This is a genomic window from Flavobacterium anhuiense (assembly GCF_004151235.1).
Classification (GTDB): domain Bacteria; phylum Bacteroidota; class Bacteroidia; order Flavobacteriales; family Flavobacteriaceae; genus Flavobacterium; species Flavobacterium anhuiense_A.
Window position 1 is genome coordinate 115344 of the sequence record NZ_JUIV01000009.1, and the last position, 57671, is coordinate 173014.

Annotated in this window: 43 protein-coding genes (2 of these 43 cut by a window edge); 15 read left to right on the top strand and 28 right to left on the bottom strand. The window is 35.1% G+C overall.

What is annotated here, in order from left to right; translation table 11 throughout:
* The 22 genes from NU08_RS12845 to NU08_RS12945 all read right to left on the bottom strand — a co-directional run.
* Positions 1-568 carry the 5' end (the start) of an ATP-binding protein gene (locus tag NU08_RS12845; protein ID WP_129747572.1) on the bottom strand. The gene continues 737 nt to the left of window position 1, outside the view, so the window shows 568 of its 1305 coding nt (coding positions 1-568); it begins with the start codon at positions 566-568; its stop codon lies off the left edge, out of view.
* A 3-nt stretch (positions 569-571) separates the two neighbouring features.
* The gene (locus NU08_RS12850; RefSeq protein ID WP_129747574.1) at positions 572-1390 is read right to left on the bottom strand and encodes a peptidoglycan-binding protein; all 819 of its coding nucleotides are present in this window, start codon (positions 1388-1390) and stop codon (positions 572-574) included.
* A gap of 186 nt (positions 1391-1576) precedes the next feature.
* On the bottom strand, positions 1577-2194 hold the full coding sequence (locus NU08_RS12855) for a hypothetical protein (protein ID WP_129747576.1): 618 nt from the start codon (positions 2192-2194) through the stop codon (positions 1577-1579).
* Between the two features lie 12 nt (positions 2195-2206).
* On the bottom strand, positions 2207-6475 hold the full coding sequence (locus NU08_RS12860) for a DUF4157 domain-containing protein (RefSeq protein ID WP_242502552.1): 4269 nt from the start codon (positions 6473-6475) through the stop codon (positions 2207-2209).
* A 2-nt stretch (positions 6476-6477) separates the two neighbouring features.
* Positions 6478-8073: a DUF4157 domain-containing protein gene (locus NU08_RS12865; protein WP_129747578.1), complete on the bottom strand. Its 1596-nt coding sequence runs from the start codon at positions 8071-8073 to the stop codon at positions 6478-6480.
* Between the two features lie 39 nt (positions 8074-8112).
* A complete protein-coding gene (locus NU08_RS12870; protein ID WP_129747580.1) occupies positions 8113-8973 on the bottom strand; it encodes a DUF6734 family protein in 861 nt (286 codons plus the stop codon).
* 11 nt (positions 8974-8984) lie between these two features.
* Positions 8985-9812 (bottom strand): DUF6734 family protein, encoded by an 828-nt coding sequence (locus tag NU08_RS12875; RefSeq protein WP_129747582.1) that lies wholly within the window; start codon positions 9810-9812, stop codon positions 8985-8987.
* Positions 9809-10387, bottom strand: a complete 579-nt coding sequence (locus NU08_RS12880; RefSeq protein WP_129747584.1) for a hypothetical protein — start codon at positions 10385-10387, stop codon at positions 9809-9811. Before NU08_RS12880 ends, NU08_RS12875 begins: the two co-directional genes overlap by 4 nt.
* Before the next feature lie 11 nt (positions 10388-10398).
* The gene (locus tag NU08_RS12885) at positions 10399-12255 is read right to left on the bottom strand and encodes a contractile injection system tape measure protein (protein ID WP_129747586.1); all 1857 of its coding nucleotides are present in this window, start codon (positions 12253-12255) and stop codon (positions 10399-10401) included.
* A complete protein-coding gene (locus tag NU08_RS12890; RefSeq protein WP_129747588.1) occupies positions 12239-15679 on the bottom strand; it encodes a hypothetical protein in 3441 nt (1146 codons plus the stop codon). Before NU08_RS12890 ends, NU08_RS12885 begins: the two co-directional genes overlap by 17 nt.
* An 11-nt stretch (positions 15680-15690) precedes the next feature.
* Positions 15691-18393 (bottom strand): hypothetical protein, encoded by a 2703-nt coding sequence (locus NU08_RS12895; RefSeq protein ID WP_129747590.1) that lies wholly within the window; start codon positions 18391-18393, stop codon positions 15691-15693.
* Positions 18381-21800 carry a baseplate J/gp47 family protein gene (locus NU08_RS12900; RefSeq protein ID WP_129747592.1) on the bottom strand — a complete coding sequence of 1140 codons (3420 nt, stop codon included), beginning with the start codon at positions 21798-21800 and terminating at the stop codon, positions 18381-18383. The genes NU08_RS12895 and NU08_RS12900 overlap by 13 nt, the downstream gene beginning before the upstream one ends.
* A 13-nt stretch (positions 21801-21813) precedes the next feature.
* The gene (locus NU08_RS12905; protein ID WP_008463594.1) at positions 21814-22224 is read right to left on the bottom strand and encodes a GPW/gp25 family protein; all 411 of its coding nucleotides are present in this window, start codon (positions 22222-22224) and stop codon (positions 21814-21816) included.
* 2 nt (positions 22225-22226) lie between these two features.
* Positions 22227-22517 (bottom strand): PAAR domain-containing protein, encoded by a 291-nt coding sequence (locus tag NU08_RS12910; RefSeq protein ID WP_129747594.1) that lies wholly within the window; start codon positions 22515-22517, stop codon positions 22227-22229.
* Between the two features lie 63 nt (positions 22518-22580).
* A complete protein-coding gene (gene vgrG, locus NU08_RS12915) occupies positions 22581-24326 on the bottom strand; it encodes a type VI secretion system tip protein VgrG (RefSeq protein ID WP_129747596.1) in 1746 nt (581 codons plus the stop codon).
* Complete coding sequence (locus NU08_RS12920; RefSeq protein ID WP_129747598.1) at positions 24327-25016, bottom strand: CIS tube protein; 690 nt, start codon at positions 25014-25016, stop codon at positions 24327-24329.
* Between the two features lies 1 nt (position 25017).
* Positions 25018-25182 (bottom strand): DUF5908 family protein, encoded by a 165-nt coding sequence (locus tag NU08_RS22340; RefSeq protein ID WP_165352453.1) that lies wholly within the window; start codon positions 25180-25182, stop codon positions 25018-25020.
* 7 nt (positions 25183-25189) lie between these two features.
* Positions 25190-25636 carry a phage tail protein gene (locus NU08_RS12925; RefSeq protein WP_066034800.1) on the bottom strand — a complete coding sequence of 149 codons (447 nt, stop codon included), beginning with the start codon at positions 25634-25636 and terminating at the stop codon, positions 25190-25192.
* A gap of 2 nt (positions 25637-25638) precedes the next feature.
* On the bottom strand, positions 25639-26067 hold the full coding sequence (locus NU08_RS12930) for a phage tail protein (protein WP_008463601.1): 429 nt from the start codon (positions 26065-26067) through the stop codon (positions 25639-25641).
* A 27-nt stretch (positions 26068-26094) separates the two neighbouring features.
* Positions 26095-28197, bottom strand: a complete 2103-nt coding sequence (locus NU08_RS12935) for a phage tail sheath C-terminal domain-containing protein (protein ID WP_129747600.1) — start codon at positions 28195-28197, stop codon at positions 26095-26097.
* Between the two features lie 21 nt (positions 28198-28218).
* The gene (locus NU08_RS12940) at positions 28219-29055 is read right to left on the bottom strand and encodes a hypothetical protein (RefSeq protein ID WP_129747602.1); all 837 of its coding nucleotides are present in this window, start codon (positions 29053-29055) and stop codon (positions 28219-28221) included.
* A complete protein-coding gene (locus tag NU08_RS12945) occupies positions 29052-29654 on the bottom strand; it encodes a DUF4255 domain-containing protein (RefSeq protein ID WP_129747604.1) in 603 nt (200 codons plus the stop codon). Before NU08_RS12945 ends, NU08_RS12940 begins: the two co-directional genes overlap by 4 nt.
* Positions 29655-30094: 440 nt before the next feature.
* Between NU08_RS12945 and NU08_RS12950 the strand changes: the two genes are divergently transcribed.
* The 9 genes from NU08_RS12950 (at position 30095) to NU08_RS12990 (ending at position 40510) form a co-directional block, all read left to right on the top strand.
* Positions 30095-30355: an FUSC family protein gene (locus tag NU08_RS12950; protein ID WP_129747606.1), complete on the top strand. Its 261-nt coding sequence runs from the start codon at positions 30095-30097 to the stop codon at positions 30353-30355.
* Between the two features lie 135 nt (positions 30356-30490).
* The gene (locus NU08_RS12955) at positions 30491-31648 is read left to right on the top strand and encodes a hypothetical protein (RefSeq protein WP_129747608.1); all 1158 of its coding nucleotides are present in this window, start codon (positions 30491-30493) and stop codon (positions 31646-31648) included.
* A 48-nt stretch (positions 31649-31696) separates the two neighbouring features.
* Positions 31697-32803: a hypothetical protein gene (locus NU08_RS12960; RefSeq protein ID WP_129747610.1), complete on the top strand. Its 1107-nt coding sequence runs from the start codon at positions 31697-31699 to the stop codon at positions 32801-32803.
* A gap of 181 nt (positions 32804-32984) precedes the next feature.
* Complete coding sequence (locus NU08_RS12965) at positions 32985-33845, top strand: helix-turn-helix domain-containing protein (protein ID WP_129747612.1); 861 nt, start codon at positions 32985-32987, stop codon at positions 33843-33845.
* A gap of 110 nt (positions 33846-33955) precedes the next feature.
* Complete coding sequence (locus tag NU08_RS12970; protein ID WP_129747614.1) at positions 33956-35287, top strand: amidohydrolase; 1332 nt, start codon at positions 33956-33958, stop codon at positions 35285-35287.
* Positions 35288-35297: 10 nt separating this feature from the next.
* Positions 35298-35966, top strand: a complete 669-nt coding sequence (locus tag NU08_RS12975) for an ankyrin repeat domain-containing protein (protein WP_129747616.1) — start codon at positions 35298-35300, stop codon at positions 35964-35966.
* A gap of 568 nt (positions 35967-36534) precedes the next feature.
* On the top strand, positions 36535-38070 hold the full coding sequence (locus NU08_RS12980; protein WP_129747618.1) for a DUF1254 domain-containing protein: 1536 nt from the start codon (positions 36535-36537) through the stop codon (positions 38068-38070).
* A gap of 33 nt (positions 38071-38103) precedes the next feature.
* Entirely contained in the window at positions 38104-39663 is a 1560-nt protein-coding gene (locus tag NU08_RS12985) for a DUF1254 domain-containing protein (RefSeq protein WP_129747620.1), read from the top strand.
* A gap of 37 nt (positions 39664-39700) precedes the next feature.
* Positions 39701-40510: a hypothetical protein gene (locus tag NU08_RS12990; protein ID WP_129747622.1), complete on the top strand. Its 810-nt coding sequence runs from the start codon at positions 39701-39703 to the stop codon at positions 40508-40510.
* Between the two features lie 614 nt (positions 40511-41124).
* Here NU08_RS12990 and arsB read toward each other — a convergent pair.
* The 6 genes from arsB to NU08_RS13020 are packed head-to-tail and all read right to left on the bottom strand — an operon-like array spanning position 41125 to position 44763.
* Positions 41125-42189: an ACR3 family arsenite efflux transporter gene (gene arsB, locus NU08_RS12995; protein WP_129747623.1), complete on the bottom strand. Its 1065-nt coding sequence runs from the start codon at positions 42187-42189 to the stop codon at positions 41125-41127.
* A 7-nt stretch (positions 42190-42196) separates the two neighbouring features.
* Positions 42197-42802 carry a low molecular weight phosphatase family protein gene (locus tag NU08_RS13000; RefSeq protein ID WP_129747624.1) on the bottom strand — a complete coding sequence of 202 codons (606 nt, stop codon included), beginning with the start codon at positions 42800-42802 and terminating at the stop codon, positions 42197-42199.
* A 2-nt stretch (positions 42803-42804) separates the two neighbouring features.
* Positions 42805-43416, bottom strand: a complete 612-nt coding sequence (locus NU08_RS13005; protein WP_129747625.1) for a class I SAM-dependent methyltransferase — start codon at positions 43414-43416, stop codon at positions 42805-42807.
* Between the two features lie 11 nt (positions 43417-43427).
* Positions 43428-43901: a DUF6428 family protein gene (locus tag NU08_RS13010; RefSeq protein ID WP_129747626.1), complete on the bottom strand. Its 474-nt coding sequence runs from the start codon at positions 43899-43901 to the stop codon at positions 43428-43430.
* Between the two features lie 33 nt (positions 43902-43934).
* On the bottom strand, positions 43935-44420 hold the full coding sequence (locus NU08_RS13015; RefSeq protein ID WP_129747627.1) for a GNAT family N-acetyltransferase: 486 nt from the start codon (positions 44418-44420) through the stop codon (positions 43935-43937).
* 10 nt (positions 44421-44430) lie between these two features.
* Positions 44431-44763, bottom strand: coding sequence for an ArsR/SmtB family transcription factor (locus NU08_RS13020; protein WP_129747628.1), 333 nt, complete (start codon positions 44761-44763; stop codon positions 44431-44433).
* A 654-nt stretch (positions 44764-45417) separates the two neighbouring features.
* Here NU08_RS13020 and NU08_RS13025 point away from each other — a divergent pair.
* The 6 genes from NU08_RS13025 to NU08_RS13050 all read left to right on the top strand — a co-directional run.
* Positions 45418-48156, top strand: a complete 2739-nt coding sequence (locus NU08_RS13025) for a substrate-binding domain-containing protein (RefSeq protein WP_129747629.1) — start codon at positions 45418-45420, stop codon at positions 48154-48156.
* Between the two features lie 230 nt (positions 48157-48386).
* The gene (locus NU08_RS13030; protein ID WP_129747630.1) at positions 48387-49745 is read left to right on the top strand and encodes a sugar porter family MFS transporter; all 1359 of its coding nucleotides are present in this window, start codon (positions 48387-48389) and stop codon (positions 49743-49745) included.
* Positions 49708-51324 carry a glycoside hydrolase family 32 protein gene (locus NU08_RS13035; protein WP_129747631.1) on the top strand — a complete coding sequence of 539 codons (1617 nt, stop codon included), beginning with the start codon at positions 49708-49710 and terminating at the stop codon, positions 51322-51324. The genes NU08_RS13030 and NU08_RS13035 overlap by 38 nt, the downstream gene beginning before the upstream one ends.
* 168 nt (positions 51325-51492) lie before the next feature.
* Complete coding sequence (locus tag NU08_RS13040; RefSeq protein ID WP_129747632.1) at positions 51493-54594, top strand: SusC/RagA family TonB-linked outer membrane protein; 3102 nt, start codon at positions 51493-51495, stop codon at positions 54592-54594.
* Positions 54595-54608: 14 nt separating this feature from the next.
* Positions 54609-56300, top strand: a complete 1692-nt coding sequence (locus NU08_RS13045) for a RagB/SusD family nutrient uptake outer membrane protein (protein WP_129747633.1) — start codon at positions 54609-54611, stop codon at positions 56298-56300.
* A gap of 19 nt (positions 56301-56319) precedes the next feature.
* Positions 56320-57671, top strand: partial view of a DUF4960 domain-containing protein gene (locus NU08_RS13050; protein ID WP_129747634.1) — the 5' portion only. Its footprint extends 46 nt past the window's final position; the window shows 1352 of its 1398 coding nt (coding positions 1-1352); it begins with the start codon at positions 56320-56322; the stop codon falls past the right edge of the window.

Consider the following 57671-nt stretch of genomic DNA (forward strand, 5'->3'; position numbering starts at 1 on the left):
AATCGTCCCAATCTAATTGCGTTTCTATTAATTGGGCAGGGAAAATGCTGCTCAATTGAGGTTTTAGGATTTTTCCAGTTATGAATTTTTCGATGTATTCATCTTCTAAAATTAATAGACCGCTTAGTTTAGGTTCGCCATTTGGAACAGATTCTATTTTGACAATTCCTTTTTTATATAAAAAAGATTGATTGTGAAGGAAATTATAAAATGCGATTCGGTTTTCGAGATCATTTCCAGCAACTAAAAACTGAGCCGTTTCGCCTGTTGGCAGAATTCCTCGATGATTTTTTGTTTTGATTCCGCCAAACTCAGGCAGTTCGCCGCCATTTGGCAAATATTCGGCAATAATCGAACTCAAAAAATCGGGTTTCAAATGCGGAACCAGAGCTAATCCTAAGATAAGAATATCAATTTCTGAAAGATTATTTTCGATAATAAATTCGTCAATAAAATCATTCGCATCAAGCTGATTTAAAACAGGTTTTTCCGTTGGATTTTCGGCCTGAAATAAAGCATCAAGCTGAAATACGAATTGGTTTTTGATATAGGTAAATACATTTTCCATTTGCTATACTAATGATTCGATTGAGAAAAAATCAAGCTTAGATTGTTTATAATTTCTGATTTTGTCCATCACAGCGTTTCCGTTATGAGAACCGCCAGAATTTGTGTTGCCTTCAATAGTTTCTATGGTATCGGCATGAACGGCAGTTACAATTCCGGTATGAATCCAGTCGTTTGGCGTTTTTTGAAGAAGAAAAATATCTCCGGGTTTTATCAAAGCGGAATTGGTTCTGGCCGTTTGATAGCGAGTTAATATTTTTTTCTGAAGACCAGTTGTTCCAACAGTATCGCAGCTATAGGTTAGCGGCATTAACGTTTTGAAATTTTTTCCTTGAATAGAAGCCGCCTGATCTATAATAGCCTGAACAAAACCCATGCACCAAAACCATTCCGTTCCTTCGTGTCCATCCATATAGCTTCGAACCCACGGTCCAGTATTGCTTTGGTTGTTTATGACAAGTTCAAAAGGCTGATTTTTGAGATGATTTTTGGCTGTATTCAGAATCAATTCTCTCAGATTACTTCCAGATATCGGACTTTCAAAAGCTTTTTTGAGTGGCGATGCCAGTTTATCGAATAAGCTTTGATCTACATTTCCGTTTTGAGGCAAACCATTAAATTTTTGATAATTCAATACTGCCTTTTCTGTTGCAGGACCAAAATCGCCATCGATACCCGTTGACGTTCCTGAGCCTGGATTCTGCATAGCAAATAAATTAAGCCAAGACTGAATTTTTTCGACGTCTTTCTTGTTGTTGTTTGCTCCGTTTCTTTGTTGTGGTGCTTTAATAAGCAGTTCTTTTTGGTAGAATGTTTTTTGCATGACTTTAGTGTTTTAAATGTTTTTAAAATTATTGTCTCTACAACCTCTCCAGTTTTTATTTTCGTGGCCAAAATAGCCATAATAAAAAGTTCTCCTTATGTTTCACTAGTGGAGGTTATGTCATTTTTTTTCTTTGCATATTCTTTTTTTATTACTTGAAGACTTTTTTAGAAGAGTGTTCATATTTTATTTAAGTTTCAAGCTTTCATATTTCTTATCAAAACTTTCAAGTTTAAAATCAGTAAATATTTCAGACATATGTTTTTTAAAACTTTCACTTTCTGGGCTTGAGATATCATATAGTTTTTCAATGATATACTTTTGCCAATAAAAAAATCCTCTTGCTTCTAATGCTAGCTCCATGTAAGCATTAAAATCAATCATTAAATCAATAGTTTCAGATTCTCCATCTCTGTGAAAGAACATTCGATTATTAGCGATGCTGTTTATAAAAATACCGCAATGAGCTTCATCTGTAAATTGATCAATAGGATGGAAATTATAAAGAGGATCCTTATCTGATAAGCTGGGGTAATTACTTTTTATACCTTTTAGAATGTATTCTAATTTTAAAATATTAATTTTTCCCGAAATATTGCCTTGAGAATCTTTTTCCCAACTCATCTCATATCCATTTGATTCTTTAAAAAAAGATAATGTGTTATGATCTAAGCCTGCTTTTTGTCCTTCTAAAATGAGGTCATTATTTGCAGAAGAATTAAAATCCTGTTTTTGTTTATTTATTTTTTCGTTTTGGCTAATTTCTAGAAATGTTAAATCTATTTTGTTAAAAATATTTTCCATGGGTTTGTTCTTTTAATTAATAACAACATTTGATAATGCTTGAAGTGAATTAATAGCAGCTCTAATAACTGCATTTTCAGGTGTATCAGGAAATTCGTCTTTTATTTGATTATACAATCTAAGATTTGCAATGGTTTTTGCTTTATTTTGGATAGCAGTCATAGTTCCGCTTCTAATTCCAACCGTATTGTTTACTAGATCATCTATTGAACTATTTATTATGCTAACTCTTGCTCTGCTTGTAGTGCTTATTTCGTATGAATTAATATTTGTGTCAACTGGATTATTTACAGAAAGTGTAGCAATATTACCTCCAGCTTTTTCAGTATAATTATTTCCATTTTTTTCAAGTAATACAGCTTTACAATCTAAAGTTCTTGGTACAAACTGTTCTGCTTCTCTAATTTCTTTAATTGTAGGATCTGCATCATTTGGCGTATTTAAATTTCCAATATAATTTTTTGGTTCGACAGAGTAAAAAACTATTGCTCCTGATTGAACAGCTGCTTTAACAAGTGACTCTACAGATCCTTCATGTGCACTGTTTCCTTCTCTTGACAATGGAGTCATGTTTTCCCATGTTCCAGGGCCATGTGTGTTATGATTTAATAAATGACCTCTAATGTAATAACTACTTCCTCCATTTTTGCGTTTGGCAAGTTTGTCAAATAAAGCATGACTTCTTTGTGTAGGTTCTGAGCCTGCAGGACCTTTTTTTGTAAGTATTGATGCAGTCATTTTCTTACCAACGATATCGCCACCTTTGCTTTCTTGTTGTTGATCAATTACGGATTCGGGTAAGTCAGCATCTGACACGCCAAAAAGAGATTTTGCATGGTTACTTAGTTGGTTTAATAAGGCTTCAAGTTCTCGTTTTTTTCTTTCGCTATTTGCATTTTCTTCCGCAGGAGTTGGTGCAGCAACAGATTCTCTCTTTTTAGCATCAATTTGCCCAGCAATAATTAAGGCTTGAGCTTTAGAATTTGTTTTCACAGGATCATTACCAACATCAACTGAAGTTATAAATGTTGTAAATGCTGTTGGATTACTAGCTATAGTTAAAACAGGAGCATTTTCATCTCCAGTAAAATATAAAGTATGATTTTCGCCATTATCAGCAACAAATTCTTTTCTTATTCCGAGCCATCCCAAAATAGCATCCCTTACACTTGCACCCATTGCCATAGCTCTGTCTAACAATGCCATTCCTGTATCTACAGCTCTGTTTACCAACCAAGTCAACGCCTCATCAACCATTTGACGAACAGCAATAAGCATTTCGCCAACTCTTGCTCCAATGCCAGTTAAACCGACTTGATTGGCCAAGAAACCTATCACAACAGGCATTGCTTGTCCCATGGTTCTTTCTAGATAATCTGCGGCTGTAGCAACATTTCCTCGAGCTAAATCGGCTACACCATTAACAAACGAATTGACCACTTCGAGCATTTCGCGCAAGTATTTTATAAAACTTTGAATTGCATTAAAGAATGCCATAGCACCGTTTATGACGGCCATGATTCCCGTTGGGTCAAGCATGCTTAAAAGTCTGGCTGTAATTCTATTGACAATACGTTCCATGACAAAGTTTTTCACGGCATCGAGAACGGTATTCCATAAATTGCTCAGCTGTTCTTGTATTTTGTCCCAAATGGCCGCCATACCGCGTTCTTGAACATCTTTAATAAATGTCCAAATGCCTTCAAGCGTATTAATCATACTGCGGATTCTAGCTACTCTTGCAGGACCAATGCGAGGATGCGCGGCTAGTTTTTCCCAGATTCTTTCCATCGAGATATTCAGCACTTCCATAATCCAGGTAATAACACCGCGTAAAGAGAAATCAGTTAGAACTGGAATATTAGCATCTTTCAACTCGCTCATCAGCCAGCCAGTGACACCATTGATTAGATGTGTGACGATATTGTCAAAGAATTGTACAAATCCTTGTTTAAGTGCTCGCAGTATATTTTTTAAGAAACCAATTGGATCTTTTTTGATGTCATCAATCGCTTCTAAAGCTCTTGTAATAATATTTCCGATAAGGTCAAATGGGAAATTCATAATTTCGAGAATGGCCATAATAACGATTCTAACAATTTCTGCCACAAAAGCAATTAATCGGCCTATAGGTTCTCCAAATTTCTCAATGATTCTCATGAAAGCATCTATCGGATGAATGAGATCATCGATAGTCATAGAATCCCAAATATCAGTAAAGAGCTGTATGATAGATTGTGGCGTCATGTTGAGCGTCTCTACTGCGGCTTCAATTTCGCCTGCAATTCTGGCTATTGCACCAGATTCCACCATTTGCGCATATTGTTCTTCTCCGCCATCCATAAGGCTCATAAAACCTCGTATCATATTTGGAACTGTGCGAGGTACGACTTCTTGTGTAAAAGGATCTTTTCCGATAATTACTTTAACAAGCGAATAACCTCTTACGGTAGCGGCTTGAGAAGACAGCCATGTTAATAGTGAATCTTTGACAAGTTCTAATACTTTTAATGCCACACCTGAAGCGAAATCCCAAACTCTTTGTAAAAAATCTCCAGCTTGATTGGCAAGTGCAGAAAGATTATCTGCAATATTGACCAAATTGGATGGCTGAATGGCATCCCAAGCTGCGGTAATAAGTCCGCGAAGTTCGCCAAGTAAAGAGTTGAAAGTTCCAACCTGAGTATCAAGCCAATCGGCAGTTTTTTGCAGTGTGCCTTTTTCGCGCATCTGCTCCAGTTCAGTTTGCTTGTCTTTCAGGATTAAGAAATCTTCTAATATTTCCACCGTTGTGGCATTTACAGCCTCATCTCGTAAAGGATCGTATTTGATTATTTTTTTGATTAATGACCAAGCTTTGTTTTCTGCCAATAAAGGTTCAGCAACATTAATCAAAGCTTCTTTTATCCAAGTAATTACTTGATCAACTGTTGCACTAACGAAAGAAGTTATTCTATTAACGACTTCATTGAATTTTTCTGTAACTAAATCAATTATGCCAGTAAAAGGAAATGAGACTTCGTTCCAAACTTCTTCAACCAAATCAAGAATACTGTCAACTGTTAGTCCCAGTTCTCCTAATTTTCCTTCTACCCAGTCAAAAACCTGCTGTAAAATTCCATATTCCTGAAGCTTATCGAATATGGCTGTTCCAAACGGAATAAGTCCCATTAAGCCTTCAACAAGATTAATTGGAGTTCGTTCTACATCAATTTGACGTAACGGGTCATAACCGATTATAACGGTAAATAGGGTGTAACCCGGAACGTGTCGTGCACCATCGATTATCCAGTCGGGAACTAAATCGAGGAATGAACCTTGAACCATTTCAGGAGCAGGGGAGATAGGCTCTGGTTTTTTTCTAATTGCCGCTCCCTGCTGTACAGTATGTGTTAATTCGTGGGCGAGTAAATGTTTGCCTTCTTTCGAATTCGGATTGTATTTTCCTTCATTAAAATAAATATTGTTTCCCGTAGCAAAAGCCTGAGCACCTAATTGCTTATTCATTTGAACAGCATTGGAGTCATTATGTATGCGGACATTGCTGAAATCGGCTCCAATGCCAGATTCCATCTCGGTTTTTATTTTTCCAGATAGAGGAGAACCACCGCCTTTACTGCTGTTTAGTTTGGACTCGATATTAGAATCATCGCTAGGACTGGCATCGCTAGCCGCACTTTTTTGAAGTTGTTTTTCTTCGTCTGAGTTTTGTTTCTCTTCTTCTTTTTTCTGCTGTACATTTTCTTCTTCTCCTTTATTTTGAATTAAAGGTTTGATTGCTGGAGTACCTTTTGAGACCGTTTCAGGTTTTTTGACTTCTTTTTTATTCTGAACCGTTTCTTCTTTTTTCTGGACTTTATCTTCAAGCTTGCGCTGAATTAATGATTTTGATCCAGAAAAAGCGGGATTGGCTTCCCGTTTTTCGGTTATTCTAGAATCGAGTTTGTTTTGGATTAAATCCGTTTTGAGTTGTACAACAGGTGTTATAGTTTGCGCAGCTGTTTTTTGCTGCACTTCTTTATTTTTCTCTTCTTGTTTTTGAACATTGCGTGCCAGTTTCTTTTGCACTACTGGTGACGGTGAAAAGAAAGAGTCTGCTTTTGGCGTTTGTTTATTGGCCACCACGTGGTCTGCGACTCTATCGGCTTCGACTTCAAATTTATCGTTAGATTTTCCTATATTCAATTTTGCCTGAACACCAAAAAAAGATTCCTTCCCCTTGTCATGATGCGACGCGGAGTGCGGAGAATTTGATTTTGATATTTGCTTTAATGCTGGCATCTCTAATTGGTTACATTAAAACTTCCTTTTAAATTTGGACTGCCTCCAGGATTAATTACCTGAACCTCTACTTTGAAGAAGATGCAATCTTTGGTTTTTACAGCAAATGATTGTGTTTCTGTTTTGCCAACATCATATCTTCTGCCAGTTTTATGTATTGTTCCTCCTTGTATAGCAGTCAGTAGTATATTATAGTGTTTTGCATTATGTGGAGTAACCCAATTTGCAGTAGAGGTTATTTTTAAATCGCCTTTTGAACAAAAAGTTGAGGAAGACATAACGGAATTATTAATATTAAATTCGTTATTATTTTGCGGTAATTGAAATGCTTCTCCGCAACAATTATTATCACCGCCTTTTAGTCCGACCAACTTATTGTCTAACGCACCTATAGTTTCTGGTCCCACAAGACCATCAATTTTATTCAAACCATTTTCTGTTTGGAAGCCGATTACTGCATTTCGTGTTTCGTTTCCAAAATCGCCGTCTGCTCCAAATTTTGGTAAACTCTGACCCGCTTTCATCAGACCTTGCTGCAATTCTGAAACATATTGCCCTTTTTGACCAGCAGAAATAAGCATCTGATTGTCATTGGCTTTTTCCAACGGAGGATTGCCTTTGAATTGTGGGTTTTCAGGTCTCTCTGCGCGTAAATCTTCTGAATGGTTTTCTATAGATGATTTTTGTATTGTTCCTGATTTTTGTTTGGCTCCGGTCTGCTGAATCGTATGTGTGAGTTCATGTGCTAACAGATGTTTACCTTCTTTAGAGTCTGGATTGTATTTTCCTTTATTGAAATAGACATCGTTACCATGTGTGAAAGCCTGTGCGCCCAGTTCTTCGCTCATTTGAACGGCTCTGCTGTCTGTATGGATGTTTACGTTGCTAAAATCAGCTCCAAAACCCGATTCCATTTCACGCTTTGTGTTTTTATCCATAGCATTGCCTCCGCCTTTAGAGCTGTTAAGATTACTTTCGACGTTTTCGTCAACCGAGTTCGATTCCTTTAGTTTTGCTTGAACAGATTTGTCTTCTTTTTTCTGAGCCTTTTTGTCTTCGTTTTCACATTCGGCACATTTTTTCTGCACTTTTTTGTCTTCTTCTTTTTCGCCTTTTTTCTGTACTTTCTTGTCTTCTTCCTTATCCGATTTCTTTTGAACCTTTTTGTCTTCTTCTTTTTCTCCCTTTTTTTGTACTTTTTTATCTTCTTCCTTATCGGATTTCTTTTGGACTTTTTTGTCTTCTTCTTTTTCTCCTTTTTTCTGTACTTTTTTATCTTCTTCCTTATCGGATTTCTTTTGCACTTTCTTCTCTTCTTCTTTTTCTCCTTTTTTTTGCAGAGGCTGTTCTTGTGCCAAGTCCTTTTTTTGAACAGTTGAAATGGTTTCTGCAATAGGCTTTTGCTGTACAGCTTCTTCGCTTCTGGATTGAAGTAAACCTCCAGTTTTGCGTTTGTTGACTACTTTATCGGCTACATTGTCGGCTTCTACTTCATATTTGTCTCCTACAGCGCCCGTGGTTAGTTTCTTTTGAACTTTTGGTCCAAAAAAAGTAGAAGGGGAGTGATGGGCTATTTTTTTTTGTTCAAACTCTCTCATGATTATTATTTTATCATTTTGAAATACTAATTTGTTTCTCTAAACAAACTGCAGATTATTTGCGATAACACCTTCTTTCTCTAATGCATTTTTTATTTGCTTATACCAATACGGAAATATTTTAGAGAGTCGAAGTTCAATTTCATCAACAACATATTTGTCATATTTTTTCATTCCAAAAAAATGAGAATACCCAATACTATCGGCATGTTTTCCTTGTTCGGTTATATTGTCACCTTTCAAAAGCATTGTCGGATTATTGTTTTTATAATTTAATAGCGATGCAAGCGTATATTGTTCGATTAAAATGCAGGTTTCATAACCTTCTTGTTTTAATGAATTAAAGCCTTCTTGGTTTTCGATATATATTTTCTCCAAGTCGTAATAGCTTTTTATAAATTCATCACGGAGCTTGAGATCGTTAAAACCAAATATGCCGCAGTTATAAGAATAGCCCAAGTTGGTGTGCCAGTAAGGAAGATTTTTAGTGTATCTATTAAAAAACTCTACCTGCTTCTTATAGTGGACTTCATAAGTATCTTCTTTGCGTTCTACTATGACATCATCAAAACTAAAATCTATCTTTTTCTTAATAAAGATGTCGGTGTCTATGTGAATAAACGGTTTTGTTTGCAGTTCCATAGCGTTGATTTTCGATTTCATCCAAAGTTCAATTCTATTGTCGTTTTGCATTTTGGTAACAGCACAAGGAAGCATATACAGGAATTTATAGCCTATTTCGTCTACATAAAGCTCAATTTCATCATACCACAATTGGCTATATAGTATACTTAGAGCAGTCATGTAGATCGTTTCCTTCAATTTGTCTCCCATATTCCATCTGTTGTTTGTTATAGGAAGCACATCAAGGCTGTAAATCATCTTGTGTTGTTGTTTCATACCGTTTTATTTTAAGCTATGCCTTCTTTCTCTAAAGCATTTTTTACTTCTTTGTACCAATACGGAAACAGCTTAGAAAGCCTATTTTCTATTTCCTGAACAATGTCAATTCTGTATTTTTTTTGCCCTGCAATGTGCGTGTAACCAATTCTATCTGCCAGCTGGCTGTTTTCGAACAGGTTTTTTTTCCACAGCAATAAGGTTGGCTTTATATTTTTATGATGTAATAATGCGGCCAGATTATACTGCTCTAAAACAATGCAAGGTTCTATTCTTGTTATGCCCGGATTATTATTTTTTATAAAAATTTCTTCTAAAGCATAGTAGGCTTTTAAAAACTGATCTCGAAGTTCTAAGTCTCTAAAACCTAACACGCCACAATTGAAAGCATATCCTAAATCGGGTTTCCAATAATCTAGATCCTGAGTATATTTATTAAAAAAATCCAATCGATATTGATACATGCCGTACAGTTCGTAATCATTTTGTTCAACAATTACTTTATCAAAATCAAAATTTATTTTTTTCTTTATAAAGGCGTCATTATCAAGGTGAATAAAAGGTTTCGTTTGTTTTTCCATAACATCAATCTTCGATTTCATCCAGATGACAGCGTCTTTATTGCTGCTAATTTTAGTCACTCTGCAAGGAAGCATATACAGAAACTTATAAGCCGTTTCATCAGCATAAAGTTCAATATCCTTATACCATAAGTGGCTGTATAGTATGCTTAGAGCAGTAGAATAAATAGTTTCTTTAAATTTATTGCCTTCATTCCATCTATTGTTGCTGATAGGAAATGCATCTAAGCTGTAAATTATTCTAGGCTCTTCCTTCATAAAATATTTTTTTTAATGGTATGAATTAAGTTTTTCTCTTCCAGAAAAGTTACATTGTTGTACAAAGAAGCTTTACGGCTGTGCTTGTACAATCGTCTCCATTGATAATCTACACCTTTAACTGCTGAAGTGTTGAGATGTATCTCAGTATTATGATTTTTTTTACTTTCTTCAAATGAGGTATGCCAGACCATTTTGCCTAACAAAGGCGATTGCATATAAGTTGAATTCAAAAAATCCCTTTGAAAGCTGTCTATATTAATTGAATTTTCCCCAATTCTGAAAATATGTACCAACGCTTCGCCATTTTTTGTTTTATAATATTTTGAGAGGTATCTTTTTGTCTCCAATTTGTTCATCATGGGCTGTAAATCCAGTTCCTTTTCAAAAATCAGATCGATATCATTAATGGTAATGTCATAATATTCGCGAAGATTGAGATAGTCTGCAACACCTCCGCAAAAGACTACTTTAGAAAGATTTACATTATTGAATAAAAACTCTAAAGCCATTTGCTGAAGGCTGCGAATATTTTTCTTGTCGTATTCTAAAAAAGAGGCGTTATCAATATTCATATTTCTAATATTTACCAGTTAACATATATGATTCGTTTTTTCCAAGCTAATTTGATGATGCTCAAATTCCAGTTTAATTTGTCTAACAAAATATCTTGTGTTTTTCGCTCCATGGTGATTACAGGACTTTCGTCACCATTAATGTCTAATTTCCCCGGGCGTTGCAAGAATTCGTTTTGAAGCAATTCTGCCGATGATTTTTTCATAATATCCCAATTGCTTAATACCGCTTGCAGCATTGTAAAGGCTTCTTTCTTCATTTCTTCTGAGAGTGTAATGTTTCTTTCAATAGGTTCAGCTATCGGAATATTGCATAAAAACTTTTCGAAGACCATAGCATTTTCATAATCCTGTTCTTTTCCCGTGGCTACATAATGCAAGAGATGTGCGGCAACTTCAGGATCATTTATAGTATTGTCTTTATTCAGCAGTTTGCAATTTTCAAAAAGAGATTTCAAAAAGGGATGAATTAATACTAGACCTGCATTGTCAACATATGATTCGCCAATAATGTTATTCTCATCAAATCGGTTTTCGTTTTTGACTTTTTCTTTCTCCAAATTAGAATCCTTTTTATCAATTGCTCTTTCGTGAGTGTTAAGAGTTTCTTCTTTTGATTTATTTGATAGGCTCTCGCTACTTTTATTACCATCGCTAATAGTAGCATCTTTGCTTTTAAACAAAATCGAACTCTGATCTTGCGCTAGATTCTCGTTATTTTCGTGAATTCTTTCTAAATCTATTTTTGTATCGCTTTCTGATTCTGTCCGACTCTCTATTTTTATTGCATTTTCTATTTCGGTCTCGCTTTCATCTTTCGCTGCATTTTCAATTTTTGCTTCATTTTCTGCTTCTCTTGCATTTTTTATCTCTGTCTCAGTTTGTATCGTCACTTGATCATTTGAGATAGTATTTAGCTCTGTTTCTTTTTCTTTTAAAATAACTTGCTCTAATTTTTTTTCGATAATCGAAACAGTAGTATCCAGATGAGCCAATAATTCTAGTTCATTTTGATTTTCTATCTGATTTTCAATTTCTTTTATATAAAGTTCTTTGTACTGAAAAAAGTGGTTCTTTTTATGAAATTCCAATACACTTAAAAACAATTTCAAAAGCTTTTCTTTTACAATTGCTTTACTTGCATTATTTGTTTCCAAAAGGTTTAAAAGAACTATTTCCCAAACCAAAAACCTTTGATTTGGAATCAATTGATTTTTGGCAATGCTGGCTTCAATCTGTTTTTGTATTGATTCAATGCAGATTATTTTTGCTCTGCTTTCGACGCTATTTTTTTTGAGTAATATTCCCTTTTTAATAATGTTTACAATTTGGACATCACTAAATTGTTTGATAAATCGTGCTCTCACAATTGGCTTTTGAAGAGAATTGTTCCATTTAAAAGAAAAGCTCTCATTATTTAAGATTTCATCAAATGCTTTATTATTATCTACTATTTTGAAATCATGATTTGAAGTTGTCCACCAAGTATTTGTCCCAGTTTCAAGAAAATGAAAGAAGCTTTCTATTGCCTTTTCTTGCGGATTAATAAGTTTATAACCTTCAATGTTTTTCTCTTCTTTTTCAAAAACTTCCTCAACTTGTTTGGTAATATTTTTTAGGATTTGCTCTTTGAAATTTTCGAAATCTAAATTTTGATTTATAGCAATATCAAGGTTGAGCTTGTCTAATTGTATGCTATGTGAAGGATTTTTTGAATCCACTTCGTTAAAATAATTTTCTAAAAGCGTGAATACTTCTTTTTCCAAAAACGCATCAATATTGTCCTTGAGATAATATCCCTTCTCTTTAGAATTGGTATTTATCTCAAGGAAAACTTTATTGATAATATGTTTATTTAAGTTTTGCATTAGCTGTAAGAGCTTCTATTTGTATGTTTAAAGAAGATATGATAAAATCGATTTTCGGAAATACCTTCAGCATGCTAGTCAAAAATGCTTTCAATGTTCCATCTTTATCGCTGTTGAATTTTATTTCGATAAAACTTGTAAATAAATTATTGAAAAGCAATTCTACTGGAATAATCTGTTTCTCTGATGCTTTAAGCGTTTCTGGATCTTGGCATCTCAAAATCGTATAAAATAACGAGGTGTTAAGCGATATAAGCGTTTGTACTGCCGCAATCAGTTCTGGATTTTGTAGTTTGATGGCAGTGCTAACAACTGTGGATATTAAATTGAAATTTTCTTGCGTGAATAATTCAGATAAAGTATCATTTAATTTACCGCTAATGTAGCTCTCAAGATTTTTTTGAACTTCAACCAATCTGTTTTCCGTTTCAGAAATTAAGCGATTGGTTTCTCTATTGAATTTATTTACAACAGCAATTTCTCTTAGATTGGAGATCGTTCCAATGGAGTTATTTATAAATAAACCTGCATTATCAAGACATGTATTCTCTTCAACGGTTTTTCTAATCTCTATTGATCTTGGGCCATCGGTTACCGAACCACATTTACCCTCAGCAATTAATGAAACAGAGATTGAAGATTCATTATACATGGAAGTTTGTCGCGTTATCGGATCTTTTTTATCTGTTACAATTACTTCCTTGTCAATGTGCCAAGTATAGGCCGCAGCATTTTGAGAATTGTTGTTTAGGGTTAGAATTCCTGTTGTAGCATCTACATTGTAACTAAAACTAGCAATAGGCAGATCTAAAAGTGTAATGGTAAGATTGGATGGTTTGTCGTCTATAAAAATGGTTACAGTTTGGACATCTTTTGACACATCGCCTGCAACAAACATATATTTTTCTCCGAATGTAACTTGAACTCCTTCTCCTAAAATTTGTGCCCCTTTTATATTAGGTTCTAGGGTAAGCTCCGCAGGTTTATCGTTTCGGCAAAAAGATATTTTGTTTACTAATTTACCATCAACCAATACTTTCGGATCTGGAATTTCAAAACTTACAGGATGAGTGACTTTAAAATCACAGTTGCCATTGTCTGCATAAAGCATAACATCAAATGTGAATTTCTTTTGCGATTCGCTATTATACTTGTATACGTGTTTTATTTCTGTCTTATCATCAGTAATCCAATCGGTTTTGTCTCCAAAGTCCCAAGTAAATTTATTTCCTTCGATATTTTCTCCAGTTATGGTAAAAATGATTTCCGTTTCGTCAGCTCCTGGAGATTTTGAAGGAACGGCTGTAAAATCGAATTTTGGTTTTTCGAAAATGGTTATCTTACAATCCGTATCAAAATTGTTGACTGTAAAAGTTATCGGTTGGCCAATCAACTCTTTGCTGACTAAATTTGGATCAAAAACAAGTGCGCCATATTCGTTTACGGCTATTCCTCCATTTTGATCAGGTCTAACATTGGCTTTTACAAAACCTCCTGATGGAGATACTTTAAAAGGCAGAGGAGGCGTTTTGCTGTCAAAACAAATTTTATCTACTGGCAAACTAAGGCCTATGTTGTTTTCGTCGCAACACAAATAAGGTAACGAAAAATCGGCAACAATTGGATTTAAAATAGGGATGCCTTCTGTAAATTTTTCAAAGTCTCCAGTTAAAGATGGTTTGCGGGTATTGTAATAATAGTAATACGGTACTTTTTCTTCCAGATAGATCATTATGAATGTGCCTCCTGGAATTACACCTGCTTTATGCTCGTAGCCATGATTTTTGTTAAGATAATACTCGGTGAATTTTTGGATTGTTTTATCCAATTCATTAGCATTTACCGCCAGAATCATTATATTGAATCCAAGACCATTATCCAGCCTAATTTGCTGGATTACTTTTAGTGCTTCTTTGTAATTGCGTCCTTGATGGCCTTCAATTCTATAAAAATCACTATCAAGATGTATTTCAAGCGGTTTTTTAGTATTCAATAAATCGTCATGGTAACTGACATTGTTTTTTTCTAATCCTAAAAAGGTTTTATCAAAATCCCAAGCTTTAATAAGCGAATCAGTTACATTGTTGTAAAAAGGAATGGCTTTTTTGCCCAATTTGCCCATTTGTAATGAAGGCGTAATTTTTATAAAATCATGTAACGGATTGTAATTTTCTAGTAATTCTGCACTTCTTAGAATGAGACTGTACATTCTTTGTCTGGCTGTGTTTTCGCCATAGCATATTTTTATTTCATCTGATGTTAAGTCTTTTTCTTCAGAATCTTTATCATCTGCAAGGCAGTCATTACAAGTGTTAAGGCTTTCTCCTGTAAGCAAAGGCGATTTGTAGAAAGCATGACGAAATTCAAAACAAGGTTCTGATTTGAATAGTTCGCCCAGCATTAAGTGTTTCGGAAAAGCATTAATATCAGGATAACAGTAACTATCCTCTAAATTGAGTAAAAGCGCTCTCGTTTCGTTGTAAGTATCCACAAGATCGTTAAGGAGATCATATCGATATTGAAAATCTGAAGGAAGTATTGGATCTCCATCAAAATTAAATAGTTCGGTTATTTTTTTTTGAATAACATCTAAAACTATTGGCATATTTAAGCCTGTCAGAAGTTTGTTGTAGCCATCCTGCAAATTCTTAACTACATTATTTTTGAAAATACCTTTTGTAAAAGTTTGTTTTAATGCTTCAAGGTGAACAAAATCGTCTTTTTTTAGAACAATTCTATTCGATTTTAGATCTGGTAATGTATAGTATAAATTGACATAATTGATTTTGCCAATCATACTGTCATAATTCATTATTTTTTTGGCAACGTCTTTGCTGACAATTAAAACTTTATAATTGCCTACAATTTCCAATCCCTGATTATCGCATGAAAGGCTTACGCAAAGGTCAGATTCTTTTTCATAAGACTCTAGATACAAAAGAATTACAGCTTCTTTAATATCAAATTTTGTATTTGACGTAAATTCTGCTAAAGCAAAATTTGGATCCTTTTCTTTTTTTTGCTGTTCTTCTGTTAAGAGTTCAAAAAGAGGCAATTGTTGGTTTGCTCCTCCATAAAAAAAAGGTTTATATGCCGCTTTTGTATTATCATAAACTTTGCAATGCGTGTAGGTTTTAGAGTCAAAATCGATTTTTTTGTTTCCCAACACATCTGCCTGATATAACTTAAAAAGATCACCATCTGTAGTTATGCCAGTTCCTTGCGTTATTGAAATCGTTTTTTGTGCTTCATTATAAGAAGGATAAAGTCCGCAAACTATACCAACGCCACTCAGGTAAATGCGGGATAGGCGATCCTGATCGTCAAAAAAGTCGACAACCTCATTAAGGTTTCCTTCAGTAAGTACCTGATTCTTTGTGAATCGTCGGTATTGTGTTGTTATTGTTGAAAGTTTAGCTGACATTGGAATAGTTTTTATAGTGATCCTAAATTCGTTTTTCCTAGTATAATTTTATCTGACAATCGTTCGTTTTCATCACTGCAGTCAAATAGACGTCCTGTTGGGTAAACATTGTCCAGACTGGTTAGTGATTTAATAAAACTGATTAATTGCGGTTCTGGCTGTTCTTGATTCAAATCGGTTTTGGCGAATAAATAGTCTTTGTAGTTTTTTTCAAATTGAACGAGCTGGTTTTCTGCGGGGTCTTTCACATCTTTTTCCCGATATCCAATCCAACATACTTTTGCTAGAACATGAGCTGGCAATTCTTCCTTGATTATTTTTTCTATATAATTTCTAAAATCGGTATTGGCAAATCGCAATGTATATCCTGGCAACACTACGCTCACGCGGTAGGAGTAAGGATCTACTGGTTCGCAATCGCCACACTCTTCGGCGCAGATCGGCATGAAAGTATCTGGATTTACTGTCGTCTGGTTTACATCTGGACGAAGCATCATGTGTTCTACCAAAAACATTCCTTCTTCGGTAAAATCTTCTTTCATGAATTGAATCAAATCCAGGATCGATTTTTCTAAATCTGCTAGATTATTATAGTATTCAAATCTTCGGGCAATAATGCGGTCTGGATTTTTCTTGTCATCAATTACTGGATTTATGATGTCATAAGAGTATTTTCCAGCGTCTGACTGCTGAATCAAAATATTATCGATAATAGTTAAGTCTTTTACTGTACCGTTTTTAAAAGCCTCTTTTATTTTATATTCTCGAGTCTGAATAATCTGTAATACAGCAAAATAAAGCTCTTTATTTGCAGCAGAAGTGTCAAAGTATTCTGCTGTTGAAGAAAGTACAATTTCATTATTCTTGTCCACAATACGCCATCTATAAACCGATTGATTGTCTGTATCAATAAAATTGTACATCTGGACAAACGAATTGGAAAGATTTCTGCGGCTGTAATCTTTAATACCAATAAGTCTCGAAATCCTTTTTTCTGCTCCCGAAACATTATTCGTATTCCATAAATTGGCAATAGTCTGTTTGTAATAATCAAAAGCATTACCACGCTCTTTGCTTACGACTTTATAATCTTTCAAAAAGTTTTCTTTGTCGCGCAATACGACCTGATCTGTAGTATTGCCGTAAATGGTTTTATTGACAAAAACATATTCTGAAAAGTTTTCGGCGAAACGAGACAAGAGATGGTCTAAAATTTTATTTCTGCGTTCAATATTATTGTCCTGTTGGTCAAAAAGCAGTTCTGTAATGCTGTCGTCAGTGTAATTATCATATCCGTCAACAATGTCATTCGCGCCTTCAATATCTTTTACGACTTGAGTAAAAAGAGTTCGGGTCAAATTTCCGCTTACCGAAAGCAATTCGCTTACCTGACCTAATTGCTTAAAATAACTCCCTAATATCTGATCAAAAAATAAAAGATATCCTTTTAATTGTTTTGCTTTGGATTTACGTTCAACAGATGCTCGGGTTGGAAGACCTACTTCGCCAATTCCATAAGTTTCAGGAAAATCATTTTGTATGGTGGTATAAAAATCGGTGTTGAGGTATTCGCCATTTGGTATTTCTAATTCTTTATTCTGGCTGGCGTTGGTTGTAGCTTTGTCTTTTTCGGCTTTTATGGCATCTAAATAAATTTTTACTTGAGCCTGATTGATATTCAGAGGCAATAATCCTTTGTTGTAATTGAAAACACTTTTGACACAAATAACTGGTTTTTGATAAGGCGCAAGGCAGATAAGCCATTTGTTTTCCAAGTCATCACCATTGCAGTTTCCTAAAGAAATATCTTTAATTAAGATTACATCTGGCACCGACATGATGATTCTCATGATATCTGAAAGACGCACTTCATTTCTCAAATCTGCGGTAAGCAATTCTTTGGTATCAATGAAACCATTCTCTAAAGATGGACCATCAAAAATTTCCAAAGTCGAATATCCTTTGTCAATCATTTGTTTTAACGAATAAAAATTGACCGTTGTCGATAAGTAACTTTCAAGAGCATGAAGAACATTGGCATGAACCAATTCTTCATCGGCTTCGGTATTTACTTCAATATCTGCGCAGATTTTGATGGGATAATCTACTACTTTTTTGATATCGACAAGATCTTCGCAAAGGTTTCTGTTGGCATGATACTGCTTTCTTATTTTTTCTTTAACAGCTTCTATTTCTGATGGTTTTGAACTTTCGAAATCTACATACAAATCATATAAACCATTTAGCTCAAAAGATTTTCTTAGGTTATCTGGTAGATTATTATAATCCTTAACATCATAAGAAAGCTGATTTTTTTTGCAGTCTACATAAACCTTTTTCTCGTGTTTGGCGAGCCAGCAATTTCTAACTCCTTTTATGTCTATAAATAGTTTTCGGTAATCATTTTGCGTAACAGGGCTAGAAGATAATACCTCTGAGGCTTTAAAAAACTGCTTTGGAATGCCTTTATTGATGTCATCAGATGCTAGTATATTTTCTATAGGAAGATTAAGTCTCATGCCCAAATCTGAAATGGCATAAGAAAGCATTTCCAGCATTGTAATACCAGGATCATGCTCATTAAAATCGGTCCAGAATTTACTGCCAAAAGACTCGATGTATTCGATTCCTTTTTTTCTTAGATAAAAGAAATCCAAATCGTCCTCTGAAGATGATTTTTTAGGAATGGTGATATGTTGATTTAGTAGCGACATTTTTCAGGTTCTTCGTGGGTTGTTGGTTTACAGGTTATGATGTTGGTGCTGACAATATGGTTTTTAACAGAGACTAAAATGTTTTTTGGACTTGATGGAGACAAAGTGGTTTGAAAGTCCAAAAGAGGAACATTGGCTTCATTATTTTCTGTGTCTTCTAATGGCTGAGGATTATCCTTATTTGTTTTTTTGTCAATGTATATCGCCATTTCCAGAGTAGATAAAAAATCTACGTAATATAAATTTTCGATGTATTCTATAACAATGCTTCGTTGCAGCTCAACTCCAAATATGATTTGTTTTGAAGTGTCAAATGCCCAAGGCGATAAAAATTTAATAAGATCTTCGTTGAGCTGTTTTTTATAGAAATTCTCATCGTATTCTGGATAAAATTTCACACCTAATTTGATTATAACCTTTTCATAATCAGGGTTAATTACTTTTGCAGACACTAACATGGAGTTTTTGGAGTTAATAAAGCTCTCAATGCTGTTTAATGTGGCTGTACTAACTCTTGGCTCATAAATATCGAATACATTTTTGTCTACGATATCTGGAATTACGACTAGCGTTACTTTTCCTGGAGATAAAAACGAGGTTTCTGTGCCCGAAATAAAAGTATGGTTAAGGCATTTTACTCTAAAAACACTTGGAAATTCCTGTAAAATAAGATGCTCATAATCCCAAAGTGTTATCGCTCTGTTTTTGTGGCGCAAACGTTCGCTTACACGCAGATAATAGGAAGCATCAGACTCTAATGGTTTTCCATCAAACGAATTAAAAGGCTGTTCAACGCTTTTAATCTGCGGAACTCTAGTAATTAATTTAGATATTGTTTTAGCAGGTAATGTGCTGTCTAAATGGGCTAGATTGTTGTTATTATCAAAAAACTGGGCGGTAACAACTCTAGTTTTTACATCGATAACTTTGCAAACAGCATCATAGGCTTTGTGCATTTTTGCTTTTATCCAAATAGTATTGGCTGGAAACAGCGTATTGTCATTAGTCGCCTGTTTTGGAATGCCAAATTTTACGATACCAGATTTTAAGAAGTTATCTATGCCATTTGCTAAAATATCCTTATCAAGATTTTTCCAATAATTATCGCACAATATGTACCATTCTACTTTTTGTTTTCCTGTAAAAGTGGGTACTTTGGTGTTTTCGCTTCCTTCTAATATTTGAAATAATAATGAAATCTGTTGTAATATTTCGGCATCTTGAAGACCTATGTAAAATTCGCCTCCATTGCAATAATCAGGAACCAGACAATTGGTAATTGGAGTGGAAGGATCCAAAATTTCATTATTGATGGCTTGCTGTTTCAAATATGAATGTTCTTCCTGTTGACCAAAAGGAGCTTCATGAAATAGTTTTATTCGATTAGATTCGTACGCAGAAACGGCAAAGTCAATAGTTTCCTCAGCAGAATAATCCAGACTTATGCTTTCTACAACAGGGGTGTAAGGTTGATTTGGAATAGGCGTTGTTGGCTCTTTCTCCACATTCATTATCGCCAAAGTGTATATTTTTGGAAATAACGAATGCAAAAATGACTGATTTAGGGTCAATCGAATGGGACCGCTTTTACCAAGTTCATAGTTTCCTTTTACATTGATATTCGATTCGAATGCATTATCTTTCTCATCATCAGCGTCAAATAAATTGACTTTTTTATCTTGTTCGTTCCAAACTTCTTTGTTTAAAACTGATAAGGTTGCCTTAAAATAATCTTCTACAACAATTCCACCGTCTGGGTCTATTTCAGGCGCGTGGGGTGTTTCTTCAACAGCTTCAATTGTATCATTAATTTCTACGACAGGAGCTTTTATTTCCGAATTGTTTTTTTTTGCAATTCCATCTTCTGGCTGGTTGGCATTCATCATTTTTTTAACGCTATCCTTGATGAAAATGGCATCAATAAAACTTTGTTTGCTTATGGTTTCAAGGAAACTATTTTTGTAAGCAGCATAATGAGTTACAAACGATAAAGGAGTATTTTTCCACTTTATGTTAATATACGCGTCAGTCCATTTTTTAGAAAAAATCTCAGGATAGTTGATTATAAATGAACTATTTTTTTCGGGTTGAGTTGTAAAAGGGAAAAAAGGTTTTGCAGCATTAAGCAGACCGGTGTCGCTTTCTAATACTAAAGATTTTACATCCTTAACCTCAACTTTTACTTTAACACTAGTTATAGGTTTTGTAACAAGACTTCTAAAAAGAGTATGACCTTTTGGATCTTCTGTATTAATTAAAAATCGAATTATAGGCAGTTCTGTAGAGAAAAATTCCCCCAAAACTTTCTGATCATAGTTAACAATTGCAGGATTGTCTTTTGATATTTGAAAAACCAGTTTTAATTGGTTGCTGCTAATGCTGGAAGATAAATTTGCAGTTTTAAAATCAAGGCTATCGCTAAGTTTAAAACCGCCAACCCATCCTTTTTTTCCGCTATATAGAATGCTGATATTATCCAAAAGATCATCAGCATTTAGCGGATGATGAAAAGCCAAAGCCTCATCAAAAGCAATTGTAATGTCAATGTTTCTGTCGCCTTCTTTAAGATTAAATAATTCTGAAGCTATTGCAAAACCCAATTTGGCATCGTCTAATTCTGGATATTTTTCTTCATTGGAAGTATATCCAAAAGGAAACCAGTAAGGAGAATCTTCTTTTAAAGGTTCGCCTTTTCCGTCTAGAGAATTGGCAATTTCGCTGTATTTTATTTCGCCTCGATCAACGTCATTATATACACTTTTTAAATATGCTATATTGGCTTTGTTAGCAATAAACTCTTCTGTGGTTTTATAGATTAATTTTTTGCCATCGGGATCTTTTCCTGCGTCAAGTTCTGTGTTTACGGCAATTTTTTCTTCAGCGACTTTTTTTGCCAGTTCAAAAATGATATTGACTTTATCTGCTTTTGCAGGCAGTTTCTCAATTTGAAGTATGTCTTTGTAGAAGAAATCTAAATGCTTCTTGGTAATGAGATTAAGTTTGTTTTGGGATAATTCCAATAATTTCAAGAAGCACACAAACAAGGTTAGGTGAGGTGTAAGGTCTTGATTTATTTGGGCAGTCGATAATGTTTTGGTGATTTTTTCTTTTAAAACGGCATATTGGCTTTCCGTTCTTTTCGGGATGATGCCATTTGGAAGATTTTCTTGTGAGAAGCCAAAATAATTAAAAAACTCCTGCCAATTTCCTTCTGGTTTTGTATCGTTATTTATGTCGAAAAAGTTGACCTCTTTGGCTAAATTATAAGCAAATAACAGCCAGTCTTCAATAGTAAAATCATGAAGTTTCAGGTTGCTTGGCTCTAGTGCGTCACTAAAGCGTTCTTCCTGATTAACTCCATTTCTTTTAAAAATAACATTGTCTATTTGGCTGCCGTTAGTGCTCATAGCTTATAAACTTTTAAACATTAGTGCCTTCTTCTTTGTAAAAAGGATAAACAAGATTGCTTCTTGAGTTTGTACTTCTTATTTTGTAATCAATTATGACTAATAATTCTCCTTCTAAATCATCACTTTGCGTGATATCGATTTTTTCAACATCAATTCGCGGTTCGTAATATAAAATCGCCGTTTTTATAAGTTCTGAAACATAAGTTTTGAGTGTTCTGTCTAATGTTTCAAAAAGCAGTTCATCCATGTTACAACCGTATCTGGGAAGCATAATGCGCTCGCCGATTTTGGTAGAAAGCAGTATTTCTAGACTGCTTTTGATATCTGCTTCGTCAGATGTCATTACGACTGCTTTATTGTTCTTTTTGAACTCTGGCGGAAAACTCCATCCCGTTCCTAAAAAAGCTTCTTTATTTTCCATAATCAGCCTATTAAAACAGTTGCACATCCCAATACAATTGTTCCGCCATGCGCAGTTGAATCTCCCATTCTTGCGGCTGGTTTTCCTCCAATCAGCACTGTGCTTGAACCAGCTATAATACTATCTGGTGGTCCTGTGCAAACAATCATATCTCCTAAACAAGCTGCAGGTTGACCGCCTATTAATACTGTAGGCGAACCTGGAGGTAATATTGGTCCTCCGACATGAGGCACAGTTCCCGTTACCATTGGGCAAACATGCATGTCGTTAATTCTTGCGGCTGGTGCTCCCATAACTACTATTTTTTATAGTTAACCTTTTGTTTAAGTTTTTGGTAATATAGTTCAGATAATGAGTTAGTTAATCTGAACAATGCTGCCTTTTACAATCGCTACTGCAGCCGATGACATTTCTGCTCCAGCATTTCCTTCGGCTTTAAATTGGGCAGTTGCTTTTAAGTTTACATTGGTGCCTTCAATTTTTACATCTCCTGTTGCTTTTATTGAAATATCGCCTGCGCTTTCCATTTTTATTCCTGCGCTGTCAATTGTAATCACATTTGAATTTTCGTCTTCAACCACTATAGATCCTTTGTCTTCATCTAGCGTTATTTTTTTTCCTGCCGGAGTTTCAATAGCTATTGATTTTTTCTCATCGTCAAAGAGCACTTTCATTTCACTTCTTGTAAAAATCCCTTTTTGATGGTTATCGTCTGATGCTTTTAGCGGAGCAGGTTTTGCACTGCTGTGGAGCATTCCTAAAACAATAGCATCATTGGGATCTTCATTGATGAAGCCAATAATCACCTCGTCTTCAATTTCTGGCCTAAAAAATGTGCCTCTGTTGTCACCTGCGTCTAATGCTGCGACTCTGCACCAAATGCCCTGTTCTTCGTTATTGATGATTGGGATTTTGACCAAAATTCTGTCCTCGCCATCAGGATCGTCTTGAAGCTGTGTTACAATACCAATATGAAGTCCTTTTATGGACGGAATTATTCCAGAAGCCGATGGCGTATTGACATCATACGTTTCAGAAAACCATTCAGGATTTAATCCAAACTGCACATTTACAGTCCAGTTACCATTTGCTATTTCATGGAAAACTCCAGTAACGTATGCTTTGCCATTAAAGCGGTCTCCAACACCTTCAAGTGTGATAATGGTATTGGGTTTTACAGCAGGAATACCTTGAAATTTAACTCTTCCGCGAACTTTTGACAGCTGTTGAAATAATAATTTAGCATCAGCCCAATCTTGCAATTCGGTATCGGTAACATGACCGCCGTGACGCAATTCTAGATTTTCAAGCTTTACGATATCGGATAAATCCGAAGCAGATAAATTTCCGTTTAGACTTACACTCGGATCTTTAGCTTCAATTTCTAATAATTCCTGATTGGATGCATTCCAGCTGTAAGATGAAACTTTAGCAAACTGATTTCGAGCATCAATTTCGGCATCAAAATCGAGCATTGTGGCGCCAAAAGCAACTGTTTCAACTGATTCTGAAGCCAAATCGGGTTTTTTTACCGAGATTTTGCCATTTTCAACAAAACATAATTTTCCATTAGTCTGTGCACGTGAGACAATAAAATCCCAGTCAGAAGTATTGTACTGCACTAACTCTTTGTGGCTATAATTTGTACTTTCTACATCTTTTTGCAAGCCGTAAGTGCCAATAATATCTTCAAAAGCATCACTGTCTTTTACATCATAAAAATATTTGCTCTTTCTGCCGATAGTCAATTTTACGGCTTCGTCTTTGCATTCTACAATCAACAAGGACGAATTGTCTTTTATTTTTATAGAATGTTTTACCACGATTCCTTTGTAAATAGTTTCTTCGTCACTGTGATAACCTGCTTTTATTTCTATCTTTTTACCCGGAATGAGCAAATCTTCATTACTTAATTTAAAATCTCTAGAAGCAGCATCTCCATCAGTCAAAATAATCTGCGCCATAGGTATCCTGTTCACCTCATTATGAACTACAATGCTCATTATCTGGTAAACACCAGACAGCTCAGTTCCCTCAATGAGCAATTTGTGCGTTACTAAATCGGCACTTTTACTGGTTTGTATGACGTCGCTATTGTTCATCTACTGTTGTTTTTGTAGTGGAGGGAAAAATATTTTTTGACCAATTTTTAATTTTCTGAAATTGATAAGCTTGTTGGCTCTTGCTACTTCGAGATAATATTTTGAATCGCCGTAGATTTTAAAAGACATTAGCGGAAGCGTATCTCCCGCTTTTACAGTTCTAGTGTGTGTTAAATCAGGAGATTGATTGTTCTGCTGTTTGGCTCTTAACTCATCTTCCACAACTCCTTTGAATTTTCCTTTTGCAATAGCTCTAATTGGCGTTCCGTCTGGCCTGAAAAGTTTGTATTCAATGGTCATTTCGGTGAGAGATCCTTTAAACAGCAGGCTTCCCCAAGCAATTTTTAAATAATTTGGCTTATGTTCTGTACCGTTATATTCTAAAATTACTTTTCTAAAATGCTCAATGTCTTCAATAACACCATTTTCAGTGCTTTCTTTGCCGGCAATAACTCCAGTTCGATCAAAAACAAAATCCAATTCTAATTCCTCTGGAGCAATCGCTGTAAACCTTGGTGCAGGACTGCTCGTTCCAGCGGCTCGAGTTGTATCTTGCTCGATTTTGTAATGAAAAGTATATTTCTCGGGATTCATCAAAGTAACGAACTCTTCAATATCCGAAATGGGACTATTGAATTGTGGATCGCTATAGGCAATAATCTTCAGTTTTTTTAATTCACCAGTTGTCATATCAGCGTTCTTTTTTTCGTTCAATGATCTTCATTACTTGCTCGACACATTCAGCTACATTATCTTTTTCTGAAGAAGAAGAGGATGATGAAGCTGGTTTTGCACCCGAACTTGGACTTTCGTTCACATTTATTTTAATGTGAAGCTCTTTGATTTCAATTGGCATCGCTATATTATTTTTTATGAAGGGTGAAATGATTATAAGCAAGCTCAAAGCTTTCAACAACAATTTTGCTTTCTAAAGCACTGAAATCTTCAACAGCCCATTTTACTGGATAAGCATGTACCACTTTCCAATGCATTAACGGTTCGTGATCTTGATTCAAGAGTTTTACGGTTAAATCAACGGGCTTAAATTCGAAGTTTTCAATTGCTTTTCTGCACCATTCAATTACATCAGAATCAATAAGAATTCCTCTTTTTAAAACCAAATTAGGATATTTGGTTTTTACAGGAAGTTTGTGTTTGAATCTGTTTTCTCCACCCTCAACAAATTCTTCTGTCTCAAGATCTACAGAAAGCCCTGATACCGACTGAAATTGATGGTCTTTTTCTTTTGTGCCTAGTTGGTCAAATTCAACCAGAAAATGAAAACCTACGGGTGGATAATAATTAGCCATGATTAGTCATTTTGAATAGATAAACCTTCGTGAACCAATTCAATAGATTCGATGGCTACTTCGTTTCCATCAGCTTTTAAATCAGTTGACTGCACTTTTGTTGGCCATGCATTTTTTACTTTCCAAGTAATCACTGGTTCGTGTTCTTCGTTAAGCAATTTGATGGTAATATCTCTTCTTTCGATGGTGTTTAGTTTTACTGTATTCCACCAAGCGTAGTATTCATTGTCGCTTTTAAAAGTGCCTCTTTTCATCGTAATGTTAGAGAACTTTTGCATGCCAGGCATCTTGATTTTACTGTACTCTGGACTAGCGCCCTGACGGTACTCAATAACTTCAGTTTCTACATCTAATCCGGAAACTTCTGTAAAGCCTATTTTTGTTCCACCCCAGTCAACTGAGAAATGAAACTTTGATAACGGATAACTCATGATTTATATTTTTTAATGATGTTTTAATTAAGATTCCTGCATTTTGTGTGAGAAACGAAGAATGATGAACTCAGCTGGACGGACTACTGCCATACCAATTTCGATAATCATTTTACCGTCTAAAATATCCATTGCAGACATGGTTTGACCCAGACCGATTCTTACGTAAAATGCTTGTTCTGGTTTTGCTCCAGCCAAAGCTCCAGCTCTCCATTGAAGAATTAAGAAATTCTCAATCATAGCTCTAACTCTTATCCAAGTATTGGCATCGTTAGGTTCAAAAACAAACTGTTCGGTTGCTTTTTTAATAGATTCTTCAGCCATATTAAAGAAGCGGCGAACGGGTACATAACGCCATTCACTATCGTTACCGGCTAAGGTTCTTGACCCCCAAACCAAGGTTCCTTTGCCGGTAAATGTTCTGATAGCATTTATAGATTTACCACCAACAGTATCAACATTTAAGTTGTCCTGTATGGTATTAGTTATTTTAACTGTTGGTTTTATAACATAGTTCAAACTTACATTAGCAGGAGCTTTCCAAACGCCTCTGTCTCTGTCAACTCTCGCATAAACCCCAGCAATAGCAGAGCTTGGCGGAAGAGTTATTGGCAAGTTGTAAATTTCAGTGAGGATTTTGTTGAAAGTCACATTATCGATAGTTTCTAAAGTGCTTAATTTTCTTCCGTTTAATGCTCCATTGTTTACATCTTTTCCACTCACAGATTTGATAGCATTTAAAAGGGTAAGCAGGTTTGCTTTAATGTCTGAAAAATTATTTGTAACTAAAGTAATATCGGTTTGAGTATTCAAATCGGTATAGTCTACCAGTTTTTTTAATTCCTTGTCAAAACTTACAGCATCAGTTGATATAATTTTAAGCATTTTTGTTGGTGCGTTTTCGTCCTGTATTTTTTTCTTTAATGTTTTTAAGTTTTTATATACAGAGTCAATTTTATTTGGAGCGGCAAAATTTGCATTAAATGCCGTCAAAGCACTTGTAATGTTATTTGCAATAACTGCATCTTCATCAGATATTGTACTGATAGCTGCATTAGCTTCGTCGTTTAGCGAATTTCTTAAAAGAGATAACGTTTCTAAAGAAGTAAGCAAATCATTTAGCTTAGTCATGAAAGCAGTTTTTTTGGCAGGGTTGCTAACGAAAGTTCCTCCTAAATCAAAACCAGTTGCATCATTACTGTACATCTGTAAAAATAAATCGCTTATTTGTCCAGAAATATTAATAGGTGCAATGGCAGTAACATCGACCAATTTGGCTACAGTTGCATCAATTCCTGTCGTTACATTTTCAATTGGTTCTAGTCCCACAGCAATTTGATCATATGCATTTGCCGTAAAGGAGTAATGTTTTAATATAATTTTACTGCTGTCAAATGCATAGTCCAAGATGGTTTCTAAGTGAGGATAGTAAGCAGCGCCATATTTAACAGTGTCTTTTTCGGCACTTATTACACCTCTTAAATCATCTATATTTGGATCTGTTGGGCTAGATTCATCATAACTTAAAGTATCTATTATGGTAAATCTATCCTGAAGATTTTGGCATTGCATTAATGCGCTATTATATAATCCGTAGAAATTAGCTTTATCTATTCCGCTTACTTGCGTTGCATCTGGAAAAAGAATTAAAGTTGGTTCGTCTACTTTTTCTAATTCTGTCAGTCCTTCAGCCAATTTAGCAATGCTATTGATTGATGTAACTGGAGTGTCTTCTTCATCTAAATCATTTCCATAACGCCCAACCGAAATAATGTAGCAAGGACCACCGCCATTTGCAAAGAACAGCTGCAATGAATAATACATCAAAAAAGGCTGTTTTGCAGTTGGCTGATCTACAACAATAGATCTTGTGTCTCCATTTTCAGTTGAAACATCATTAATGGTTACGCTAATTGTTGTCTCTGGTTTTGCAAAGCCAAAAAAACGCTCATATTCTAAAAGAGATGTTATTCTTGTCGGTTTTAATTTCAAATCTCCATTAATCTTATTCGTGGCTTTTTCAGTATAGCCAATAAAACACGGAATCGCTGTCTCTACCTGGGCAACAGAAGGAGGGAACTTTACGATTTCCTCAACATATACTCCAGGCGTTTTGTAAGTTGTTGCCATAATTGATTTGTTTTTTAATTATTAAATAAATATTTCTGAATAGTAATCACTATCGATTTTTGTTATTGATTTTACAGACGGATTTGGATATTGACTTTCTGCAGGTTGTGAAGGATCCAAATCGTTAACAGGGTCTATTTCCACAAAACCAGATCGCGTTAATGGTTTTGCGGTTTTGGTTTTAATTTCGGTTTTTAATTTACGGTTGATGTATCGCCAAAACGTTTTTCGGTTATCAAAATGAATTTTAAAGTTTGGGCTTAACATTTTATCCGAATTGTCTATGATATCTTCCGAGCTGTTGTCGCCTTTAGCGGTAAGCGAAATAATTCCAAAGACATTTTGCTGTTCTGAAGGCTGCAGTGTTGAAAGTAAGTCGGCAGTAGTTTTTTCAGACACTAAATAGGCATTTGAAATCAGTTTGTTGTCGTTTATTTTTGGAAGATATTTAAATGAAACGGGTTCAGTCAACGGTTTTACATTACTGAAAAGATATGCTTGAGTAAGAGCAAAATCAAGATTAGTATAATTTTCAAATTGATAATCATTAATATTAATTAAAAACTTTAGGTTCAAATCGGCAGGGACTTTAATAAAAGGGTCTGATTCATCTTTCACTTTCACATATACTCCGAAACCTGTTTTGGTTTTTTTAAATACCATTTTGTAGTTTTTAAGTACAATGTTGGTATCTAAAGTTGGCGTTACTGTTATAAATGCATCGGCACTAAATTGCTGTAGCATTTTCTCTTTTTTATCATCTGTCATGCTTGCAAAAGTCTCTTCTCCATTATTCAAAAAATAATTATGAAGAATCGTCACTTGAAACAGCAAACCATATGTAGAAGAATAACTCATGACTGTTCTTTCTTTTTCGTTATTCCTGTAAATTCACCAATAAGCTGTCCTTCTGCTTGCGCAATGTTGCGTTCAATTTGGATCATGCTGACTTTGTATAAAGCCGACGGAAGCTGTTTTCCGCCAAGTGTTCCCCAGATATAATTTAATTCTTCAAAAGTGGGAGTGTAGAGTTCAACCGTAAATCTAAAATTGTCTACATTGCTCATGGCGCTGCTGTTTCTATTAAAAATAGTATTGGCTTGGGTAAAAAGTTTTTTCCCTTGGAAAAACTCAATAATTTTTGAAATGTCCTTGAGCGAATTCACATATTTGTCTCTGTTGGCGCTAAAAAGTATAAAGAGATTTAAATTGACGACACTATTTTTATAAATTGTTTTGGTATTTTCAATTGTATGATTTGGGAAGTTTTTTAAAGTTGCTTCTTCATCTAAATTGATTATCGTTAGAGCCACGGCATTTTTTAACGCGTCAGTAATATCATCATTGTGTGATTCTAAAAAAGCAATATTTTCGGGAACAACAGATTTCTCTAACCCAATTTCTTCGAGATAGCTGTTTACTTGTTCTGTAATTATTTGTATTACTTCAAAAATCATCTTTTGATAAAATTTATTATAAGTATTAAATGAAATTTATTTTAAGAGATAAGATTTATAGGGCAAAGAATGTAGTAGAAAATACGCTTCTAACCGGGGCTTTTAAGATTCGACTAAATTAGATAAATGCATATGTACCAAAAAAGGGGAAAATCCCCCTTTTTTATAGAGTTAATATACTGGTTTTAAGTTTGTTGTGCTTTTGTTTTAATTGTTGATTACAAGGAAAACTTAAACAGAGATAATGTTGAAAATCTTTAATTGGTTAAAGATGTAATTCTAGAAGCGAGCTATTATAACGAATTTATAAGAGATCTTTACGAATATCGAATAAGTAGTAGCTAATTTATATCTGCTTAAATTTCCTTTATCTTTTTTTGAAAATTTGTAGCGTATTGAGTTTATGTAATAAATCTAACAGTAATAATAAAATTTCAGCTATGAAACCTGAGTGCTTTACAGAATTAAGTGACCAAGAACTTTTGCAAAAAGTAAAAACAATAAAGAACAATAAAATAGTTGACGCTTTAATTATTGGATTTACAATTGGAATTGCCATTTACAGCGTTGTCCAAAAAGGTTTCGTTTTTTTTACTTTCTTTCCCTTAATAATTGCATATATAATAATTAGAAATTCGAAGAATAATGAAATGTTGTGCAGAGAAATGCAAAAGGAATTAGAACTTAGAAACTCAAAATAAGGGAAGGTAAAAGGACTTTCGAGAACTGCAATGGCAGACTTAATTTCTATATTTTGCTGTTCTGGATGCGATTGCAATTTTTGGTTTCTTGAATATTTTGATTGATATTGATTTTTAGAATTTAATGCCTTATTTATGAAAACACATTTATTTCTGCTTGCCATTTTGCCATTTATGATTTCCTGTACAAAACCAGAAAAAATAGATTTATCAAAATTAAAGTTGGATGAGCCATTGGTAAATGTGGTACATTTTAACGACAGCTTGCTTGTTGGCATCGAAACTGTCGAATATCCGTTTTGTTTATTTGCGGAAGTAGAAAGATCTCAAGAATATACTTTTGAAGGAATTGATTTGAGTAAACAAAAAATCATGTTTCAAATAAACTCTGAAAAACTTAAGACCGATAGCATTTCTAGATTTGGTGGCGCGCATATTGATTTAAAATTTGTCAAAAATAAGAATGAATTAACGAGCAATTTAAGAAGTTTTGATGCTGAAGATAAAATTTACGGTGTGAGAATAGCAATAGAAGATCCAAGTTTAAAATCGGAAATTTTGAAAAAAATAAAACTGAAATACGGCAAAGGAACCAAAAATCCAAATACCGATAATGGTTTATATTGGAACGTAAAAAAAGAAAACAAATACATTTTCTTTGCGCCAGATTATGACAGACTTATTATTTTAAACAACACAAATTTATCTAAAACATGTTATTGGGATATCTTTAATGGTTTACTTGATTTTGGAGGATGCGATAACAAAAAATACATGAACGGATTAGTTAAAAACAGTACCAAACCAGAAGATGTTAAAAACAAACCTGTTGTAAAAATCGATAAAAATTGGAACTTAAATAATCTAGCTACTGGAAAATCAACCGAAGAGGATTTTTTGAAATCTCCAGCAAGCAAAAATTTTGAACGAATAGAAGAAATTAACGGAAGTTCGGGAGAAATGAATCAAATTGTATATCAGGACGAATACCATGATTTTTATTTCTATTTTACAGCTAATCCAAAAAATCCTCACAATAAAAAGGCAAATCGTATCAAAGGTTATTCGCTAAATGATTTGAAAAAGGTCAAAATTTCATTTGAAAATAGACTGAAAGCAGGAATGAAATTTGACGAAGCCTTAAAATTGCTGGATAAAAGAACAATTGCAAAAACAATAAAGAATGAAGGCGAATTGAGCTTTGCAAATTACATCATTATCAAAAATGGATTGTATGAAGTATCGTTGGTTTTTGATGAAAATTTGCTTTTTTCGGGAATGTTTGTAAAATAGATATCTCGTATTTGCAGTTAATGGCTAATATTTAAATCAAATGAAGAAATGAATTCAAACTATATAAAACAACTAAGTCAAATCATAGCAATCACTTTCTTGACAGTTCTTTTTTTAAGTTGTAAGACAAGCAAAACTTCAATTGCAAATGACAAAACTTCAAATGAGGTTGATATTTATGTTGCTGGCTACGAATATAATGACAGTAAATTTGAAAGTTCAATAGAAGAAATTGCAGATGAAGTAGGCATGAGGCACGTTGCAAAACTATGGAAAAATGGTAAAAACATCGACTTAGAAGAAAATGAAAATTATTCGGATGCAAATTCAGTTTTTGTACATAAAAATGATGTTTATGTTGGAGGTTCCATTATATCTGGCGAAGAATATGTAGCTGCACTTTGGAAAAATGGAAAAATTCAAAAACTAACTGATGGCAAAAAAACGGCTCATGTTCAATCTGTAATAGTCAAAGATAATACGATTTACATTTTAGGAGAACAGTTTGCTGATTCTAATTACATTGTAAAAGTTTGGAAAAATGGTATAGTTTCGAATATTACAGATGGGAAAAATGATACAGATGGCAACTCATTTTATGTCGACAAAGGAAATATCTACATCTGCGGAGATGAGAATAATGGCAAAAAAAGCGTAGCAAAAGTTTGGAAAAACGGAATGTCTCGAAGTCTTACAAATGGGTTCAATAATGCTTACGCGCTTTCTGTATATGTAGAGAATGATAACGTCTATGTTGCTGGCTATGAGATTGAAAACAATAAATATATTGCTAAATTATGGAAAAATGGAAAAGTCCAAAATCTCTCTGATGGCACAAATTATTGTATTGCATCTGGTGTTTTTGTCCAAAAAGGCAATGTTTATGTTGTAGGAAACGAAAGCATTAACCAAAAAAGCGTGCTGAAATTATGGATAAATGGCAAGGCAACAAACATTACAGATGGCACAAATAATGCAGATGCCAATGCGGTTTTGATTCATAATGATACAATATACATTGCTGGATATGAAAAAAATGATTTAGATCGATATGTAGCAAAAGTTTGGATAAATGGCGTGGCAAAGAATCTCACAGATGGCACAAAAAATGCGTATGCAGAGTCAGTTTTTATCGTAGAAAGAAAAACGAAATAGATTAATGTTACATTTCTGGAATGGTTGAATTAAAAAAGCAATGAAAAATAGCAGGAGTGATACTTTAAGAGCATAAGAGTAGAAACTAAGTTTAATTATTTTTTATACATTTCATGATTTGTTTCATGTTTTGAGACTGACCTTCTTTAAATAAAAAAGTTTAAAAAAAAGCACCTTCATTATGCACAAATCTGAAAGAAATAATTCTGTATCAGTAATCAGTATAAAGGAATTTAGAGATGACCAATTTGCTGGCAGTGAAGAGATTTTGTTTAACGAACTCCATGGAGAAAGAATAATTGAAAAACCTCATTCGCATGATTTTTTTACCATCAGTTTATTTGAAAAAGCAGAAGGAGTTCATTCAATAGATTCTATAGATTATTCTATTGGCGATTATCAGGTTCATGTACTGTTTCCAGGACAGATGCACAAATGGGACATCAAGGAAGGAACAGTCGGTTATCAGTTGATGATTGAACGAACTTTTTTTGAAAGATTCGCTCCATATTTTAGATTTTCTTTTACCAATTACCAGAATAATCCTGTCATACAATTGTCTAAGACTGCTTTTGAATTGCTTCATTACGAATTTGATGCGATCAAAAATGAGTTGAAACGGACGGATTTCATGACACATCTGATTAACGCGCGTGCAGCAGTTATCGCTTCCGTTATCAGCAGAGAGGCAGAATATGCTTTTACTGAATTTAAAGTGTATCAGTCCAATTCACGATTAGCTGCTTTTAATATGCTGATAGATGAATTTTTCAAGCATGAGAAATCTGTGACATTTTATGCAGGTAAATTAAATATTTCTGCCAATTACCTAAATGTGCTCTGCAAAAAGCATCTTAAAATTTCAGCTACACAGCTCATACAACAGCGTGTTGGCACAGAAGCTAAAAGACTGCTGGAAAGTACCGATTTATCCGTCAAAGAAATTGCTTTTGAGTTGGGCTTTGTAGATCATGCGTATTTTTCTAATTTTTTTAAAAGCCAGACGGGAATATCACCAACCGAATTTCGGAAAAAGAAATAAATTCTTCAAGCTGCCGTAGGAATCACTCAAGTTTTCTGGTTCGCAAATCTGTACATTTGAAGCTGCTATCTTTTTGCTTAAAGAAAGCCTTTAATTAAATAAAAGAGTATATGGACAAGCGAGGTATGTCACGTAAAGATTTTCTAAAGAATTCTGGATTAGGTTTGACAGGTATTGCATTTATACCCTCCGTACTGCAAGGACAAGATAGACATTTGCAGAAAGATCAAACAATAACATTAGGCAACTCCTATGCTTTGAAAAATGTTTGTTTGGAGACTGGTTTCGAGTTTGAAGGAGAAGAAGTCGTGGGAACCAAAACGGGGCTTTTTTCTGTCGAAATTGAAAATGGTAAAATAAAGAGAATTAGTGCTAACCGAACTGGTAAAGAAGAAATAGATGCTAAAGGAATGCTAATGTTGCCATCTTTTAGAGACATGCACATTCATTTGGACAAGACTTTATATGCTGAAAAATGGCGTGCAGTACGCCGTTCTGGAGGAATAAAGGGAATGATTGCACTGGAGCAAAAAACATTGCCCGATATGCTTAAAAACTCTACATATAAGGCCGAAAAACTTATTGAATTGCTTCAGTCACACGGAACAGGATTTGCTCGAAGCCACGTCAATATTGAACCTACTTCTAAACTAGATTCACTTAAAAATCTAGAAAAAGCATTGGTAAACAAAAAGAGTGGTTTTGGAGCAGAATTAGTAGCTTTCCCGCAACATGGACTATATTATACAGATTCTCTTCCGTATATGAAGGAAGCTGCAAAAATGGATATTGATTTTATAGGAGGTTTAGACCCTACAAATGTTGATGGATCAATTCAGAAAACGATGGATACTACCATTCAGCTTGCTTTGGATAATAATAAAGGAATCGATATTCACTTGCATGAATCAGGAAAATCTGGTATTGATACTATTGAATACTTAATTGCTAAAGTGAATGAAAATCCAGTTTTAAAAGGAAAAACTTTTGTCAGCCATGCCTTTGCTCTTGCTGCTTTAGACAAAGTCAAACAGGAGGAAATAGCTCAACAGCTGGCGATTGCGCAAGTTGGCATTATTTCTACAATACCTTTTGGCGGAATGATTATGCCAATTCCAACATTATTGAAACACGGAGTAAATGTTATGACGGGAAATGACAGTATTGTAGATTATTGGAGTACTATGGGAACCGGAAGCGTATTACAGAAAGCGAATCTTGCATCGCAATTATACGGGCAGGTTTCAGAATTTGGATTGTCCAGAATGCTAAAACTGGCTACAGCAGGACCTATTCCGTTAGATGACAAAGGTGTACAGCAATGGCCAAAAGCAGGTGATGATGCCGATCTGGTACTTGTTGATGCCAGCTGTTCTGCAGAAGCGGTTTCTCGTATATCGCCGATAAAATCTCTTATTTATAAAGGAAGTATTGTTTTCTAATTATCTGTTTATGAAAAATAATATAGTTCTTTTAATAATACTAATAATGCCTGTTGGTTTCTATCAGCCAGTTTGGGCTTTCGAAAAAGATGAAATTATGCAAAAAGATATCTTTCAGTTAGTTCATCAGAACGATATTTCTGGAGTTGTGAAAGCTTTAGAAAATGGAGAAAATGTAAATACCGTTGATAATTCTAAAAATTCTCTACTGCTGATTGCGACTATGGGCAAACAGACAGAAATGGCAAAGATTTTAGTAAAGTATAAGGCAGATGTGAATCAGCAGGCAGAGAACAGGGACAGTCCTTTTCTGTATGCTGGTGCCAGCGGTCAGACTGAACTCGTACAGCTATTTTTGAACAATGGTGCGCGTTTCGATATTTTTAATCGATACAATGGTTCGGCACTTATACCGGCATGCGAACGTGGCCACGTAGAAACGGTTAGACTGCTTGCAAATACTAAAAAATTTCCGATTGATCATGTTAACAGTTTAGGCTGGACCGCTTTAATGGAAGCTATTGTTTTGGGAGACGGAAGCTTAAAATACCAACAGATTGTTAAGATCCTAAAACATGCGGGATCAAGAATGGATATACCTGACCATGACGGAATAACTCCACTACAGCATGCTCAGAATAAAGGATTAAAAGAAATCGTGGTAATTATAAAATCATAAATGTTTTCATAAGTTAAGTATAGCGATAAAAAAGAGACAACTTTAGATTGAACCGCCCCCAAAAAGTTAGACACTATTTGGGGGCATTTTTATGGAAAGAAAAGTCAAGTCGTTTTATGCAAGATTTGAATAAAATGGCATTTTTTTAAGTCAATGTTATAAGATTATTAATTGTGTTTTTTATTAGCAAGCGGCTTGTATCTGTCGTAGGGATAAATGCTAAAAGAATAGAAAATTTTAGTTTTATTAATTAACGAATTAATTGACTTTCATCATTTCACTAAAAATAAATTAGAGTTGATTATTTAAAAATAATAAATAATTCCAATGTTATCCTTGTCAAAATTTGTTGACCATAAATTTGTTGACCATAAATTTGTTGCGAGAATAATTCGAAAATTTTCACTTCAGAATTTTTTTAATGCATAAGTTGAATATATTGATGTATTTAATGTTGCAAATTATAATTTGCAACCACTTTTTTTGAGATTATAAAACTTGTAGCTGTAAATTTACACTTCAACATAAACTGTAAGGGATAAGGATAGTTTTTTAAAAAAAAAGTAATATGAAAAAAAAAACATTACAATTAGTCGTTTTATTTTTGGTAGTGATAGGGATAGCATCTTCATGCAAAAAAAAGTCCGAAGAAGAAACAGTTAAAACAGAGGGAACAACACCGGTTGTGTCGACTACTTTAGAAATAAAGAATACTGAAGCAGGCAGTGATTTTTCTCTAGTACTTCCAAAAAAGGAGAAAATGAGCGTAGAATACGCACAAAAACTAGGAGAGTTTGCATACGTTTGGGCGTGGCCTATGATAAATATGCTAAACCGACGCACAGCCATAACACAAGCGCCTAAGCCAGCTTATTTAAATGGCGTCTTGCCAGTAGCTCCTCAGGGACAATTGGCGATGCTTAACGATTATATTACTCCTGATGAAACATTTGTGACATGTCCTAATCAAGATGTGGTTTACGGCCTTGGGTTTTTCGATTTAGATTCACAGCCTGTAGTCGTTCAAGTTCCAGATTTTGGAGACCGTTTTTGGGTATATGCCATGTACGATCATAGAACAAATCAGTTTGGGCAATTGGGAAAACCTTATGGCACTAAAGCTGGATTTTATTTGTTGACTGGGCCAAATTGGAAAGGTGAAACACCTAAAGGAATTACAGATGTTGTGAAATGCCCAACAACATTAGCCAATATTATCCCGAGAGTATTCCAAAATGACTCAAAAGAAGACAAACAAGCCATTCAGGCTACCATAAATCAGATTGTTGCTTATCCTGTTGCTGAATTTGATGGTAAAATGAAAACTGTTATATATAAAAATCTGCCATCTATAAAAGGTCCAGCTTCTGACGGTAAAGAAACAAAATGGGTTGTTCCTGAAAAGTTTTTTGATGAGAATGAACTTGGAAAAGTATTGGAAATTTTGCCTCCGCTTAAAGGCGAAGAAGAATTGTATGCACAGCTTAAAGAATTATTGGCGGCAGCAAAATCAGATCCAGCCATAAAAGAAGCACTTGTTAAAACAGCTCAAAAAACAGAAGAAAGTATCATACATAGTTTCTTCCTTTGGAAAAACAACGGAGTAGCTGCCGGAAACGGTTGGAATCGTTCGTATTATAGTGCAGACTGGGAAGGTTCAGGAAGTTATGATTACTACAACAGAGCTGCAACTGCTAAATCAAACATGTTTGATAACAGACCAAATGAGACTCAGTATTTCTACACAGATAATGCTTCAGATAAAACGCAGCTGGACGGCAAGAATAATTATACGGTAACTTTTGCAAAGGGAGAAGAACCTCCTGTACAGGGATTCTGGTCGCTGACTTTGTACAATGAGCACCATTTATTTTCCAAAAATAAAATAAACCGATATTCACTAGGCACAAAAAACAAAGGCCTTAAAAAGAATGCAGATGGTTCTTTAACGATTTATGTAAGCTCAACATCTCCTGGAGCTGATAAGGAAAGTAATTGGCTTCCATCGCCAAGCGGAACATTTTCATTATATATCCGCGCATATTGGGGCAAAGAAGGCATTACAAAAGGAACATGGACGCCGCCAGCTATTGCAAAAATTTAATAAATGATTTAGCAAATATTAAAAAGTTGCCTTATGAAAAAGAAAATTGTATTGGCAGTATTGTCAATTGCGCTATTTATAGGCTGCAAGGAAAATAAGACTACAGAAACGCAAACCACTTCATCAGATGGAAGTTCAAAATTTGGTGATTTGGCCAATATGTCTTTTGAAGAGAATCGTCCAACAGACGAACAAGCTAAAACACTAGCAGATGAATTATTGTTTCAACGCGCTTGCCAAACGTATCTTTGGGCTTTGCCTTTAATCAATACAATTAGTATGAAAGAAGGTTCAGAAAAAACCTTTGGAGCAGGCTATAATGTTTTGCCAATATGGAAAAAAAGATTGGATGCTAACACATTAGTAACAACACCAAACTCTGATGTTATTTATGCAATGAGTTATGTTGATCTAGGTAAAGATGGACCAATCGTTTTTGAAGCACCGCCCATGTTGCAAGGAATTTTATTGGATTTTTGGCAACGTCCAATTCCAGTAGATGGAGGCAAATATTTTGGAGATCTTGGCTTTTTTGGTCCAGATGCGGGTAAAGGAGGTAAATTTTTGATATTGCCACCAAATTACAAAGGAACCGTACCTTCAGGTTATTTTGTGTATCGTTCGCAAACTAATAATCTATTTATTTTCCTTCGTTCTTTTTATGAATTACCTACAGATTTGACACCTGCAGTTTCTTTGGTAGAGAAATCTAAAATTTATCCTTTAGGTAAAGAAAGCAGTGCATTGCCAATGAAATTTCCGGATGCTTCGGGTGTAAAGGCGAATATGCTTCCTGCTCGTGATTTTTCAGCATTCGAACAATTAAAACATCTTGTTGATACAGAAGATTCTGCAAACGTTGGTTCAGCAGACTGGCTAGGAATGTTGGCTTCATTAGGCATAGTAAAAGGACAGCCTTTTAATCCTGATCAGCATACTAAGGATATTCTTGATAAAGCAGCCAAAGCCGCTTATAGAATGAGTCGTGTAGTAGGTATGAGCAACAAAGTTAGTGGACGTTCGTTTTTAATGTATCCTGATCGCCAATGGGTAAATCCAATGACTGGCGCTACTCGCGATAATATTTCTGGGCCTTTTACGAAAGAGTTGGACTGGAAACGTAAAGAAGGAGGATATATGGATCTTGATACACGTATATGGTTCTTTACGGATTATTATTCTTGGAGTCCTGGAATGGCATCGCAAACACCGGGTAAAGGTGCTAAATATGTGGTAGGTTTCCGCGATAAAGAAGGCAAATACCTTAATCCTTCTACAACATACAAAGTAACACTTCCTGCAAATGTTCCGGCTGCTAATTTCTGGTCGCTAACACTTTACGAAGCGGAAAATGCTTCGGGTTATGCTAATGGACAACCTTTCCCATCACTTGGTTCAAAAGATAAACCGGTACAAAATGCAGACGGCTCTACTGATTTATACGTTGGTCCAAAAGCACCGGAAGGCAAAACTAAAAATTGGCTAAAAACGATTCCGGGTAAAGGCTATTTCGCTATTCTACGTTTATATGGCCCAACCGAAAAAGCACTGGATAACTCGTGGGTGCCGGGCGATTTTGAAAAATTTGAATAGTTTGGTTAAACCTACATGACTAATAAAATGATAAGCAATGAATTTAAAATCATATATTTTAATCTTTTTATTTAGTTTCTTTTGGCTTCCGGTTTTCAGCCAAGGGAATGAACCAGAAAAAACTTCTATCGAAGAAATGAGCAAAAAAAGACAAGATCCCGTAAGTGGTTTGCGAAGTGTTTTTCTGCAGGAAGTTTTATTGCCCGTTGCAGATGGAACTGCCAGTTCCTTTTCGATACAACCAGTTTATCCCTTTAAACTCGGAAGCAATTTAAAATTAATAACCTATACCATTATTCCTTTTCAAAGTGTACCGCCTTTAACTCCTGGCGGTACACAGGAAGGGGGAATGGGAAATATATTGTTTAATGGCTATTTTTCAAGTATTCAAAAAAAAGGCAAATTCAGCTGGGGGATAGGACCGGCAATGCAGATTCCTACACGAACAAATCCAGCTTTAGGAAGTAACCAATTAAGTATCGGACCAACTGCTTTGTTATATCTAGCCGGAGATAAATTTTCAGGTGGAATCGTAGCTCAGAATTACTGGTCGCTTGGTGGCAATGAGGATAACAAAGTAAATGCAGGAAGTATTCAGTACATTGCTTATTATAATTTTGCTAAAGGATGGTTTGTCGAAAGCAATGCAACAGTTGTGGTCAATTGGCTGGCATCAAGCGATAATCAATGGTTGGTTCCTATTGGCGGTGGCCCTGGAAAAACATTTCAGATTGGAACAAAAAGTAAACTTTTTTATTCTGCAGGTGCTCAAGCTTTCTATAATGTAGTTCGACCTGACTTGATTGGAAACTGGCAGGCAATTCTTCAGTTTCAGGTTATTTTTTAATCCCATTAAACCAAATTTCTTTCGATTGTATTATTGATTCTGATTGGAGATGAATGAATAATTAGTTCACTTACCTTAAATAAGTAATATCTAAACCGTTTTAATATATTCTCTTACTTCTCACTTAAAAATTTCCTCCCACAAATACTGTAGCTAGAAATTTTAAGATTTTGACTGTCTAATCGATAATAGTATTCATTCCTTGATCATTATATGTCTTTTAAGAATTTTGAATGGGATTTTACCTTTGAACTTTTCTTACTCAGACTATTTAATTTCCAAATATTCCAAATAGTCTCTTAGAATCTACTCGTCTTAATGGCTGAAAAGAGAGAATTTTTGTATGTGGATACCAGAATTGATTCGAGGCTCATTTTTACCGAAATAATATTATAACTTTCGCTTAAAAAAAAGTTATTCGGAAATTTATATTGCATGTATTTGTTTTAGGTTTCCTTTTTAGAGGTAAATCAGCAAAAAAATAATCCTTTAAACCAAGTTCTAAGCAGTGGCAGTAGTGTTCTAAAAAGTTGCAGACCATCCTGATTTGTATAAGCTTTAAATTATCTATATTTCGATAAAGAGAAAAAATAACGGAAAAATTATTTTAAAGCTCAGTTTGAATAATATTTTTTTCTAAACCAAAATGCAAGGTTAACCAATGCAATAAGAGCCGGCACTTCCACTAAAGGACCTATTACACCTGCAAAAGCCTGCCCACTGTTTATACCAAATACGCCAATTGCCACCGCAATAGCTAGCTCGAAATTATTCCCTGTTGCAGTAAATGCAATAGAGGTCGCTTTTGAATAGTCAGCCCCAAAATATTTCCCAGTGAAAAAGCTGATGACAAACATCAAAGTAAAATAAATCATAAGAGGTATTGCAATATGTACAATGTCCATCGGAATCTGAACAATTAGTTCCCCTTTCAGGCTGAACATTACGATTATTGTAAAAAGCAGTGAAATAAGGGTAATTGGCGAAATAAACGGCACATATTTAGTTTCAAACCATTCAGAACCTTTTAAAGCTATAAAACTATAACGGCTTATGATTCCAAGAGCGAAAGGAATACCTAAATAGATACCCACACTCTCGGCAATCTGCGCAATGCTGATGTTTATCTCGAAACCATCATATCCAAAATAGGGAGGGAGGATGGTTATAAAGATGTATGCATATACGCTGTAAAGCAGCACCTGAAAAATACTGTTAAGAGCAATAAGTCCTGCAGCATATTCGCGGTTTCCGTCTGCCAGATCGTTCCATACGACAACCATAGCTATACAGCGCGCCAGACCAATTAGGATTACCCCGATCATATACTCGGGATATCCGTTTAGAAAGAGGAGAGCCAATAAAAACATCAAGACAGGACCTATAATCCAGTTCAAGAACAACGAGGCGCCTAAGACTTTAGTGTTTTTAAAAACTTGTCCCATATGCTCATACTTTACTTTTGCCAGCGGCGGATACATCATCAGGATAAGTCCTATAGCCAATGGAACGTTTGTTGTTCCGCTGGAAAAAGAATTGATGAGGTCTGCGCTTGAAGGAATAAAGTGTCCTGTTGCAACGCCTATTGCCATAGCAAGGAAAATCCAAAGGGTTAAGAAGCGGTCTAGGAAGCTTAATTTTTTACGTCCTATGGCTGGCGCACAATTAGTTGCTGACATTTTATTTTTAAATTTGTGAGAATACGTAAAACATTTCAGTTCCTATCTGCAGGCTGCGCTCCAGATAAGTTTCATTCTGCTGAGGAGTTCCGTCAGAAATTTTTGGATCCTCAAAAGTGATCGGGATTCTTTTTTCGGCACCTGCTATAAAAGGGCATCCGCCATCTGCTTGCGAACAGGTCATTATTGCGGCAAATCCACTTTCTGGATTGAAATCATCATCATAGGTTTTAGAAAAACCGATAATGGGAAGTTCATTGGCTGAATATTTTATTGAATAAACAGGATTTGCCCCTTCTGAAAGCGTTTTGATCTTAAATCCTGAATCGCCTAAAGTTTGGGCTACCATCGGAAAAAGAGCAGTGGCCTCGGTTCCCCCAGAATAGCATGTGACATTTTTTATATCATAATAGGCAGCGGCAGTCTGTGCCCAAATCTGCGACAAATGGCTTCTTCTAGAATTATGGGTACAAATAAAGTTAAGTCGTACTTCCTGTTGCTTAATTGTTCTGGCTTGAATAAATTCAATAAGGGGCAACAATATTTGTTTTCTGTCTTCAGACAAGAATTCAAATGGCAAAGATTCAATTGTTTTTGTTAAATCTGCATACATTGTTATTTCTTTTTAAAATGGCAAAAAATAAAATTTTGTACTGTTTCGAAAGGAGTTTGATGATTTTCGGTGAAGCATTCCATTTTGAGAAAAGTATTAGAAAAAATCTTATCTAGTTTTGATTCAGAATATTGTGTTATTTCGAGCCCACTGCATTTCAAGGGGCCAGATTCTGAAAAAGTTCCAAGAAAAAGATTGGCATTTGCATTTGTATATTTTTCGGCAATTGCCTTGTATTTTTCTATTTCTTCCTTGGAAGTTAAGAAATGAAATGAAGCTCGGTCGTGCCAAAAATCAAATGATTCATCAGCAATAAACTCTAAAATGTCCGAAACAATAAATGTTACATGCTGAGATTTCTCTTTCAGACGATTTTTGATTCGATTGATGGCATTTTCAGAAATATCCAAAAAATAAAGATTGGTATATCCTAAATCAATCAATTTATCAATCAGATAGCTGTCGCCTCCTCCAATATCGATAATTTTTGCATTTTTTGGCAAATTAGCTTTTAGAATAGCTTTTACAGACGTTTCAGGATTTACTTGATACCAGCTTACTTCATTTTCTTTTTTAGTGGAAAAAACGTTTTCCCAATGTTCTTTTCTACCCATAAGTGTTTGAATTAGCAACAGCCTCCGCCTGGAGTGCAAGAATTGGCATTATCAGCGTGTAATTGTGATAATTTGACTTTTGGTTGATCAGAAGGAATACCGCATTGTTCCTGAGCAAGACAGGCCGTTTTTTTGTTAAGTAAAGTGAAGTTTTTGCCATTAAAATCTAAATCGTATTTACCGATTGTAGTATTTTGGTATTCTACCTCAATTTCATGATCTTCAATTCCTAATACTTTTTCTGAAAGTTCAATTATATGAATCAGTTTCTGAGGTTTAAGCCTATGCTCATAATCATTGGCATCCCAAAGCTGGAAGTTTACAACAGTTTCTTTTCTTACTGTTCCACCGCAGTCAATGAAGTTTTTGGTAATCAAGCCTACTTCCGTTACATGAAAATATTCTGGTACAAATGTGCCATCTGGCAACTCAAAATTCACAGCCTCAACTGTTTTAAGCAGTTCTTTAATTTCTGAAAGTTTCATGATGTTTTTATATTTAGTTAAACTATATTTTTATTAAATAATAATAGAGCTTCTTCTTTCAAGAAGTGCAGTATCTCTCCAGATGCCATTTTGTTTTCCAATTTTTTCCCTTATTCCCAGTATCCTGAAGCCTGCTTTTTCATGGATGCGAAGACTTGCAGTATTCTCAGGAAAAATCCCTGCCTGAAGTGTCCATATTCCTTCTTTTTCGCTCTGTCGGACAAGTTCATTTAAAAGGGCAAGTCCGATTCCTTTTCCTGAATGTGCAAGATCGACATATACGCTTACTTCTGCAACTCCTGCATAAACGCAGCGTGAAGAAATAGGGGTAAGGGCAGCCCATCCGATTATTTTACGATCTTCTTCCATTACAATTCGGCAAGACTTAAGATGTGACTGATCCCAATCTTCCCATGATGGTGCGTTGGTTTGAAAAGTGGCATTGCCAGTATCCATTCCTTGTTGATATATTTTTTTTACTTGATCCCAGTCTTCGGTTAAAAGATTTCTTATTTCCATATCTCTTAAATTAGCAGCATTCGTTTCTTTTTTTGGCAAGATGATTTGATATATGCTCAAAGAATCCTTTTATCTTTTCGAGTCCAGGTTCGTTGATGCAATAGCAAATTGAATTTCCTTCGATACTTCCTTTTATTAAACCTGCATTTTTTAATTCTTTAAGATGCTGCGAAACTGTAGGTTGTGAGAGTGGAAGTTCGTTTACAATATCTCCGCAGATGCAGGCATCTACTTTTAATAAATATTCTATAATAGCAATACGCGCAGGATGACCCAACGCTTTGGCCAAAATTGCCAGCTCGTTCTGGCTTTCTGTGAAGTGATCTGTTTTTGTTGCTCCCATTGGTTTATATTTATATTGCAATATTACGATATTAAATTTAATAGACAATGATTTTATGTTATTATTTTTAGGTGGCTAATTAATTTGAGAAGAATTTTATTGTAAGGTCTGTTAAAATACAATTAGGAGCACGTTTTTGATCTTAGTGTTTACTGTGTGAAACAAAGGTTTGAATCCTGAGTAATTAACTTAACGGGGTCTGTAAACCGCCTAGTATTATTTGTGGGTTGAATTGGTTAAATAATTGAAGCAATCAAAAAAAAGCTGAAACTTTCGTTTTAACGTATTTCAAGAGTGACAGGGACAGGACAAATTTCAATATCTTTTTTGAATGATTTGAAGAGATTGGCTAACTATATATAGTGTCTGTCTTTCATCTGGTTTTATAAATTTGGTTTAGATGTCTCGTCGGGGATTCATGGGAAAATTTATTTGATTCTAAATTGATTAAATGAATATTAGTATTTTTATTATATCACACCGGATATATCGTTTGCTCATTTGTGTACATGAAATAAAAGTTTAATTTTACTTTTTAAACCATACAGCTTTTCTCCTTGTCTTTTAAAAAATAATCCTTCCTAATTATTTAGACAAACGCGATTTAAGAATGCATTTTAAGTGCTTATTTTTTATTTACAAAACCCAAAATTCATGTATCAATTTGTAAAATATATTTTGATGCTCTTTTTAGCATCTTTAAGTTTAATCTCCTGTAAACAAAAACAGGGTGACAAAATTAGAGTTGGTTTCTCACAGGCGATGACGACCGATGATTGGCGCAAGCAAATGAATAGTTCAATAAAAATTGAAGCTTCCTTGCATCCTGAAGTAGATTTAACAATCAAAGACGCCAATAATAACGTTGCGAGACAAATTGAAGATATCGAGCGTTTTATCTCGAATAAAGTGGATGTTATTATTGTATCGCCAATCCAGTCCAAACCTTTAACGGCAGTTGTAGAAAAATCGATAAAAGCGGGAATTCCTGTTCTTGTTGTCGATCGAAAAATTGAGGGGGAAAGTTATACAGCTTATCTTGGAGCCGATAATATTGAAATTGGCCGAATCGCTGGTCGTTACATTATCTCGCACAGTAAAGGTTCCGGTAATATTATAGAAATCACTGGTGCCAGCGGATCATCTCCAGCTTACGAAAGAACACTTGGTTTCAATCAGATTATCAACGAGAATAAGCGTTTTAAGATTGTAAACACCATTCAGGGCGACTGGGAAAAAGAATCGGTTAAGGCGCCTTTGAAGGCAATTCTGCTGCAAAATCCAAATATTGAATATATTTTCGCTCATAATGACAGAATGGCCTTAAGCGCCTGGGAAACTGCCAAAACCCTCGGGCTTGAAAAGAAAATCAAGTTTATTGGAGTTGATGCCCTGAACTCCGTAAATGGAGGAATTGAATTGGTAAAAAGTGGCGTTCTTGATGGAACGATTTTATATCCAACCGGAGGAAATGAAGCGCTGAAGCTGGCACTGAAAATGTACAACAAGGAGTCAATCCCAAGAAACAACATTCTAAATACGATTGTTATTGACAAGAACAATGCTGAAATTATCGAAAACCAAATGGATAAAGTCGATCAGCAGCAGTTGGTTATCGAATCGCAGCAAGGAGCAATCAAAGTACAGGAAAGAGAATATGCTTCGCAGAATAATTTGGTAAGATTGCTTAGCTTTTTTCTTGTAATTATTTTGAGCTTAACGATTTACAGTATTTATTCTACAATTTCGATTTCAAAAAAGAAAAAACAACTGGAAAGAATCAATCAAACGGTAATTGACCAGAATAATGAAATTCAGGAAATGGCTCAGATCGCAGCTAAAAGCAATGAAGCAAAACTGAATTTTTTCACCGGACTTTCGCATGAATTTAAAACGCCTATTACTCTAATAATGAGTTATGTGGAATCGTTAATCGAAAATGAGAAAATTAAAGGTACCGCATTGATAGATGAAGTAAAACTGATTCACAAGAACTCAAACAGATTGCTTCGATTGATCAATCAATTACTGGATTTTAGGAAAATTGAAGAGCAAAAGTTTACGCTGAGAGCTTCCAATACAAAGATTTACGATTTCACAAATGATGTCATGGCAAACTTTAAAGGCGAAGCGGCCCGAAGAAATATTGATTTTCAATTGGTTTGTAAAAACAAAAATCTGGAGCTGTTTATTGATCGCGGTTTAATGGATAAAGTGTATTTCAATTTATTGTCAAATGCCTTTAAATTTACCCCGGACAATGGTAAAATTAGTATTTCAATTGTCGAAAATCAGGATAATACAGTCAAGATACATTTTAAAGATTCCGGAATTGGAATTCCTGATGATGAACTTTCAAATGTTTTTGATCCCTTTTTCAGGGCTTCAAATAACAATAAGAATAGTTCAGGAATTGGGCTTCATCTCTCAAAAGAGTTTGTGCTTTTGCATCAGGGAACGATTGAATTGAAATCAAAACAAGGCAGTGAATTTGTGATTACCTTATTAAAAGGAAGCAGTCATTTGCAACCAGCAGAGATTACTCAGAAAGTGGAAAACCTAACCAGTATTCCAAGTTTAATAACCGATAATTTAAACATAGAAGCCGATTTAAAAAATTCAAACCCAATTTCTGATGCTGAAAAACATTCGCTATTAATTATAGAAGACAATGTAGATCTGGTTAACTTTTTGAAAGCCAAACTGTCAAATGAATATGTAGTTTATAATTCGGACGGAAGCGATGCGATTGAAAAGGCTTTAGAAATTATTCCAGACATTATTATCTGTGATATTAATTTAGTAGATAAAGATGGTTACGAAATTAGCAAAGAACTAAAAAAAGATCTCCGTTCTTCACATATTCCTATTATAATTCTAACGGCTCAAAGCAATAAAGAATCGGTTCTAAAAGGGTTGCAGAGTGGAGTAGATCAATATTTAACAAAACCTTTTAGTCTTTCAATTCTAAAACAATCGCTATCGAGTTTGCTTTTCAACAGAGAAAAACTACGTTATTATTACACCAATAATATTTACAGAGTGGAACCTGAATCTAAGTTTGGAAATCAGGAACAATCATTTATTACCAAAATGAATGACATTATTAGAAAGAATGTCGAAAATCCAAAGTTTTCAGTTGAAGATTTGGCGGACAAATTGGGCGTTTCGAGAGTTCAGCTGTATCGAAAGGTGAAAGCAATTATTGGAATTAATATTAGCGATCATATTAATAATGTCAAATTAGAGAAAGCCGCAGAACTTTTGAAGTCAAATGAGATGAATATTTCTGAAATTGCATACTCATTAGGTTTCTCTTCTCCAAACTATTTTTCTACAGCCTTTAAGAATAAATTTGGAATTTCTCCTAAAGAATATAAAACGTCAAGCTAATTTGTCTTTAAAATTGTTTCATTTAAAGTATCAATTTTGAAGGTTATGTAACATAATTGAAACTACATGGTTTTCGTAAAAGTTTTTTAATTTGCGTAAAACCTTGTAAATAAAGGTTTTGGGTTTAAAATGCTAAACTATCAATATTTATAGAAATAAATTGTAACATCATTAAAAATAAGTTGTTTTTTTTGCAAATATCTTAGCAACAAGTTTTTAATACATGTACAATGAATAAGATATTGATTTGGTCTGTTACTGCTGCGTTGGCAGGTTTTCTTTTCGGTTTTGATACCGTAGTTATTTCTGGAGCTGATAAACAATTACAGCTTCTGTGGCACTCATCAGATGCCTTTCATGGTTCAGTTGTTATGGCAATGGCATTATGGGGAACTGTAGTTGGTGCAATCTTTGGAGGAATCCCAACTAATAAAATAGGACGTAAAAAAACGTTGTTCTGGATTGGAATTTTATATTTCGCTTCGGCAATTGGTGCCGCTTTCGCTAATGATCCGTTTGTTTTTGCTGCCTTTAGATTTATTGGTGGTTTAGGAGTTGGTGCTTCTACTATTGCTGCTCCGGCTTACGTATCAGAAATTGCTCCGGCAGACAAACGCGGAAGATTGGTAGCCTTGTATCAGTTTAATATTGTATTAGGAATTTTAATTGCTTTTATATCTAATTACCTTCTAAAAGATATTGGCGAAAATGCCTGGAGATGGATGATTGGCGTTCAGGCAATTCCTTCTCTAATTTATATTCTTTTTATTTTGACAATTCCCGAAAGTCCAAGATGGCTTTTGTCTAAAAACCGTGACGAAGAAGCTTGTAAAGTTTTATATACGATTGATCCGTCTGCAAATATTGCTGACTTAATAGACGATTCCCGTGAAAACGGTGTTGCCAAACACGAAAACATTTTCATGAAGAAATATCGTTTCCCTTTAATTCTGGCTTTCTTAATTGCCTTTTTCAATCAGTTTTCGGGAATTAATGCATTTCTATATTATGCGCCAAGAATTTTTGAAGAAGCCGGATTGGGGCAGAATACAGCGTTGTTAAGCAGTATCGGAATTGGAGTTACAAATCTTATTTTCACCTTAATCGGTGTGGCATTAATTGACAAATTAGGAAGAAAGTTGTTAATGTACATTGGTTCTGTTGGATATATTATTTCACTCGGACTAGTATCGGCTTCTTTTTATTACAATTGGGGAGGCTTATCAGTTCCTATTTTCCTTTTCCTTTTTATTGCTTCACATGCAATTGGTCAAGGTGCGGTCATTTGGGTTTTTATTTCAGAAATATTTCCAAATCATATTCGAGCATCCGGACAAGCATTTGGAAGTTCCGTACATTGGGTTTTGGCAGCTATTATTCCGTCTTTAATTCCGATGTTGTTCTCAGAAATCGGCCCCGAAGTTGTATTCCTTATTTTTACATTGATGATGGTGTTGCAATTATTATTTGTAATGTTTTTAATGCCGGAAACAAAAGGACTCTCTTTAGAAGCTTTAAGCGAAACACTAACTAACAAAAACAACCACAAAAATGAAATCAAAGAAACATCTGCCGTTAGCTCTTTATAGTGCCGTTTTACTGTCGATAGTAGGATTAAAACCGTCTTCTGCAATTGCACAAACTGTTGCCACAACTGTATCGAACACAGCGGAAGAACAAATGTATCGCCCACATTTTCATTTTACACCAAAAAAAGGCTGGATGAACGATCCTAATGGAATGTTCTTTGCCAACGGATATTATCATTTGTTTTACCAGCATTATCCTGATGGAAACACATGGGGACCAATGCATTGGGGACATGCGATTTCTAAAGATTTAATTAAATGGGAAGAACAGCCAATTGCGCTTTACCCAAATAAGGACAAATATATATTTTCAGGAAGTGCTGTTGTCGATACGGAAAACACATCTGGCTTAGGAACAGGAAAAACAGCTCCGATTGTTGCCATTTATACGTTGCATGATATGACAAAGGAAAAAGCAGGCAAAATGGATGTGGAACAGCAGGATATTGCTTTTTCTAACGATAATGGTTTTACATGGCAGAAATTTGAGGAAGGAAATCCTGTTGTGAAAAACCCTGGAATTAGAGATTTTAGAGATCCAAAAGTATCCTGGGACAAGACACACAAACAATGGATCATGGCTTTGGCTGCACAGGATCGAATACAGTTTTACAAATCGTCAAATCTGAAAAATTGGGAATTTGCATCTGAATTCGGAAAAAATATCGGTGCTCATGGCGGCGTTTGGGAATGTCCTGATTTCTTCGAAATAAAAGTGGAAGGAACAAAGGAAACCAAATGGGTTTTAATAGTAAATCTGAATCCCGGCGGGCCAAATGGAGGTTCCGGAGTTCAATATTTTGTTGGCGATTTTGATGGAAAAACATTTACTATGGACGCTGGTTTTGCTGAAAGAGTACAAAACGAAAAAGCAGTTTGGGCAGATTATGGAAAAGATAATTATGCAGGAGTGACATGGAATAATATTCCATCTTCAGACGGAAGAAGATTATTTATCGGATGGATGTCAAACTGGGAATATGCACAGCAGGTTCCAACAACGACTTGGAGAAGCAGCACCACAATTCCGCGCGAACTGCAATTGGTAAAAAAAGGAAATCACTATAACTTGGAGAGTAAACCAGTAAGAGAATTAAATAATTATGTTGCTAAAACTCTTAAAGTGCAAAGTTTGAACGGAAAAGGAACTTTAAAAGTAATTGAAAGCGGAAAAGCAGATTTAACACAGGCAGTTGTTAGCTTAGACTTAAAAAACTTAAAACAGGAAGATTATACTTTTACACTTTCAAATGCAAATGGAGAATCTTTAAGTTTCGGTTTAAACAACAAAGAAAATTATTTATTTGTTGATCGTTCTAAAGCGGGAAAAATTGATTTCTCGGATAAATTTGCGACACCAGTAAGCAAAGCATTTTTGAAAGGAAGCCAAAAAAATGTCGCTTTTAAAATTATTCTGGATAAAACTTCAATTGAAATTTTTTACAACAATGGCGAGAAAGTGATGACGGAAATCTTTTTCCTGAACAAACCATTTTCAGCCCTTACTATTTCTTCAAAGCAGAAAATAGAACTAAAAAATGGGATTATTCAAGTATTGGACATTAATAAAAAGCAATAAGAAAATCGAATAGAATTTTTCTAATTCAATCCAAAAACAAATCGTACAACCGTAAGAAGGATAATCTCTTTCAGGCTCGTTGCATCTATTTGCAAAATAAAAAAACTGCTAGGGAATGGCAGTAAAACATCACTAACTATTAAAATAACCTTAACCAAACCAAAATTTATGAGAAATAAGATTTTTTATTTTCTATTTTTCTTTTTTCCAATGCTCATGATGGCACAGGAAAACGGAATAAAAGGAACGGTAATTTCATCTGATGACGGAATGCCACTTCCAGGTGCCACAGTAATGATTTCGGGAACCAATACCAGTTCGGTTACCGATTTTGACGGGAATTTTTCCTTTCCCAGCGTTGCTTCAGATGCTGTACTTGTAGTTTCTTTTGTAGGTTACAGTCCGCAATCCATTTCAGTTAAAGGGCAAAAAACAATCAACATAACGCTGAAAGTCGATAACAATCAACTGAATGAAGTTGTGGTAACAGGATATTCTAAACAAAAGAAAACGGATATCACAGGAGCAGTTGCCGTCGTGAACATGAAAGACGTTATGAAACAGCCAGAGCCAAACCCAATCAAAGCTTTGCAGGGAAGAATTGCCGGAGTAAAAGTATCGTCTGATGGCTCGCCAAGCGGAGGAAATACCAAAGTGGTCATTCGTGGTGTTGGAACTTTAAATAACACGGATCCGCTTTATGTAATCGACGGAATGCCAACCAAATCGGGAATGCACGAATTGAATCCTAATGATATTGAGACTATTCAGGTTTTAAAAGATGCTTCGTCTGCCAGTATCTACGGTTCTAGAGCTTCAAACGGTGTGATTATCATTACAACCAAAAAAGGAAAAGAAGGTAAAATGAGAATCAATTTCAGCACCTATGCTTCATTTTCTGATTATTCAAGAAAGTTGGATGTCCTAAATGCAAACCAGTTTGGACAGGCACTTTGGCAGGCAAATATTAACGACGGATTGAATCCGAATAATAACAATTTGCGTTATCAGTTTGACTGGTCAATAAACAACAATAAACCGCAATTGAACAAAGTTTTGGTTCCGGAATATTTAGATGCTCAGCAAACGCTAAAAGCTTCAAATACCGATTGGTACGATGCGATTTCTCAAACCGGAGTTGCCAATTCTTATGATTTATCGGTTTCAAATGCTTCTGAGAAAGGGAATTATGTTTTCTCTTTAGGATATTACGGAAATGAAGGGGTGGTAAAAACTACTGATTTCGAAAGAATTTCTGCCAGAATGAACAGTTCATACAAGTACTTTGACGGAAAATTAGTTATTGGAGAAAATTTCAGTTTAAACCGTACAAACGAAGTTACAGATCCAGGTGTTTTAGATCCTGCACTTAGAGCTTTACCAATTATTCCAGTACACACTGTAGATGGAATAGGTTGGGGAGGACCTGTTGGGGGAATGAACGACAGACAAAATCCGGTTCGACTTTTAGAATATAATAAAGACAACAAATACGATTATTTGCGCCTTTTTGGTAACGCTTACGCGGATTTGGAAATCATTAAAAATCTGCACATCAAAACCAGTTTCGGAATGGATTATGGTTTTTATAAAAAACGCACGTTACAAAGAAGCTACAAATCGGGTTATCTGCAAAATGATCAGACTTCTGTTACAATTGATCAGTCAATCAGTGACAAATGGACTTGGACGAATACAGCAATTTATAGCTTAAACTTAGGAAAAAGCAATCTGAATTTGATGGTGGGAACGGAGATGTATAAAGATACTTATGATACAAACACTTTGCGTAAAAATGACTTTTTGATCGAAACGCCGGATTATATGTATCCGGATGCAGGAACAGGAGAATCTTTTACTAGCGGAACTTCAACCATATATTCTTTGCTTTCATATTTTGGAAAAGCAGATTACGAGTTTGATAATCGTTATCTAGTTTCGGCTACTATTCGCCGTGACGGTTCTTCTCGTTTTGGTAAAAACAATCAGTTTGGGACATTCCCAGCAGTTTCTGCAGGATGGAGAATCAGTAATGAGAATTTCATAAAAGATAAAATAACCGCTATTTCTGATTTAAAATTAAGAGCAGGATGGGGGCAAACGGGTAATCAGGAAATCAGTAATACAGCGGTTTACTCGTTATATCTGGCAAGTTACGCAGGCGGAAGCCCGACTTGGGCAACTTCTTTTGGAACGGCTTATGATATTGCAGGAAACGGAAACGGATTGCTTCCGTCTGGTTTTATCGCAACGCAGTCAGGAAATGATGATTTAAAATGGGAAACTACGACACAGACCAATGTTGGTTTGGACTTTGGTTTATTCAAGCAAAAACTAAGCGGTTCTGTAGATTATTATATCAAAAAAACAGATGATATTTTGGTATTGCCACCGTATTTAGGAGTTATAGGAGAAGGTGGAAATCGTTGGGTAAACGGAGCTTCTATGGAAAATAAAGGTTGGGAATTTTCTTTGGGGTATCATGACGAAACTTCATTTGGATTGAAATATGATATTTCAGGAAACATTTCAGCAAACAAAAATAAAATCACAAAACTACCGGATGAAGTAAAAAACAATTATGGAGGAAACGGACTGGATGATAATATTTTAGGACGACCAATTAATTCGATGTACGGATATGTTACTGATGGATTGTTTACAAGTCAGGATCAGGTTGATAATTCGCCAATTCAGGAAGGAAAAGGACTTGGTAGAATTCGCTATAAAGACTTAAATGGAGATGGCGTAATTACAGACAAAGACCGCACATGGATTGGAAACCCAAACCCAGGATTGCTGTACGGCATCAATTTGAATTTGTCTTATAAAAACTTTGATTTCACTACCTTTTGGGAAGGTGCGACAGATGTTGATGTCATCAATAACACAAAGTATCAAACTGATTTCTGGAGTGTAGATGATGTTGGATCAAATAAAGGAACCCGTCTGCTGAATGCTTGGTCTTTGGATAATCCAGATTCAACTATTCCGGCATTGACAACAGTAGATAGAAATGCGGAGTCAAGATTCTCGACTTATTATGTAGAAAACGGAAGTTACCTTAAACTTAGAGTTTTACAGTTTGGCTACAGTCTACCAAAAGATTTACTGAAAAAATTAAGCATGGAAAGTTTCAGGTTTTATATCAGTGGTCAGAATCTATTGATTCTTGATGCGAAAAGCTTCACGGGAGTAGATCCTGAAAATGCAGGTTTTGGATATCCGCAACCAACAACTTTTACTGCTGGTCTTAATTTTACTTTATAATAAAAGATTTAAAAATGAAAAAAATACTATATATAGCAGGATTTGCAGTGTTGGGTTTCTTTGCTTCCTGTTCCGATTTTTTAGAGAATGATCCACGTGGCGTGTTGTCAGAAAAAGATATTGTTACGCCTGAGAATGTTGAAGGATTTATGAATGCGGCTTATGCACAGTTAGGAAATGACCATTACGATTCTCCGTACAGTTTATGGCCGTTTGGGAATGTTCGTTCAGATGATGCCTACAAAGGCGGAAGCGGTACTAATGATATTCAGGATTTTCACTTTTTTGAAGTATCCAATAATATCCGTCCAGATTTTGGAGAATTGGATAGTTTCTGGTACATCAGTTATGTTGGTGTTTCAAGAGCCAATAAAGCATTGAAAGCTTTAGAACAAATCTCAGAAGCCGATTATCCGTTGAAGAAAACACGAATGGCTGAAATGCGTTTTTTGAGAGGACATTTTTACTTCATGCTGAAAATCATGTTCAGAAATGTACCTTATATTACTGAGGATATTGCAATAGAAGATTACAAAACAATTTCAAACAAAGCGCTTTCAAATGAAGAGCTTTGGAATAAAATCGCCGAAGATTTTCAGGCTGCAGCCGAAAATTTACCCGATGCGCAACCAGAAATTGGCCGAGCGACTAAAAAGGCGGCTTATGCATATTTGGCAAAAACTAGATTGTATCAAGCATATACTCAAGATGAAACGTTTAAAGTTACAGGAATCAGTCAGCAGCATTTGCAGGAAGTAATAGCTGCAACCGATAAAGTAATTGGAAAAGCGTCATTAGAACCTGATTTTGCCAATAACTTTTTACCGGGAACTTATGAAAACGGGCCGGAATCTATTTTCTCGATTCAGTTTTCAGATAATGACGGAACGCTTTATGGAAGATTGAATTTTTCAGACGTTCTTTCTACACCGCAAGGTTTGGGCTGTTGTGATTTTCATAAACCTAGTCAAAACCTAGTGAATGCTTTTAAAACTGGAGCAAATGGTTTACCTGAGTTTGATACGTACAACAATGAAGATTTTGATTATAAAAATATAGATGCTAATACAGTTGATCCAAGATTGTATCATACTGTAGCAATGCCGGGATTGCCATACAAATACGATCCTGAATTTCTATATGTTGAAGCTTGGGTAAGATCGCCTGGAACTTACGGTTATTATGCTTCTTTAAAAGAAAACGTGGCTCCAAGTTGCAGTTGTGTCGTAAATATCGATCCGTTTTACGGAAATTCTAAAAACAGAATTCAGATTCGTTATGCCGATGTGATTTTGATGCGTGCCGAAGCTTTGATTGAATTAGGAAGACAATCTGAAGCTTTGCCGTTGATTAATGAAATCAGAAAAAGAGCGGCGCAGAGTACAGGAAGACTTCCGTATGTAAGCAACTTCAAAATTAGTACTTATGTTGACGGAAGCAATTGCAACTGGACACAGGATTTTGCCCGTAAAGCTTTGCGTTGGGAACGTCGTTTGGAATTGGCCATGGAAGGAAGCCGATTCTTTGACCTTGTTCGTTGGGGAATTACAGATCAGGTCATGAATGATTTTTACGCAAAAGAAAAAACAAAACGTACCTATTATCAGGATGCTTTTTTTGATGCACATAAAGAAGAATATTGTCCAATTCCGTTGAAGCAAATTAATTTCAGTCAGGGATTGTACAGACAAAATCCAGGTTATTAATCTTTAAAGAATCAGCAATATGAAAAAAGCTTTAAATAAATATTGGACCAAAGTGTCTATAGTATTCGCAATGATTTTTATGATTACTGCTTGCGAAAATGGTTTTGAAACTGGCGGATTTGATGTGAGTTCGCCATCCAATGTGCTTTCATTCAAGTTAAACGGAGTTTCAGGAAGTATTGATCAGGCGACAGGTAAAATTACGGTTATAATGCCTTACGGATCTGATATAACAGCCATAAAACCGGAAGTTGTTTTTGTCGATGGTGCAACTTCAAATCCGGAATTAAATTCGGCGATGAATTTTACAAACCCGGTAAAATTTAGAGTGGTTAATGGTAATTTATATAAGGATTATACGGTAACCACAACCGTTTTAAGTCCGATTAAGAGTTTTACAATTAATGGCGTTGCAGCAACAGTAAACGACATTAGCAAAACGATTACCATGACGCTTCCAGAAAATACCGATTTAACAGCGCTAAAACCAGTAATTGAAACAACAGATGGAGTTACGATTTCACCAGCATCAGGAGCAACAATTGATTTTACTAATGCTGTGACTTTTGTAATAACATCAAAGGGGAAAAGCGTTAATTATACGGCAAACGTTGGAGTTCCAGTAACAGGATTAACCGTGGCGTTTTTAGGAACTGCGGCTGCAAGATCAGGAATTACAAATATGGATGAAGTTACGGCTTCAAATTGGTTGTTTGATAACTTCCCGGGAGCTAAATATATTTCTTTCGAAAGTATACAAAACGGTGCCGATTTAAGTGATATTGATGTGATTTGGTGGCATTTTGATTCGGCTACAAATTTACCTTCTGTGGCTTATAATCCTAACGTTACTAATGCATTGAAAAATTTCAGAACAAATGGAGGAAACTTGCTTTTGACTTCTTTTGCTTCACAATATGTCGATGCTTTAGGAATTGTTCCGTCAGGAAAAGGACCGAATAATGTTTTTGGAGATTTTCTTCCAAACGGTTTTGTAGACGGAAATTCATGGGGAATGTCATTCGTTGGTCATGAAGGCCATCCAATATTTCAAGGGTTAACCACTTTTGAAGCTGGAAAAGCCAATTTATTGCAAAGTGGAACTTTCAGATTAAACCACACAGCGTGGTGGTTTTTACCAGAATGGGGCGGATACAATAATGGAGAAGGTTGGAGAAACCAGACCGGAGGAACCAATCTGGCAAGTGAAGCGTGGGATAATGAACTTAACGGAAGGGTTACCATTGCAGAATTTCCAAATACAAGCAAAAATAAAAATGTAATTGTTATTTCTATGGGAGCTTACGATTGGTACAATGAAACGAATAGTAGCGGAGTGCCAAGTCAGGCAAATGAGTTTATCACAAACAT

Bases quoted from the DNA above. Each gene is read 5' to 3' on its own strand.
- NU08_RS12850 (WP_129747574.1), bottom strand. From the start codon at position 1,390: ATGCAAAAAACATTCTACCAAAAAGAACTGCTTATTAAAGCACCACAA.
- NU08_RS12855 (WP_129747576.1), bottom strand. From the start codon at position 2,194: ATGGAAAATATTTTTAACAAAATAGATTTAACATTTCTAGAAATTAGC.
- NU08_RS12860 (WP_242502552.1), bottom strand. From the start codon at position 6,475: ATGCCAGCATTAAAGCAAATATCAAAATCAAATTCTCCGCACTCCGCG.
- NU08_RS12865 (WP_129747578.1), bottom strand. From the start codon at position 8,073: ATGAGAGAGTTTGAACAAAAAAAAATAGCCCATCACTCCCCTTCTACT.
- NU08_RS12870 (WP_129747580.1), bottom strand. From the start codon at position 8,973: ATGAAACAACAACACAAGATGATTTACAGCCTTGATGTGCTTCCTATA.
- NU08_RS12875 (WP_129747582.1), bottom strand. From the start codon at position 9,812: ATGAAGGAAGAGCCTAGAATAATTTACAGCTTAGATGCATTTCCTATC.
- NU08_RS12880 (WP_129747584.1), bottom strand. From the start codon at position 10,387: ATGAATATTGATAACGCCTCTTTTTTAGAATACGACAAGAAAAATATT.
- NU08_RS12885 (WP_129747586.1), bottom strand. From the start codon at position 12,255: ATGCAAAACTTAAATAAACATATTATCAATAAAGTTTTCCTTGAGATA.
- NU08_RS12890 (WP_129747588.1), bottom strand. From the start codon at position 15,679: ATGTCAGCTAAACTTTCAACAATAACAACACAATACCGACGATTCACA.
- NU08_RS12895 (WP_129747590.1), bottom strand. From the start codon at position 18,393: ATGTCGCTACTAAATCAACATATCACCATTCCTAAAAAATCATCTTCA.
- NU08_RS12900 (WP_129747592.1), bottom strand. From the start codon at position 21,800: ATGAGCACTAACGGCAGCCAAATAGACAATGTTATTTTTAAAAGAAAT.
- NU08_RS12905 (WP_008463594.1), bottom strand. From the start codon at position 22,224: ATGGAAAATAAAGAAGCTTTTTTAGGAACGGGATGGAGTTTTCCGCCA.
- NU08_RS12910 (WP_129747594.1), bottom strand. From the start codon at position 22,517: ATGGGAGCACCAGCCGCAAGAATTAACGACATGCATGTTTGCCCAATG.
- vgrG (WP_129747596.1), bottom strand. From the start codon at position 24,326: ATGAACAATAGCGACGTCATACAAACCAGTAAAAGTGCCGATTTAGTA.
- NU08_RS12920 (WP_129747598.1), bottom strand. From the start codon at position 25,016: ATGACAACTGGTGAATTAAAAAAACTGAAGATTATTGCCTATAGCGAT.
- NU08_RS22340 (WP_165352453.1), bottom strand. From the start codon at position 25,182: ATGCCAATTGAAATCAAAGAGCTTCACATTAAAATAAATGTGAACGAA.
- NU08_RS12925 (WP_066034800.1), bottom strand. From the start codon at position 25,636: ATGGCTAATTATTATCCACCCGTAGGTTTTCATTTTCTGGTTGAATTT.
- NU08_RS12930 (WP_008463601.1), bottom strand. From the start codon at position 26,067: ATGAGTTATCCGTTATCAAAGTTTCATTTCTCAGTTGACTGGGGTGGA.
- NU08_RS12935 (WP_129747600.1), bottom strand. From the start codon at position 28,197: ATGGCAACAACTTACAAAACGCCTGGAGTATATGTTGAGGAAATCGTA.
- NU08_RS12940 (WP_129747602.1), bottom strand. From the start codon at position 29,055: ATGAGTTATTCTTCTACATATGGTTTGCTGTTTCAAGTGACGATTCTT.
- NU08_RS12945 (WP_129747604.1), bottom strand. From the start codon at position 29,654: ATGATTTTTGAAGTAATACAAATAATTACAGAACAAGTAAACAGCTAT.
- NU08_RS12950 (WP_129747606.1), top strand. From the start codon at position 30,095: ATGAAACCTGAGTGCTTTACAGAATTAAGTGACCAAGAACTTTTGCAA.
- NU08_RS12955 (WP_129747608.1), top strand. From the start codon at position 30,491: ATGAAAACACATTTATTTCTGCTTGCCATTTTGCCATTTATGATTTCC.
- NU08_RS12960 (WP_129747610.1), top strand. From the start codon at position 31,697: ATGAATTCAAACTATATAAAACAACTAAGTCAAATCATAGCAATCACT.
- NU08_RS12965 (WP_129747612.1), top strand. From the start codon at position 32,985: ATGCACAAATCTGAAAGAAATAATTCTGTATCAGTAATCAGTATAAAG.
- NU08_RS12970 (WP_129747614.1), top strand. From the start codon at position 33,956: ATGGACAAGCGAGGTATGTCACGTAAAGATTTTCTAAAGAATTCTGGA.
- NU08_RS12975 (WP_129747616.1), top strand. From the start codon at position 35,298: ATGAAAAATAATATAGTTCTTTTAATAATACTAATAATGCCTGTTGGT.
- NU08_RS12980 (WP_129747618.1), top strand. From the start codon at position 36,535: ATGAAAAAAAAAACATTACAATTAGTCGTTTTATTTTTGGTAGTGATA.
- NU08_RS12985 (WP_129747620.1), top strand. From the start codon at position 38,104: ATGAAAAAGAAAATTGTATTGGCAGTATTGTCAATTGCGCTATTTATA.
- NU08_RS12990 (WP_129747622.1), top strand. From the start codon at position 39,701: ATGAATTTAAAATCATATATTTTAATCTTTTTATTTAGTTTCTTTTGG.
- arsB (WP_129747623.1), bottom strand. From the start codon at position 42,189: ATGTCAGCAACTAATTGTGCGCCAGCCATAGGACGTAAAAAATTAAGC.
- NU08_RS13000 (WP_129747624.1), bottom strand. From the start codon at position 42,802: ATGTATGCAGATTTAACAAAAACAATTGAATCTTTGCCATTTGAATTC.
- NU08_RS13005 (WP_129747625.1), bottom strand. From the start codon at position 43,416: ATGGGTAGAAAAGAACATTGGGAAAACGTTTTTTCCACTAAAAAAGAA.
- NU08_RS13010 (WP_129747626.1), bottom strand. From the start codon at position 43,901: ATGAAACTTTCAGAAATTAAAGAACTGCTTAAAACAGTTGAGGCTGTG.
- NU08_RS13015 (WP_129747627.1), bottom strand. From the start codon at position 44,420: ATGGAAATAAGAAATCTTTTAACCGAAGACTGGGATCAAGTAAAAAAA.
- NU08_RS13020 (WP_129747628.1), bottom strand. From the start codon at position 44,763: ATGGGAGCAACAAAAACAGATCACTTCACAGAAAGCCAGAACGAGCTG.
- NU08_RS13025 (WP_129747629.1), top strand. From the start codon at position 45,418: ATGTATCAATTTGTAAAATATATTTTGATGCTCTTTTTAGCATCTTTA.
- NU08_RS13030 (WP_129747630.1), top strand. From the start codon at position 48,387: ATGAATAAGATATTGATTTGGTCTGTTACTGCTGCGTTGGCAGGTTTT.
- NU08_RS13035 (WP_129747631.1), top strand. From the start codon at position 49,708: ATGAAATCAAAGAAACATCTGCCGTTAGCTCTTTATAGTGCCGTTTTA.
- NU08_RS13040 (WP_129747632.1), top strand. From the start codon at position 51,493: ATGAGAAATAAGATTTTTTATTTTCTATTTTTCTTTTTTCCAATGCTC.
- NU08_RS13045 (WP_129747633.1), top strand. From the start codon at position 54,609: ATGAAAAAAATACTATATATAGCAGGATTTGCAGTGTTGGGTTTCTTT.